This is a genomic window from Methylomonas lenta (assembly GCF_001644015.1).
Taxonomy (GTDB): Bacteria; Pseudomonadota; Gammaproteobacteria; order Methylococcales; family Methylomonadaceae; genus Methylomonas; species Methylomonas lenta.
In genome coordinates this window covers 1-47,202 of the sequence record NZ_LUUI01000163.1, presented here as the reverse complement: position 1 = coordinate 47,202, position 47,202 = coordinate 1, and the positions used below count along the sequence as shown (strand labels likewise).

General features: G+C 47.0%; 42 protein-coding genes and 3 tRNA genes. 30 read left to right on the top strand and 15 right to left on the bottom strand.

The window, feature by feature from the left end; genetic code table 11:
* Both A1359_RS23360 and A1359_RS20995 read right to left on the bottom strand, forming a co-directional pair.
* A partial coding sequence (locus tag A1359_RS23360) for a hypothetical protein (protein ID WP_232322430.1) occupies positions 1 to 241 on the bottom strand: 241 nt, incomplete at its 3' end.
* A complete protein-coding gene (locus tag A1359_RS20995; protein WP_198159424.1) occupies positions 195 to 860 on the bottom strand; it encodes a GGDEF domain-containing protein in 666 nt (221 codons plus the stop codon). The genes A1359_RS23360 and A1359_RS20995, both read right to left, overlap by 47 nt.
* Before the next feature lie 599 nt (positions 861 to 1,459).
* Between A1359_RS20995 and A1359_RS20990 the strand changes: the two genes are divergently transcribed.
* From A1359_RS20990 to A1359_RS20940, 11 genes are all read left to right on the top strand, one after another.
* Positions 1,460 to 2,464, top strand: a complete 1,005-nt coding sequence (locus A1359_RS20990) for an ABC transporter substrate-binding protein (protein WP_066988055.1) — start codon at positions 1,460 to 1,462, stop codon at positions 2,462 to 2,464.
* Between the two features lie 7 nt (positions 2,465 to 2,471).
* A complete protein-coding gene (locus A1359_RS20985; RefSeq protein WP_066988053.1) occupies positions 2,472 to 4,466 on the top strand; it encodes a HAMP domain-containing histidine kinase in 1,995 nt (664 codons plus the stop codon).
* Between the two features lie 27 nt (positions 4,467 to 4,493).
* Positions 4,494 to 4,949, top strand: coding sequence for a response regulator (locus A1359_RS20980; RefSeq protein WP_066988051.1), 456 nt, complete (start codon positions 4,494 to 4,496; stop codon positions 4,947 to 4,949).
* A 6-nt stretch (positions 4,950 to 4,955) separates the two neighbouring features.
* A complete protein-coding gene (locus tag A1359_RS20975; protein ID WP_066988048.1) occupies positions 4,956 to 8,141 on the top strand; it encodes a PAS domain S-box protein in 3,186 nt (1,061 codons plus the stop codon).
* A 130-nt stretch (positions 8,142 to 8,271) separates the two neighbouring features.
* Positions 8,272 to 8,418 (top strand): hypothetical protein, encoded by a 147-nt coding sequence (locus tag A1359_RS22600; protein WP_157200618.1) that lies wholly within the window; start codon positions 8,272 to 8,274, stop codon positions 8,416 to 8,418.
* Positions 8,419 to 8,641: 223 nt separating this feature from the next.
* On the top strand, positions 8,642 to 11,032 hold the full coding sequence (gene ppsA, locus A1359_RS20970) for a phosphoenolpyruvate synthase (protein WP_066988046.1): 2,391 nt from the start codon (positions 8,642 to 8,644) through the stop codon (positions 11,030 to 11,032).
* A 664-nt stretch (positions 11,033 to 11,696) separates the two neighbouring features.
* Complete coding sequence (locus A1359_RS23355; RefSeq protein ID WP_066988045.1) at positions 11,697 to 12,581, top strand: hypothetical protein; 885 nt, start codon at positions 11,697 to 11,699, stop codon at positions 12,579 to 12,581.
* 65 nt (positions 12,582 to 12,646) lie between these two features.
* On the top strand, positions 12,647 to 13,381 hold the full coding sequence (locus tag A1359_RS22935) for a VPLPA-CTERM sorting domain-containing protein (protein ID WP_198159423.1): 735 nt from the start codon (positions 12,647 to 12,649) through the stop codon (positions 13,379 to 13,381).
* Positions 13,382 to 13,792: 411 nt separating this feature from the next.
* The gene (gene waaA / locus A1359_RS20950) at positions 13,793 to 15,052 is read left to right on the top strand and encodes a lipid IV(A) 3-deoxy-D-manno-octulosonic acid transferase (RefSeq protein ID WP_066988041.1); all 1,260 of its coding nucleotides are present in this window, start codon (positions 13,793 to 13,795) and stop codon (positions 15,050 to 15,052) included.
* A gap of 84 nt (positions 15,053 to 15,136) precedes the next feature.
* Entirely contained in the window at positions 15,137 to 16,345 is a 1,209-nt protein-coding gene (locus A1359_RS20945; RefSeq protein ID WP_066988040.1) for an argininosuccinate synthase, read from the top strand.
* A 152-nt stretch (positions 16,346 to 16,497) separates the two neighbouring features.
* Complete coding sequence (locus A1359_RS20940; protein WP_066988038.1) at positions 16,498 to 17,121, top strand: hypothetical protein; 624 nt, start codon at positions 16,498 to 16,500, stop codon at positions 17,119 to 17,121.
* A 144-nt stretch (positions 17,122 to 17,265) separates the two neighbouring features.
* Here the strand turns inward: A1359_RS20940 and A1359_RS20935 are convergent, their stop codons facing one another.
* Both A1359_RS20935 and cysG read right to left on the bottom strand, forming a co-directional pair.
* On the bottom strand, positions 17,266 to 17,601 hold the full coding sequence (locus A1359_RS20935; RefSeq protein ID WP_066988036.1) for a c-type cytochrome: 336 nt from the start codon (positions 17,599 to 17,601) through the stop codon (positions 17,266 to 17,268).
* Between the two features lie 203 nt (positions 17,602 to 17,804).
* Complete coding sequence (gene cysG, locus A1359_RS20930; protein ID WP_066988035.1) at positions 17,805 to 19,199, bottom strand: siroheme synthase CysG; 1,395 nt, start codon at positions 19,197 to 19,199, stop codon at positions 17,805 to 17,807.
* Positions 19,200 to 19,266: 67 nt separating this feature from the next.
* Between cysG and A1359_RS20925 the strand changes: the two genes are divergently transcribed.
* Positions 19,267 to 19,497, top strand: coding sequence for a sulfurtransferase TusA family protein (locus A1359_RS20925; RefSeq protein ID WP_066988033.1), 231 nt, complete (start codon positions 19,267 to 19,269; stop codon positions 19,495 to 19,497).
* 4 nt (positions 19,498 to 19,501) lie between these two features.
* On the opposite strand, the gene A1359_RS20920 is transcribed toward A1359_RS20925, so the two are convergent.
* Complete coding sequence (locus tag A1359_RS20920; RefSeq protein ID WP_066988064.1) at positions 19,502 to 20,155, bottom strand: histidinol-phosphatase; 654 nt, start codon at positions 20,153 to 20,155, stop codon at positions 19,502 to 19,504.
* A 151-nt stretch (positions 20,156 to 20,306) separates the two neighbouring features.
* On the opposite strand from A1359_RS20920, the gene A1359_RS20915 reads away from it, so the two are divergent.
* Complete coding sequence (locus A1359_RS20915) at positions 20,307 to 20,822, top strand: RNA pyrophosphohydrolase (protein ID WP_066988062.1); 516 nt, start codon at positions 20,307 to 20,309, stop codon at positions 20,820 to 20,822.
* A gap of 3 nt (positions 20,823 to 20,825) precedes the next feature.
* Here A1359_RS20915 and cpdA read toward each other — a convergent pair whose 3' ends face one another.
* Positions 20,826 to 21,617, bottom strand: coding sequence for a 3',5'-cyclic-AMP phosphodiesterase (gene cpdA / locus A1359_RS20910; RefSeq protein ID WP_066988032.1), 792 nt, complete (start codon positions 21,615 to 21,617; stop codon positions 20,826 to 20,828).
* A gap of 7 nt (positions 21,618 to 21,624) precedes the next feature.
* Entirely contained in the window at positions 21,625 to 22,941 is a 1,317-nt protein-coding gene (gene argA, locus A1359_RS20905; RefSeq protein WP_066988030.1) for an amino-acid N-acetyltransferase, read from the bottom strand.
* 214 nt (positions 22,942 to 23,155) lie between these two features.
* Between argA and argH the strand changes: the two genes are divergently transcribed.
* Both argH and A1359_RS20895 read left to right on the top strand, forming a co-directional pair.
* Positions 23,156 to 24,547 carry an argininosuccinate lyase gene (gene argH / locus A1359_RS20900; RefSeq protein WP_066988029.1) on the top strand — a complete coding sequence of 464 codons (1,392 nt, stop codon included), beginning with the start codon at positions 23,156 to 23,158 and terminating at the stop codon, positions 24,545 to 24,547.
* A 95-nt stretch (positions 24,548 to 24,642) separates the two neighbouring features.
* Positions 24,643 to 25,008, top strand: a complete 366-nt coding sequence (locus A1359_RS20895; protein ID WP_066988027.1) for a hypothetical protein — start codon at positions 24,643 to 24,645, stop codon at positions 25,006 to 25,008.
* On the opposite strand, the gene A1359_RS20890 is transcribed toward A1359_RS20895, so the two are convergent.
* The 3 genes from A1359_RS20890 to pyrC form a co-directional block, all read right to left on the bottom strand.
* Complete coding sequence (locus tag A1359_RS20890) at positions 24,998 to 25,474, bottom strand: DUF4124 domain-containing protein (RefSeq protein ID WP_066988024.1); 477 nt, start codon at positions 25,472 to 25,474, stop codon at positions 24,998 to 25,000. The genes A1359_RS20895 and A1359_RS20890 overlap by 11 nt on opposite strands.
* 329 nt (positions 25,475 to 25,803) lie before the next feature.
* A complete protein-coding gene (locus A1359_RS20885; RefSeq protein ID WP_066988022.1) occupies positions 25,804 to 26,532 on the bottom strand; it encodes a glycosyltransferase family 2 protein in 729 nt (242 codons plus the stop codon).
* Positions 26,533 to 26,928: 396 nt separating this feature from the next.
* A complete protein-coding gene (gene pyrC, locus A1359_RS20880) occupies positions 26,929 to 27,978 on the bottom strand; it encodes a dihydroorotase (RefSeq protein WP_269747952.1) in 1,050 nt (349 codons plus the stop codon).
* A gap of 123 nt (positions 27,979 to 28,101) precedes the next feature.
* On the opposite strand from pyrC, the gene A1359_RS20875 reads away from it, so the two are divergent.
* From A1359_RS20875 to nadA, 4 genes are all read left to right on the top strand, one after another.
* Positions 28,102 to 28,374: an FmdB family zinc ribbon protein gene (locus A1359_RS20875; protein ID WP_066988020.1), complete on the top strand. Its 273-nt coding sequence runs from the start codon at positions 28,102 to 28,104 to the stop codon at positions 28,372 to 28,374.
* An 87-nt stretch (positions 28,375 to 28,461) separates the two neighbouring features.
* Positions 28,462 to 30,252 carry an aspartate--tRNA ligase gene (gene aspS, locus A1359_RS20870; protein WP_066988018.1) on the top strand — a complete coding sequence of 597 codons (1,791 nt, stop codon included), beginning with the start codon at positions 28,462 to 28,464 and terminating at the stop codon, positions 30,250 to 30,252.
* Positions 30,253 to 30,320: 68 nt separating this feature from the next.
* Positions 30,321 to 30,875 carry a DUF2780 domain-containing protein gene (locus tag A1359_RS22145; RefSeq protein ID WP_083960752.1) on the top strand — a complete coding sequence of 185 codons (555 nt, stop codon included), beginning with the start codon at positions 30,321 to 30,323 and terminating at the stop codon, positions 30,873 to 30,875.
* 58 nt (positions 30,876 to 30,933) lie between these two features.
* On the top strand, positions 30,934 to 32,031 hold the full coding sequence (nadA, locus tag A1359_RS20860) for a quinolinate synthase NadA (protein WP_066988014.1): 1,098 nt from the start codon (positions 30,934 to 30,936) through the stop codon (positions 32,029 to 32,031).
* Position 32,032: 1 nt separating this feature from the next.
* Here the strand turns inward: nadA and ylqF are convergent, their stop codons facing one another.
* A complete protein-coding gene (ylqF, locus tag A1359_RS20855; RefSeq protein WP_066988012.1) occupies positions 32,033 to 32,938 on the bottom strand; it encodes a ribosome biogenesis GTPase YlqF in 906 nt (301 codons plus the stop codon).
* 161 nt (positions 32,939 to 33,099) lie between these two features.
* On the opposite strand from ylqF, the gene csrA reads away from it, so the two are divergent.
* From csrA to A1359_RS20835, 4 genes are all read left to right on the top strand, one after another.
* Complete coding sequence (gene csrA / locus A1359_RS20850) at positions 33,100 to 33,291, top strand: carbon storage regulator CsrA (RefSeq protein ID WP_066988010.1); 192 nt, start codon at positions 33,100 to 33,102, stop codon at positions 33,289 to 33,291.
* An 8-nt stretch (positions 33,292 to 33,299) separates the two neighbouring features.
* Positions 33,300 to 33,390, top strand: a tRNA-Ser gene (locus A1359_RS20845).
* A 64-nt stretch (positions 33,391 to 33,454) separates the two neighbouring features.
* Positions 33,455 to 33,531, top strand: a tRNA-Arg gene (locus A1359_RS20840).
* A gap of 20 nt (positions 33,532 to 33,551) precedes the next feature.
* Positions 33,552 to 33,627 (top strand) — tRNA-Asn (locus A1359_RS20835).
* Between the two features lie 440 nt (positions 33,628 to 34,067).
* On the opposite strand, the gene A1359_RS23765 is transcribed toward A1359_RS20835, so the two are convergent.
* The gene (locus A1359_RS23765; RefSeq protein WP_083960751.1) at positions 34,068 to 34,247 is read right to left on the bottom strand and encodes a helix-turn-helix transcriptional regulator; all 180 of its coding nucleotides are present in this window, start codon (positions 34,245 to 34,247) and stop codon (positions 34,068 to 34,070) included.
* Between the two features lie 449 nt (positions 34,248 to 34,696).
* Between A1359_RS23765 and A1359_RS20830 the strand changes: the two genes are divergently transcribed.
* The 3 genes from A1359_RS20830 to A1359_RS20820 all read left to right on the top strand — a co-directional run bounded on the left by A1359_RS20830 (position 34,697) and on the right by A1359_RS20820 (position 39,249).
* Positions 34,697 to 36,751 carry a TonB-dependent receptor plug domain-containing protein gene (locus A1359_RS20830; protein ID WP_066988008.1) on the top strand — a complete coding sequence of 685 codons (2,055 nt, stop codon included), beginning with the start codon at positions 34,697 to 34,699 and terminating at the stop codon, positions 36,749 to 36,751.
* The gene (locus A1359_RS20825) at positions 36,739 to 38,091 is read left to right on the top strand and encodes a cytochrome P450 (RefSeq protein WP_066988004.1); all 1,353 of its coding nucleotides are present in this window, start codon (positions 36,739 to 36,741) and stop codon (positions 38,089 to 38,091) included. The genes A1359_RS20830 and A1359_RS20825 overlap by 13 nt, the downstream gene beginning before the upstream one ends.
* Before the next feature lie 213 nt (positions 38,092 to 38,304).
* On the top strand, positions 38,305 to 39,249 hold the full coding sequence (locus A1359_RS20820) for a response regulator (RefSeq protein WP_066988002.1): 945 nt from the start codon (positions 38,305 to 38,307) through the stop codon (positions 39,247 to 39,249).
* Here A1359_RS20820 and A1359_RS20815 read toward each other — a convergent pair.
* The 3 genes from A1359_RS20815 to A1359_RS20805 are packed head-to-tail and all read right to left on the bottom strand — an operon-like array spanning position 39,230 to position 42,487.
* Positions 39,230 to 40,693: a sensor histidine kinase gene (locus tag A1359_RS20815; RefSeq protein ID WP_066988000.1), complete on the bottom strand. Its 1,464-nt coding sequence runs from the start codon at positions 40,691 to 40,693 to the stop codon at positions 39,230 to 39,232. The two genes, A1359_RS20820 and A1359_RS20815, sit on opposite strands and share 20 nt — an antisense overlap.
* Positions 40,690 to 41,568, bottom strand: a complete 879-nt coding sequence (locus A1359_RS20810; protein WP_066987998.1) for a type 1 periplasmic-binding domain-containing protein — start codon at positions 41,566 to 41,568, stop codon at positions 40,690 to 40,692. The genes A1359_RS20815 and A1359_RS20810 overlap by 4 nt, the downstream gene beginning before the upstream one ends.
* Positions 41,549 to 42,487: a hypothetical protein gene (locus tag A1359_RS20805; RefSeq protein WP_066987996.1), complete on the bottom strand. Its 939-nt coding sequence runs from the start codon at positions 42,485 to 42,487 to the stop codon at positions 41,549 to 41,551. The genes A1359_RS20810 and A1359_RS20805 overlap by 20 nt, the downstream gene beginning before the upstream one ends.
* A gap of 226 nt (positions 42,488 to 42,713) precedes the next feature.
* On the opposite strand from A1359_RS20805, the gene A1359_RS20800 reads away from it, so the two are divergent.
* The 4 genes from A1359_RS20800 to A1359_RS20785 are packed head-to-tail and all read left to right on the top strand — an operon-like array spanning position 42,714 to position 47,033.
* The gene (locus A1359_RS20800; RefSeq protein WP_066987994.1) at positions 42,714 to 43,547 is read left to right on the top strand and encodes a ParA family protein; all 834 of its coding nucleotides are present in this window, start codon (positions 42,714 to 42,716) and stop codon (positions 43,545 to 43,547) included.
* Entirely contained in the window at positions 43,544 to 45,055 is a 1,512-nt protein-coding gene (locus A1359_RS20795; protein WP_066987992.1) for a ParB family protein, read from the top strand. The genes A1359_RS20800 and A1359_RS20795 overlap by 4 nt, the downstream gene beginning before the upstream one ends.
* Positions 45,056 to 45,068: 13 nt before the next feature.
* Positions 45,069 to 45,626, top strand: coding sequence for a DUF2857 domain-containing protein (locus A1359_RS20790; RefSeq protein ID WP_066987990.1), 558 nt, complete (start codon positions 45,069 to 45,071; stop codon positions 45,624 to 45,626).
* Between the two features lie 36 nt (positions 45,627 to 45,662).
* Positions 45,663 to 47,033, top strand: a complete 1,371-nt coding sequence (locus tag A1359_RS20785) for an STY4528 family pathogenicity island replication protein (RefSeq protein WP_066987988.1) — start codon at positions 45,663 to 45,665, stop codon at positions 47,031 to 47,033.
* Positions 47,034 to 47,202 lie beyond the last annotated feature (169 nt).

Below are 47,202 nucleotides of genomic sequence, written 5' to 3'. Positions count from 1 at the left end.
AACTTAATGGCAGTGACTCTGACCATGGATAGAAAAACAACCTAGAATCTAGCGGTCTATGTCTGTCTATGTTATTGCGCCTGGATTCGGTGCCATTAACGCGGTCTAAATCCGATGAGTCAAACGAGTGGTAAATATTAGAAATACGGACTTTTTGTATCCAGCCGATTAAGGCCGTATTTTGGCCGGTTCGCTCACTGACTTCGGCAAATCCTGTTGCGTCCGCTAGTTTTTGCCTCATAAAGTGCTTTGTCAGCCAGATCAAGTAATTCATCAATCGAATTCCCTGTGTGTCCAGTGCTCACCAAGCCAATCGACACAGTGACATGGAGCAGGTTATCGCCAACACATTCGAGTAGTGTTTCCTCAATGCCCGAGCGTAGGCGCTCGGCCACATCGTAGGCTCTGTCGTAACCTGATTCAGGAAGAAATACGGCAAACTCCTCACCGCCAAGCCGGCCAATAATATCGATGCTACGCACTGTCTTTTGGCAGTGGCGTGCCACTTTCTGCAGGACGATATCGCCAATGTGATGACCGTAAGTGTCATTCACCTTCTTGAAGAAATCGATATCTAGCATCATAAGCGAGAACGCGCTATCGTAGCGCACGGCCCGGATCAATTCCTGTTTGACTTTTTTCATGAAATATCGACGGTTATTCAAGCCAGTAAGGAAATCGGTATGCGCCAGTCTCTCCAATTCCACTTCATTCGCGTGCATGAGTTGAAACAACCGTTTCAGGCCTATTACACCGCACAGCATTAATAGCGAAACGGCCAAGCCGATGAATGTGTTGAGTGGATCTTCCTGCCTTCCGGCATAAATATGCCATATCGGGATCACCCTTCTTTCGAGCATGAGGAAAAGTGCAGCGGATATACAAATCCAAGAAAGCCGGAACGAGCCAGCAAGATGAAGCCCACGCAATGCAATGATAGCGGCTAGAGCTTGGGTAGTCGCCGATAGTATCAGCGTAATTAGGGTAAAGTGTGACATCTTTATACGTTAGAACAATTCAATCACCATAGAAACCTGATTATCCAGCACTTCATAGAGAAAAAGATATTGCCGTGGTGTCTGTTGTCAGTTTCCTATGCACGGCAGATTGGTGATCTAAACGCCGTCATATCGGATGGGGTTGTCATTAGGCAAAAACGGGTCGGAATTTGCCTGCTCACAAATGTAGCGGCCACAATTTGTGCAGCCGCTAATTTAAGAGATTTAAACTGGCTGATTTTTTCTAACCAAGCATAAATAATTTGTGTTAAATATAGGCTGACGTAGAGGCAAATACAGTAACGAAAACTCAGGCTAGAGGCCAATTGCATCATTATAATTTATTCGCGTGCCTCACTTTTTTGATTGCTTATAACGCCTGTGAACTTAGAGCCTTTTGTTTATTAGCACCCTATGTTGTGTAAGCAGTGCTGAACTTATGGCTTTAATCGGGAGCGGGAATGAAACGGCGGCAACTACTTAATGGGTTAGCAATCCTGATTTTGCTTGTAGGGATGAATGGATGTGACACGCAGCCACCCCAGCTGGAAAGCTTGGTGATTGCCGAAGCGCATCAAGCCGCCTTCGGCTTGATTTATATTGCCGAGCATGAGGGTTATTTTCGGGAAGCCGGTCTGGATGTGACATTGCAACAGCATAGCAGTGGTCGCGATGCCATCGCCGCTGTAGTGGCAGGTAATGCCGATGTAGGAACACCGTTTGAAACGCCTGTCATCATTAATATCCAGAATCAAGTACCCATTAGAGTATTGTCTTCGTTAGCACTCACCAAAGAATATACGCAAATTGTTGCGCGTAAAGACAGTGGTATTGAAAAGCCGGAAGACTTGAAAGGCAAGCGTATTGGTACATCATTAAATTCTTCCGCCGATTACCTGCTTGCCGTGGTACTTGCGAATGCCGGTATAGCGCCTAATCAAATAGAGCGTGTGATATTGTCGCCTAAGGAAGCCGTAGAGTCTGTCATCCAAGGTCGGGTGGATGCCATTGCCGCTTGGTCCCCGCATACGCAAAATGCAATTAGAATATTGGGAGCCGACGCAGCAACGGTGTTCACTAGTCCTGTTTATATGGAGTTTATAACCTTAAGCACGGTGGAGCAGGTGATAAACACACGTCCGGAGGCGTTAAAAAAATTATTGACTGCCTTGTTGCGCGCAGAGGCCTTTACGCAGAATCAGCCTGAACATGCTTTACAAATCATTATCGAAACCTTGTCCGATCAGCCAGCGGAAAGCGTAAAACAAGCCTGGGCTTTAATCCAGCCACGGGTGCGACTGGATAATTTGTTGTTTGCTACCCTGAGTGGCGAGTTAAAGTGGTATGCCGCAAACACAGGGCAACAGCAAAGTACGGTTGATTTGACATCCTATTTTGCAACTGATTTGCTTAGAAGCGTTAGGCCGACGGCAGTCACGCTCTCGCCAGAATACATAACCCATTAGGCTGAATATGCGTCTGAATGCAAAACTGCTAATTCCGTGGTTATTTTTCAGTATGTTGTTGTTTACGGGTTTTTTCTTGTTCAATCTACAGTTTGGTATATTGCAAACCGAGTTGAGTGAGCATATTTCGATCCATCAACGCAGCGTTAAAATGGCACGTGACTTGCGTTATTTATCGCAAGTACGCCTGACTACGGCGCTATCCCACCAGTCGCAAGATGCACGCAATGCTTTAGAGTCAATTGCAGAAAGTGAGCAGCAAAGCGAGCGGATAACTGAAGCGTTGCAGCAACTATTGCTTGATCAACATCATTTAACGAAAACTACGGGTTTAGATGAGGGGCGAAATATCCTGTCAGCCTATGTTTTAGCAAATGGTAGTTTAGCTTTCCTTTATAGGGAATGGTTCAAAGCCTATAACAACAATGATGCCTTGGAGCCTTTGAAGCGGCTGCAATTGCTCAATCAGTTCAGCATGGTAAAAGCGGTTCTGGATGATTTGAGCGTATTCAATGAGGTCGCCCAAAATCAGGTCGTTAGCCAAACTAATCTGCGCATTCAGCAGGCACAGTTGTATTTTTATATTTTCATGGCGATAGTCTTGCTTGCCGTCATAGGTTTTTCTGTTTATCAGGGTAGAAGTATTGTCTTGCCATTGCATAAGCTAAGTATCGCTGCACACGCGATCGCTCAAGGTAAGGGAGCGCATTTTGATGTGGCTGCCTCAGTCGATGAGATTGTCAGCCTCAATCAATCATTAAGCAGTATGTTGACGGCGTTGCAGGAAGCTCACACAGCATTGGCGCTGCAAAAAGAAAAATACCGTATCGTCTCCGATTATTCTGCAGATTGGGAGTATTGGTTAGGTGCAGATGGACGTTATATCTATGTTTCTCCCGCTTGTGAAAAAATTTCAGGCCTGTCTGCTCAGGCTTTCTATGAAAACCCAGATGTAATGGACACTTTAGTACATTCGGACGATAGAGCTGATTGGACGCAATGCCTGACTATTCAAGAGCAATCGACTGAGATTAAAGTAACCGTGTTTAGACTTATAAGAGCTGATGGCCGCCTGTTTTGGCTGGAAAATCAGCATAGTCCGGTATTTGACCTTCAAGGCGTTTATCTGGGCTTACGTGGCGTCAATCGGGATATCACCGAACGTAAACAATTGGAGCAGGATAGGGCGCGTTATCAACAGCAACTGGAGCAGGATGTGACTGCTCGCACTGAGGCACTGGTTCGGCAAGCGCATGCGCTGGAAATGTCCATCAAGGATCTGGAGAGTTTTAGTTACTCTGTTTCGCATGATCTGCGCGCCCCGCTGCGGGCTATCGATGGCTTTATCGATATGCTGGTAGAAGAACATGCCAGCCAGCTCGATGACGAAGGTAAACGCATGTTCAAAGTGGTGCAGGACAATGCTCGGAAAATGGGATGTTTGATCGATGACATCCTGGCGTTTTCCCGTGCGGGCCGCCTGGAAATTGATTGGCAGTGGGTCGATATGAATGCCTTGCTCAATGAGGTGTGGGTCGATTTAACCGCTAGCCGTAATGATGTGAATGTACAATTGCGTGCCAGTCCATTGCCCTTTGTCGAGTGCGATCCGCGTGCCATGCGACAAATTCTGACTAACTTGATAAGTAACGCCATAAAATTCAGTCGGCAGCGTCAGCCAGGCCTAGTCGACGTGAGCGCTAAAATCACAACCGATGCGGTCTGTTTTTCGGTACAGGATAACGGCGTCGGTTTTAACCCGGAGTATGTCGATAAATTGTTTGTGATGTTTCAGCGCTTACACGGTATGGACGAATTTGAAGGCACCGGCGTCGGGTTGGCGATTGTGAAACGCTTTGTGCAGAAACATGGCGGCACAGTTAATGCAACCGCGGTACCTGATGGCGGAGCTACTTTCAGTTTCTGCTTACCGAGCAGTCGACAGCAGCCATTGGTTTTAAATGTCGATGCCGATATGCTGGATGTGCCGCTGTATCACTAACCACAGCCTTGGTTGAAGGAGTAATTGATGATTTTTAAAGAATCCATTGTGCAGATATTGCTGGTTGAAGATAATCCAGACGATGCGGAACTGGCGTTGCATGCTTTACGCAAACATAATCTGGCTAATCAAATTGCATGGGTAAAAGACGGCGAAGAAGCGTTAGAATTCCTGTTTCATCGCGGGCAATATATTAATAATGAAGGATTGCCTAAAGTGGTAATGCTGGATTTACGCTTACCTAAACTGGATGGCATCGATGTGCTCAAAGCGCTCCGCGCCAATCCGGATACCCACGAGTTGCCGGTTGTGGTGTTGACGTCATCCAAGGAAGAGCGCGATGTGGTAGAAAGCTATAAACTGGGGGTTAACAGCTATGTGTCCAAGCCGGTGGTTTTCAAGGAATTTGCCGAAACCGTAGCAACGCTGGGCTTGTATTGGATATTAATAAATCGCGTGCCACCCGAAATTGCCGGAAAATAATAAAACATGACCGAACCGCTACGTTTGTTGTTGTTGGAAGATAGTGAGATCGATGCTCAACTGAATCAACACGCTCTCAAAAAAGCCCAAATCGAGTTCACGGCCAAACGGGTAGAAAGCCGAGAGGCATTCTTGCAAGCCTTAGACCAATTTCAGCCTGATCTGATTTTAGCCGACTACCATTTACCGCATTTTGATGGCATGGCGGCGCTGAAGCTGCTGCGCCAAACCAATCCAGACACACCGTTTATTTTCGTCTCCGGCGCCATGGGTGAAGATATGGCGGTCGACAGTCTGCATCAGGGCGCGGACGATTATCTTATTAAAGATAGGTTGCATCGCTTACCTAGCGCGGTTACTCGAGCCCTGACAGCGGCGGGTGACCGGCAGCGATTACGCCAGGCCGAACAAGCATTGCGCGCCAGCGAAGAGCAATTTCGTTCGTTGGTAGAAGCGTCCCTGGACTGGATTTGGGAGGTGGATACACAGTGGCGCTTTTTGTATAGCAGTCCTCGCAGCCTAAAGCTGCTGGGCTATGAGTCGGAAGATATACTAGGTCGCTCGCTATTGGATCTGCTCGATTCTCAGACTGTTGATTCGGTAAAGGGTATATTCGATGAGGCTTTGCTGCAGCAGCAAGCCTTTACCTTGTTACAGACTGTCAGCCTGAGCAAGGATGGGCAAACAGTTTATTTGGAATCCAACGGGGTGCCGGTATTCGGCGAGGATGATACCTTGTTAGGCTTTCGCGGCGTATCGCGCGATATCAGTCAACGCCTGGCGGATCACCTGGCCCTGAAGTATCAGGCCGATCGCGCTGCGGTTTTATTGCGTTTGCCGAGTATTGCAGAAATTGAAGACGAAAAAACCTTTATGCAACAAGCTCAGGAGTTGGTCGAGGATTTGACCGGTAGCCGGATCTCTTTTATTCATTTTGTTAATGCCGATGAAGAAAGTATTGAATTAGTTACCTGGTCGCGCCGCACCTTAAGTGAATATTGCCAGGCGGCTTATGATAAGCATTATCCAGTTAGTCAGGCGGGTATTTGGGCAGACGCTTTACGCCAGCGGCAAGCGGTGATGTTTAACGATTATGAAACTTATCCGCATAAACGGGGCTTGCCTGAAGGACACTCGGTGCTGAAACGATTGATTTCGGTGCCGGTGATTGAAAATGGCAAAGTAGTAATGATGACCGGTGTCGGGAATAAATCTGTAGATTACACCGCTCAAGATGTCGAAAGCGTGCAGTTAATATCCAATGATATCTGGCGGATAGTGCAACGCAGACGTACGCAACAATTAGCCGTTCGCTATAGTCAGGCTATCGAGCAGTCGAGCAATGAAATTTATATATTCGACGCTGATAATTTGCATTTTGTCGAGGCCAATCTCGGCGCCAGGACGAATTTAGGTTATTCAATGGAGGAATTGCGGCATATGACGCCACTGGATATTAAGCCGGAAATGTCAGTGGCTGGGTTTGAGGATTTGGTCGCGCCGCTACGCTCAGGTAAAGAAAAACGGGTGGTATTTAAAACCGAACATCGACGTAAGGATGGCTCACGTTATCCGGTGGAAGTATTTTTGGAGCTGACCGGCGATGATAAGCCGCTGTTTATTGCGGTGGTTCAGGATATTAGCGAGCGTCTACAGGCCGAAGCCAAAATACAGCGTCTGAATAAATTGTATGCCGCATTGAGTCAATGTAATGAAGCCATTGTGCGCGCGTCCAGTCAGCAAGCCTTATTCCAAGTTATCTGCGAAGTGGCAGTAAGAGATGGCGGCATGAAAATGGCATGGATTGGACTGTTGGATACGGCCAAACAGCGGGTTAAGGTTGCCGCAGTCTATGGAACGGGCATGGAATATCTGGATGGCATTGAAATGTCGACAGTTGATGATCATCCCTTTGGACTCTGGCCCACAGGGATAGCGATTCGAGAAAATCGCCCCTACTGGTGCCAGGATTATCAGCATGATGCCGCCACCGTAGACTTTCCTGAGCAGGCAAAGCAATTTAATTGGGGGGCTGCTGCGGCATTGCCTTTATTAAGAGCCGGTGTGCCGATTGGTAATCTGACCCTATTCACAGAAACCAGCCATGCTTTTGACGAAGAAGCCCGCAATTTATTGCTTGAAATGGCAACGGATATCAGCTTTGCGCTGGAAAACTTTGATCGCGAAGCCAAGCGTAAGCAGACGGTGTCTTCATTGGCCGAATCGGAGCAGCGTTTTCGTAGCCTGATCGAGCAATCTGTAGCTGGCGCCTATATCATTCAGGATGACAAATTTTCCTATGTCAATCCACGCTTTGCTGAAATTTTGGGCTATGCTGGAAACGTTGATTTACAGGGCATGAATCCACTGGATGTAGTCAGCTTAAAAGATAGGCAGGAGGTTGGGCGACAACTGGCAGAGATCATTACCGGCAAATCACACACGGCCAGTTATATCTTCACTGCGATACGTCAGGATGGCGTGGGGGTCGATGTCGGGATCAACTGTTCGCTTTCCACGTATCTTGGCCGGCCTGCCATCATCGGCTTGATGCAGGATATCACTGATAGAAAAGTCGCCCAATTGCAAATCAGTCGCTACGCCACCCAATTACAAATTGCTTTTATGCAAACCGTGGGTTTGGCCACCATGTTAAGCGAAATGCGCGACCCCTATACGGCGGGTCATGAGCGGCGCGTCGCCGAAATTGCCGTGGCCATAGGCCAGGAAATGGGGCTGGATACTAATAAACTGGAAGGCTTGCGGGTGGGCGGCTATCTGCATGATGTGGGTAAAACCGCCATTCCGCTGGAAATTCTAGTCAAGCCAGGCAAAATCAGCGCCATTGAGTATGAGTTGATCAAGTGTCATCCTCAGGCAGGTTATGATGTATTAAAAGATGTGGAGTTTCCCTGGGAAATTGCCAAAATTGCCTTACAGCATCACGAACGTATCGATGGCAGCGGTTATCCAAAAGGTTTAACGGGTAGTGAAATGCTGCTTGAAGCCAAGATTATTGCAGTGGCGGATGTGATAGAAGCCATGGCTTCGCATCGACCCTATCGTCCGGGCCTGGGGATAGGCGCGGCTTTAGAAGAGATCGAGCTGCATTGTGGTTTGCGATATGACCCTGAAGTGGTTGATGCTTGCCTCAGGGTTTTTCGTGAAAAGGGGTTTCAATTATCCGCATAGACTAGCTACGATACGAAAAAGAATAATAGCAAAACGCGATACTATGCAAATATGGAATATTGATTGGAATCAAGATATAAGGGATTGCCGGCATCCAGGTCACAGGGAGGTGTAAGGTCTTCAGTTATCCATGACTTCTGGGTTCCGGCAATCCCGGCATGACGATGTTTTGCATGCGGATTCCAATTCGGGACGTTATTCCAAACCAAATCCTAAGCTGGAAAGTGCGGTTAGGTTTCTTGGCATTCAGGTCGATGATGATGCGCTAGAACTCTAGGAACAGACCAAAGTTTAACCCAGCCTTTTTATTAATTTGAGCGATCACTTTCGGGAGGCTTTTGACGAAATAATTGCTGATAATTAGGAAGCTGCGGATCCTGCAATAAAATGGAATAGCGAGATTTTTCGGGAATATAGGTTGTTTCAAACGCGACGCTTGCAGTTATATGCTAACGGCGTAGACAATAGAAGACACATCAAACCGAGTCAAGGAGAGTCGCATGTCTTCATCCCACTATATCCGCTGGTTTAACGAACTCACCATCAACGATATCCCACTGGTCGGCGGTAAAAATGCCTCGTTGGGGGAAATGTACCGACAGCTGGCCGGGCAGGGCGTAATTGTGCCGAACGGGTTTGCGATTACCGCCGAGGCGTATCGTTACATGCTGGATCAGGCCGGGGCTTGGGATAAGCTGCATGAATTTCTGGATGTCGTCGATGATGCCGATGTCACTGATCTGGCTCGGCGTGCCCAACAAGCCCGCGATCTAGTGTATGCCGCGCCATTACCCGACGATTTGCAGCAGCAAATTCTGGCCGCCTTCGAGCAGTTACAACAGCAATACGGTGACGATCTGACCGTGGCAGTACGCAGTTCCGCTACCGCCGAAGATTTGCCGACCGCCAGCTTTGCCGGTCAGCAGGATACTTATCTGAATATTCATGGTGGCCACGCTTTGCTGGATGCCTGTAAGCGCTGCTTCGCCAGCTTGTTTACCGATAGGGCTATACATTACCGGTTGGATCAGGGCTTCGATCATTTCAAAATCGGTTTGTCGATCGGGGTGATGAAAATGGTGCGCTCGGATTTAGCGGCCAGCGGAGTGATGTTTTCGCTGGATACCGAGTCCGGCTTTAAAGATGCGGTATTCATCACCGGTGCATACGGCTTGGGCGAAAACGTGGTGCAGGGCGCGGTCGATCCGGATGAGTTTTATGTGCATAAACCCACGTTTGCCCAAGGCTATCGCAGCGTATTACGCCGCGTATTGGGGGCGAAAAAAATCAAGATGGTGTATAGCGACGGGCGTACCCGTGAGCCGATTCGCAATATTGCCACCTCTAATGAAGAGCGCAACCGGTTTTGTATCGAAGACGACGATGTGCTGACGCTGGCCGATTATGCCTTGAAAATCGAGCAGCACTACGGTCGGCCGATGGATATGGAATGGGCCAAGGACGGGCTGGACGGTAAGTTGTATATCGTCCAGGCGCGTCCGGAAACCGTGGCTTCGCAGCTTGTTGGCAATGTGTTGGAGCAATATCAGTTAAACCAGGCCGGCGAGGTGATCGTCAAGGGGCATGCCACCGGTAGCAAGATTGCCGCCGGCACTGCGCGGGTGATCGATAACGTGGCCAAGTTGTCGACTTTCAAGCCCGGCGAAGTACTGGTTGCGGATATGACTACCCCGGATTGGGAGCCGGTGATGAAAACCGCTGCCGCCATTGTCACCAATCGCGGCGGTCGTACCTGCCATGCGGCGATTATTGCCCGTGAGCTGGGGGTGCCGGCGGTGATAGGCTGCGACAATGCGACGGCTTTGCTCGAAACAGGTATGGAGGTGACAGTCTCCTGTGCCGAAGGCGATATGGGTAAGGTCTATCGTGGGCGCTTGGATTTTTCCGTGCAGCGCACCGATCTGGCACAGATGCAGCGGCCTAAAACCAAGATCATGCTGAATCTGGGGAATCCGGAGCTGGCTTTCAAGCACAGCTTTTTACCCAACGATGGTGTCGGTTTGGCAAGGATGGAATTTATCATTACTCAATACATCAAGGCGCATCCGATGGCGCTGATTCATCCGGAAAAAGTCACCGATGCCGAAGAGTTGCAGCAATTACAAAATTTGACCGAAGGTTATGCCAGGCCGGAAGATTTTTTTATTCAAAGACTGGCGGAAGGTGTTGCTACTATTGCTGCTGGGTTTTATCCCAAACCAGTGGTGGTGCGGATGTCTGATTTTAAAACCAACGAGTATGCCACTTTGCTAGGTGGACGTTGGTTTGAGCGCGACGAGGCTAACCCGATGATAGGTTTTCGTGGCGCTTCGCGTTATGTGCATCCGGCTTATGCCGAGGGCTTTGCTCTGGAATGTGCGGCGATGAAACGGGTGCGAGAGCAAATGGGGCTGACTAACGTGATTTTGATGATCCCGTTTTGTCGTCGTGTCGAAGAAGCTGTCAATGTTCTGGAATACATGGCGCAATGCGGTTTGAAGCGCGGAGATAATGGTCTGGAAATCTACGTGATGTGCGAGATTCCGAATAACGTTATCCAAATCGATGCCTTTGCCGAATTGTTCGATGGCTTTTCCATTGGCTCCAATGATTTAACCCAGTTAACACTGGGTGTGGATCGTGACTCGGAAATTGTCGCCAATGATTTTGATGAGCGCGATGCCGGCGTCAAAACCATGATTCGGATGGCAGTGGAAGGTGCCCGTCGTAACAACAGGCATTCCGGTTTATGCGGACAGGCCCCGTCGGATTATCCGGAAATGGCCGAGTATTTAGTGGAAATCGGTATCGATTCCATGAGTCTGAATCCCGATACGGTATTGCAAACTACACAACTGGTATTGGATCTGGAGCAGCGTCTGGGACGTTGAACGGAGAAAGCCTATTTCACCGCTGAGATCAGGATGCTTATAGATGGCAGTTGCTGTATTTGCTGCCTTTTTCCATAGCGGTGATTTCGCCTGATAGGAGGAAATGCCTGAGAGGGTAGCTTTTAGGATTTCCAGAAAATTGCGGCATATGCCCTAATAATTACTAGTTTTTGATGAGGAGCTAGGCTGAGGTCTGAAGGGGGGCATGTATAGGGCTCACTGCCATTAAGTTAAGGAAGAACAATCCCTTCTCCCTCCGGGAGAAGGTTAGGATGAGGGGATTAAATAAAGCTTTTTTGCCTTATTATAAATCTCCTCTCCCCAACCCTCTCCAGCAGGAGAGGGAGCTTTTTCTTAACTTAATGGCATTGATGTATAGGGCTAGGTAACAATTCAGCATGGTTGCGTTTGCAGGGTCATAAATTAGTGCAAATAAATTAAACTATGTCATTTAGCATATTGATGTGTGTTGTATGCCGCATTTATTAAAATAAAACCAAATACTTTTAGTCGGAAATGCTAGGAAAATATAGGTAGTGTTGGGTGGTATGTTTTTTGCTTAATTATAGTACAGCTGACAGGCAGGTCTTACAATGCTGATTTCCAGTCCAAGGTCTGGGGGGTTTGTAATTAAACTTAATAATTGAGTGAAAGAGGAAAAATTATGACGAAAACTAAATTAGCATTGGCAATTGCCGCTGCAGCACTTTCTGTAGGTGCTACAAGTGCCTCGGCTTCAACTACTATGTACAACACTTTTACTTCACAAGATAAAACAGCCACTGATGGCTGGACACGCATTGCAGATACCAATAGTGATGGATATGGTACTGGTCCTGAAAGCCAAGGCAATAAAGGCTTGATACTTCAGTGGGCTGGAACAGCGGATAAAAAATTGCCTTTTTCTTATGCTGGTTCTTCGCACTTGAACTGGGCGGTTCAGTTAACAGGAGAAGGTGATGTGGCTGAAATTTCCGGTGCCGACTCTATGGCGAAATACGGATTTGATGCCGAAATCGATACCGGAGGTGGTGCGTGGCGTGACAATAGTGCGTCTCCAACAGGCTGGAAGCACCAAACCGATATCGGTTTGATATCTTCTGATGTCACCCAAATGGTGCATTTGAATTTGACTGCACTGGGGCAGCAGCAGGCTAATACGTTTAGTACTTTCGGGATTACTGTTTTTGAAGGTATGGATACCAACACGGGTAATTACAGTCATCATGGTTCTTGGAATAACGCCACTAAACCTTATACAAATGACAATCCGTTCGGAACCACGGGTTTGATCAATATTGGTTATAGCGACAATGTAGATGCCGCAAACGATTTCGTATTTACAGCGGAAGCCGGAAAAATCTACTCTATCTATCTGGGTGGTGTTGATTTCTCTAGATGGAATACCGGTGTCGACAACTACAAGCTGACCGTGACGACTTCCGCTCAGACTGGGGTTGTCCCCGTCCCTGGCGCGGTATGGTTGTTCGGTAGTGCGGTTGCCGGCATGATAGGCTTCGGTCGTCGCAAATCTAGCATCGCAGCATAAAATCACTAAGGCGAAGCCCAGGCTTCGCCTTTTTTTGGTTCAAACTATTCAAAAGGGACATGGATATGAGTCAATTTATCAAAATTTTAACTGCTGCCGCTTTGATCAGTGGCAGCAGTTTGGCACCTGCACAAGCGGCGAATTCGCTGGAAATTAACGGTAGCCTTTTTCAGTTGGTTGATGGTACGACTTTCGATAGCTGGAAAATTGTCATGCCAACTGCCGGTAGCTTTAAAGTGAATGTGCTTGCTTATGAAAGTACGGATAACACGGTTGCAAATGCTCAGGATATAAATGGTGATGGTGAGTTTACCTATATTGATCCGGATACGCATTTTTGGCTGAATGACGGTAGTGCAAATCCATTGAGCAATGCAGCTAATCATTTAGCTCGTTGTGATGATATTGGCAACAATTGCCCGGCTGTTGATACGGCAAACTTCAAGCTCGACGATCTTGGTGCGGTCTTTGGGGCGAGTGATGGTTCAATTCATGCCCAGCGGGACCCTGCCTATGAGGTAACGCTTGCAGCAGGAAATTATCTATTTGTCATGGCTGATTATCGTTTAACGGAAGCAGAGGCTGCGGGCGGCATTAATACGGGCGACACCATTCGCAATACTGATGTTGGTGGTCATGGTGATTATAGGGTGACCTTTAGCTCAGATAATCTGCGCTTTAGTCTATCTGGCGACACTATTACCGTCTCTCAAGTTCCAGTCCCTGCAGCTGTCTGGTTGTTCGGTAGTGCGATCATCGGCATGATAGGCATTGGTCGACGCAAAGTGGTTGCTGCTTAAAACGTTTTAAAAAGTCGCTGAAAATCCTTAGAGTTTTTTAGCGCAAGGATAAAGTTAGGATACGTCAGGATGACTGCCAAGGATGGCTCACTTTCTTCATATAAAACCGCTTGAATTCTGTAGCGGGTCTTCTTCTGCTGGATCTGGATTATAAGGTGGCTACGGGTAATGTTGGCAGCAATGCTGTAACAATTGCCTAGTCTCATGCCAGGTTTTATGCCTCTCTCTGTTACAATTTCTACTGTTTAATTATTGTTATCTGCGGTTTTTTTTGAATATTTTAAGCTTGGGTTGTTGTGAGCTTAAAAATATCCAGGCAGTGACGCATTATATTGGGATGACTTTAAGTTGTTTATCAGGTGCTTATGTCGTCATATTTATTTATAGCTATTAGAGTTGATTACTGGGGCAATGCGGCAGCTGTATACCTTTATTTTTTATCTGGCCTTACCGTTGGTACTGTTGCGACTTTATTGGCGTGGCGCCAACGGGCGTGGTCATCGGTTGCGCTGGCGAGAACGGCTGGGTTTTTATGAATGTAAGCCGATGCAGGACGTGGTTTGGTTTCATTGTGTGTCGTTCGGAGAAGCGGAGGCCGCTTTTCCGCTGATACGTTTAATGCTGGCCGAACACCCGGATCAGCATTTTTTAGTAACCTCTATTACACCTACAGGTTCTGCGCGGATAAAGTCGGTGTTGGGCGATCAGGTTGAGCATGTGTATTTTCCTTACGATTTGCCAATCATACTCAAGCGGTTTTTTGCTCATTTTCAGCCTAAGCTATTGGTATCCATGGAAAAGGAAATCTGGCCAAATCTGTTTGCCAGTTGTGCCGAGCAAGCCATTCCATTGTTTGTCATCAATGCCCGTTTGTCGGCGCGTTCTGCGGTAGCTTATAAAAAAATCCCCGCACTGGTTAAGCCGGCTTTGCAATGCATTAGGTTAATAGCGACGCAAACCGAAGAAGACAGATTGAATTTTATTGATATTGGCGCTAAGGCGGAGCAGGTGGTTGTGCTTGGCAATACCAAGTTTGATATCACAATTGACGACAGCGTGATGACAGATGGCAACGCATTAAGGCGGCAATCATTTCCTGAGCGATTTGTCTGGGTCTTAGCCAGTACCCATCAAGGTGAAGAAGCGCAGCTTTTGCAAGTATTTGCCCGGTTAAAACAGCAGATTCCAAATCTTTTGTTGTTGATTGCGCCTCGGCATCCTGAGCGATTTTTCGTTGTAGAAAGGCTATGCCAGGAGCAAGGCTGCAAGGTTTTGATGCGCAGTGAGAATCAGTTTGTTAGCCCAGAGACGGATATTTACATTGCCGATAGTATGGGTGAATTGAAGTTGTTATTTGCCGCAGCGGACGTGGCTTTTGTCGGTGGCAGTCTGGTGCCGGTGGGAGGACACAATGTGCTGGAGCCTGCTTTGGTAGGTGTGCCAGTGTTATTTGGACCTGAGATGTTTAATTTCAAGGAAATCGCCGAGCGTATATTGGCGGAAGAGGCGGCTGTGCAATGTTTCAGTCTGGCAGATATTAGCAAGGCAGTGTTGCGTATTCATCAGGACGCCGTTTTTAGAAACAAGCTGGTTGCTAAAGCCAAAGCCTTTGTGTTGCGCAACCAGGGCGCTACCAGACGTATAGCCGATATGCTGGAAAAACAAATTTGAAGTATGGGTTGTTGCGGAAAGGAAGTTGTTTTCCGGTATAATCCGCTGGTTTTTTATTCTTAAATTTAGGGTGTGAATCGCATTATGTCCGAAGTCAAAAAAGTCGTATTGGCCTATTCAGGCGGTCTGGATACCTCGGTAATTCTTAAATGGTTGCAGGATGTCTATCAATGCGAGGTGGTGACATTTACAGCTGATGTCGGTCAGGGTGAAGAGTTAGAGCCTGCTCGCGCTAAAGCGACCGCAGCAGGCATCAAAGAAATTTATATCGATGATTTGCGGGAAGAATTTGCTCGCGACTTTATCTTTCCAATGTTTCGCGCCAATACCGTTTATGAGGGTGAGTATTTGTTGGGCACCTCGATTGCCCGGCCTCTGATCGCCAAACGGCTGATCGAAATTGCCAACGAAACGGGTGCGGATACGATTTCTCATGGCGCTACCGGCAAAGGAAATGATCAGGTGCGTTTTGAGTTGGGCGCTTATGCGCTACGTCCTGATATCAAGGTGATTGCACCTTGGCGCGAGTGGGATTTGGATTCGCGGCAAAAATTACTGGCTTATGCTGAAGAGCACGGCATTCCAGTCGAAATGAAAAAGGGCAAAACTTCGCCGTATTCTATGGATGCCAATTCGCTGCATATTTCCTACGAGGGTCGTGTACTGGAAGATCCTTGGGCAGAGCCGGAAGAAGATATGTGGCGCTGGACAGTGTCACCGGAAAATGCGCCAGATCAAGCGACTTATATTGAACTGAGCTATCAGTCTGGCGATATTATTGCCATTGATGGTGTACCGCATACGCCACACGAAGTGATGGCTAAATTGAATGCAGTTGCCGGCGCCAATGGCGTTGGTCGTCTGGATATCGTGGAGAATCGCTATGTAGGGATGAAATCCCGTGGTTGCTACGAAACGCCAGCCGGTACCGTGATGCTGAAAGCCCATAGGGCTATTGAGTCATTGACTCTGGATCGCGAAGTGGCGCATTTGAAGGATGAGCTGATGCCGCGTTATGCTTCGTTGATTTACAACGGCTATTGGTGGAGCCCGGAGCGGGAAATGTTGCAAACTATGATCAATGCTTCGCAAGTGAATGTAAACGGTAAAGTGCGGCTGAAACTGTATAAAGGTAATGTCATCGTGGTAGGGCGTGCTTCTGACAATAGTTTGTTTGATGAAAATATTGCCACATTCGAGGCAGATGGCGGTGCTTATAACCAAAAAGACGCAGAAGGCTTTATCAAGTTGAATGCTTTGAGAATGCGTATTGCCGCTAAAAAAGGTCGCTAAATTTTTTCTGCTAGCTTAAAGCAGGACATTTTTAGTGAAGCTTGTATAATGGATCATTATGCTTGAGTTCCGGTTTGTGCGAGGCAAGATAGTCTTGTTACAGTTGCTGGAATTGATTTGAAGCTTCCTGATTAGCCATATTAAAAACAATAATGAGCGATATGCCTGAGATTAATCTGGATGATGCCAACATTGAGTCACGCGCGCTAGCCATACTGCATGCTGTCCAAAAGCATCATGCTTTGGTAAAAGCTAACCGATTTTTGGCGATGCTGGTGTTTGTGTTGATGGCGGTGGTTTTTGTCATGGGTTTGATTTTAATGCCCGAACAAAACAGGTTGAACGACCTGAAAACCAATCAATCCACCGCAGCTGCTAATGCCTTGCAGAATCCGGTTATCTCGGCTGAAATCGATGCTTTGAAAGGGCAAATGTTTGGTTTGGTGAGTGGTTCTATTGAAAGTAAATTGCGTTCTCTCGAAGAAAACATCAAGCGTGGCAGCATGGCTGAATCCTTGAATACCATTCAGGATTTAAAAAGTGATGTAAAAGTGTTAAGCGCCTACAACACTGGGCCTCAGCTTAAATTGCAGGACGATGCGGCTAATCAACAATTAATTAAAGAGTTAACCGATTTAAAGGATCTGGTTTATCTGACTTTTATTTCTTGTGGATTGATGATTGCTGCTGTAGCTGGTATTTGGTTACGGCATCGTTATCGGTTGACGCATCAGAATAACAACACTATTTATCTTGGCCGTAGCCGGAATAATTAAGCTAAGTGCTGAAAGTTAATTGGTTGGATTGGAATCGCATCATGCTGTATGCGATAAAATTATCATTCCTATAGAATTTGTCGACATGCATAAAAAAGCCGCCTCACATTTGTGGGCGGCTTTTTTGTTTCTTAGGACTGTTTTTTATTTGCTCAGATAGGTATAAACAGCATCGATCGCTTGGTCTTCGGTCATGTTTGCTTTTTTCACAGGACCGACAGCCATGATAGCTTCAACCGCTTTAGGCATACCGTTTTTGCCTTCTTTCAGAACTTTAGAGAATTGATCTTTAGGCAGTTTGCCGGCTTTGATCAGTTCTTTCAATTGTGGGTTAGAAGCGATGTCGTGGCAAGCGCCGCATCCACGTCCGAAAGCGCGATCATAAATTTTTGCGCCAACTTCTTCTGCTTCGTTAGCTGCTACTTGACCGCTGATTGCAATCAGCGCCGCGCCTACTAATAAACCAAATGATTTTTTCATTATTGTATTCTCTCGTTGTGATTAAAAATAAGGACCATGAATAACCGAAGAAATCCATAGACCAAGGGGAAGTAACTCAGCAAAGGATAGGGAATTTTAGAGAAAATTCAATCAATTTTCAATAAAATAATAAGTCTTCACTGGCTTGCAGCTTCATTGTTTCGTTTTAAACTTAAAGTTTCCTGAATGCTCAGTATTTTAATTTAGGGTTCTTTTAGGGTTTTAAACCAATTCAGTTTTTCATGTAGTAACACGACTGTGCCGACTATGATTAAAGTCGGTGGCTTAATATCGGCGTGTTCTACCTGCTTGGGTAGGTCTGATAGTGTGCCGGTTAGTACACGTTGATCTGGGGTTGTGCCTTGTTGAATCAGGGCTATTGGATGATCTGTTGGGCAGCCGTGGTCTATTAAGGCCTGGCAGATGGTTTGTAATCCAACCAGCCCCATATAAATCACAATAGTTTGATTGGGTGCGGCGAGTTGTTTCCAATTTAAGTTGATAGTGCCGTCTTTTAAATGGCCTGTGACAAAAGTACAGGATTGTGAATGATCGCGGTGAGTTAATGGAATGCCTGCATAGCTGGCACAGCCTGCGGCTGCGGTAATACCAGGCACTACTTGGAATTCGATGCCTTGCTGCATCAAGGTTTCAATCTCTTCGCCGCCGCGACCAAAAATAAACGGGTCACCACCTTTTAAGCGGGCCACTCTTTTTCCCGATAAGGCCAGGTTTGCCAGCAATGAGTTGATCGATTCTTGTGGCAGGCTGTGATTGCTGCGCTGCTTGCCGACATAAATTTTTTCAGCATCACGACGTACCATTTCCATAACTCCGTCCGATACAAGCCTGTCATACACCACAACGTCGGCTTGCTGTAGCAGGCGTAAGGCGCGAAAGGTTAATAGGTCGGGATCGCCAGGACCGGCACCGATTAAATAGACTTCACCTTTTTTTTCGGACTTTTCAGCCTGTTGCAGCTGATTTTTGAATGCTGATTCGGCTTCTTGTATTCTGCCGCTAAAAACTAGTTCGGCAATATGTCCATTTAAAATCTGTTCCCAGAAAATTCGTCGCTGTGATGGTTGTTTGATATGTTGCTTAACTGTAAGCCTGAATTCCTCTGCAAATTGTGCCAAACGACCATAGGCGGCGGGAATCATGCTTTCAATTTTTGCACGTAGTATCCTGGCTAATACCGGTGATGCACCGCCGGATGAAATAGCGGCTATCAATGGTGAGCGATCGACTATAGCTGGAAAAATAAAGCTACATAGATCCGGGTTGTCGACCACATTGACTGGGATATGCTGTTTTTCAGCAGCGGCCGCGACTTGTTCGTTTGTGGCTCTGTGATTAGTTGCTGAAACCACCAGTCGCATGTTTAATACGTCATCATCGTTAAAACGCTTATTCAGGATGTTCAGATTTAGCAAGCCTTGCATGGCCAAAACCTTTTCGCTTATTTCTTCCGCGACCACGCTGATTTGAGCGCCAGTTCGGCCTAATAATTCAATTTTGCGAGCGGCTATCTCACCGGCACCTACCACCAGGCAGGGCTGGTTTTTGAGTTTGAGAAAGAGGGGAAAGTAATCCATGATTGTTTGATTTAAAGGGCTGAGGTTGGTGGTATGATAAAACTAATGTAATTTTGAGTGACTTAAAATGATCAATTTTGATTTTGAAGTGGATGCAACCGGCTTACAGTGTCCTTTGCCGCTTTTGCGACTGAAAAAAGCCATAATGGAAATAGACAGTGGCAATGTGGTTAAAGTCATTGCCACCGATCCTGCAGCTCATTTGGATTTTGGGGTTTATGTCGATCAGGCTGGTCATGCGCTATTACACAATCATAAAGAGCCTGAGCGACAAGTTTTTTATATCCGGAAAAAATAAACTTTCAGCGTAGGCTAATTATGGGCCAGTCAGATTTTTGCGCTGTCGCCCTTAACGTATCATCCGGATCAACGGCTATCGGGTTATCGACTAGCTTTAGCAGTGGTAAGTCATTGTGGGAGTCACTGTAAAAATAGCTGCCCGCCAAAGTATGCATTGAGTCTGCTAGCCAATCCTGCAGTTGTTTGACCTTGCCATCCTGGAAACACGGCGTGTCTATGAATTTGCCGGTGTATTGACCGTCTTTCAATTCCGGCGTGGTGGCCAGCAAGTGCTCGATACCATAGAGTTTTACGATAGGCTCGGTGACAAAACGGTTGGTGGCGGTAATCACCATTAAGGTGTCGCCAGCCGCGCGATGTTTTTCAACTAATTCATGCGCTGCGTTCAGTGTAATCGGCTTGATCATGGTTTCTACAAACTCTTCACGCCATTGATAGAGTTGGCTTGCATCGTGGGCCGCTAACGGGGCTAAAGAAAAATTCAAGAACTCGACAATATCCAGCTTGCCTTGTTTGTATTCCTCGTAAAATTTATTATTAGCCTGCTCGTAAAGGTCTTTTTCCACAATACCGCGGTCGACCAAAAACTGCCCCCATAAGAAATCGCTGTCGTCTGCTATCAGCGTATTATCCAGATCAAAAATTGCTAAACTCACGAAAAACCTATCTAAAGTAAATAAAACCAAGCGGCTTATGGCTTCCGCCGCTTATTTGTGGAACAATTGCGCCATTCATTTTAATGGTCCACCCGTGTACGATTTTAACATTCAGTCGATACTACTGGCGGCAAATATTACAGGTTTTCACATGATAGACTCGAAAGGATACCGACCCAATGTCGGCATTATCCTTTGCAATGACGAGGGTCGTGTGTTTTGGGCAAAGCGCAAGGGCGCTAATTCGTGGCAGTTTCCGCAAGGCGGCATTGATTGCAACGAAGATCCTGAAACCGCGATGTATCGGGAGTTGTGGGAAGAAACAGGTTTGCGTAACGAGCATGTGCAATTGCTTGGGCGAACCCGTTATTGGTTGCGCTATAAATTGCCTGAGCGTTACATTCGCAAAAATTCGCTGCCGTTATGCATAGGCCAAAAACAGATCTGGTTCATACTGCGATTGCTGAGCGATGAATCCGTAGTGCGATTCGATTGCGGCCAAAAACAGGAATTCGATAACTTCAGATGGGTAGAGTACTGGTATCCGTTGGAGGATGTGGTGTACTTCAAGCGGCGAGTTTACCGTAAGGCTATGGATGAGCTTGGCGCATTGCTGGTTGCAGATGATGTTGAAGTCGATGCAGCAAGTTATCTGGCGGGATTATAGTTCTCAATATTCTTGCGCATTTTGGTTTAAGTTGTCTAGTTTGATAGGCAAACGGTGGCATTGGGTTGTCAATCTGCCGTCATCAAACAAATTAAATAACCGATAACCGGGTGCAGCATTATCTATACTAAATTCTAATGAGTTAGGCTTAAATTGAAAGCAGCTGGCGGGTGTGGCAAACAGTGCTATGTGTTTGTGATATCGGGAAAACTCTTGATGCACATGGCCACAAGTGACTACTTTGACTTGTGGAAATGATTCAATTAGCGACAAAAACTCTGCGCTGTTTTCGATTTGCATGGTATCCAGCCATTTTGAACCCGTGGTCAGGCAATGATGATGTAGAGCAATTAAAGCCGGTAGATCAGGCTGGGAATTTAACGCTTGCTCTAAAAACAGTAATTCCGCTTGAGAAATTTCACCTCCCGGCTTGCCTGGTTTTTGGCTGTTGACTGTAATGATCTGCCAGTTGCCCAATAGTATCTGCTTGTCACAGCTTATTAGGCTTTTGTTCAGATATTGATTCATCAGATTAAAGTCGTCATGATTTCCCGGCAAGCACAGGCAGCGGGTGTCATAGCGAACTAAATACTGGTAAATTCGCTGATAACTGTCAGCGCAAGGGTCCTGAGCCAAATCACCTGTCAGTAAAATTAAATCAAAATGTCCGTGCTGATTGAAAGCATAATCAAGTGTCTGCTGAAAATAGACTTCGGTATCAATGCCCAGCATGGTTTCACCGTGATGAGGCTTTATGTGCAAGTCAGTGATTTGTAATATTTTTATGGTGGACATGATGGGCTTAATGGATGTCTTTGTAAAAAATCTTAGAATTACGTTGATAGTTATAAGCGCTTTGAATGGGCTCAGGTAAATCTTGTATTTCGCAAGCGTTAAAGCCTCGCTCGACAAACCAATGCATCGTTTGGGTGGAACGTACATACAAACGTTTAATCGCTTGATTTTGTGCGTTACTAGTTAAATATTCCAATAAGCGGTTACCACGGGCGCCATTTCGATAGTCAGGATGAACAGCCAGACAGGCGATTTCTGCGTATTGATAACCTTGCATAACATGAAATGCGGTGCAACCTATGATCAAACCATCGCGTTCGATGACAACATAATCGTTGATTTCCATTTCCAGTTTTTCTCGCGAACGTTTTACCAATATCCCTTGTTGCTCCAGCGGTTTGATCAATTCCATGATGCCGCCAATATCGTCCAATGTGGCGGTACGAATCGTTTCAAATTCGCTAGAACTGATTAGAGTGCCGATGCCGTCGCGGGTGAATAACTCAAGCAACAAGGCACCGTCCAAATGTCGATTGATTAAATGCGCCCGCCTAACCCCTTGTTGGCAGCTTTGTATGGCAGCGTATAAAGATCGGGCGACAGCATCCGGTAGCGCTGGCGAAGTCTGCAACAACGCAGCCGCCTGATCGGATGTGAGTTGTGGGATAGGGCTGTTATCAATAGGGGATGAGCAGGTTTGTTCGGTTAATAAAATCAGCTTTTCGGCTTGCAAAGCAATGGCCACCTCGGTCGCTACCTCCTCGGCTGATAAATTAAATATCTCGCCGCTGGGTGAATATCCGATCGGGGAAATTAAGACTACATTGTTTTGCTCTAATTGCCGATTAATCGCCTCGGTATCGATGCGGCGTACTTTACCGGTATGACAATAATCAATGCCATCCAGGACGCCAAGCGGTTTTGCGGTGACAAAATTGCCTGAGGCTACCCGGATTTTTGCCCCAGCCATGGGGGAACCGGATACGCCCATCGACAACAAAGCTTCAATTTCTACCCGTACTAAACCTGCAGCTTGTTTCACGTATTGTAGAGTAGCGGAATCCGTTATGCGCAAGTGATGATGAAATTTGGGGGTGTCGCCTTGTTGTAGCAATTGCTCATCAACCTGAGGCCTGATGCCGTGTACTAGCACTAATCGGACACCCAAGCTTTTAAGTAAGGCAAAATCATGGATTAGCTTATCGAATTCAGGTTCGGTAACGGCAACGCCGCTAAAAAAAATTACAAAGGTACGATTACGATGCGCATGTATGTAAGGCGAAGAATTTCTAAACCAATTCACAAAGGCTGAAGATTGCTGCATATCGGTTTTGGGTTAAGAGGTCTTGGGGTTATGAGAAATCATAGTTTTAGCATGTTAGTCAGCTGAGCCCTGAAAGTCCAGTTATTCACGGCATAATGCAATCACAGAGAAAGTCGCAGCATTTGCATGGCCGGGGATAATTATCCGGGAATAACGGCTGTATCATGCTTAAGCAAAGGTATAATTCAACTTTATTTTTATCTTTTGATTTGCCATGGCTACTATAAATACCGAAAAACTCTCCAGTGCCCGTTTTGCAGAAGCGACCAATGCTTTTGTAGAGGTCTTCACTGCATCAGTGAACTTTGACCAGCGGATGGCGCAACAAGATATTCAAGGTTCATTGGCACATGCAGCAATGCTGGGCAAAATCGGCATTTTGACTGAGCAGGAATTGACGGATATTCAGCATGGTTTGGCGCAGATTAGTGGCGAAATTGAGCGGGGCGAGTTCGTTTGGTCTGTCAAGCAGGAAGATGTACATATGAATATCGAGGCCCGCCTGACTGATTTAATCGGCATTGCCGGCAAAAAGCTACACACTGGTCGTTCGCGAAATGACCAGGTGGCGACTGATATTCGCTTATATTTGCGCAGTGAAATCGATGTCATTTTGGTGCAACTCAAACGTTTGCAAATCGCTTTGCTGGATGTGGCCGAACGTGAAGCCGATACCATTATGCCTGGCTTTACCCATTTGCAAGTAGCACAGCCAGTGACCTTTGGCCACCATTTAATGGCCTGGTTTGAAATGCTGTGTCGGGATCAGGAGCGGCTACAGGATTGTGTGAAACGGATTAACGTCATGCCATTGGGGGCAGCAGCACTAGCAGGCACCAGTTACCCGATTGATAGGCATATGACAGCTGAATTACTAGGCTTTTCGCGGCCATCCAATAATTCACTGGATTCGGTTAGTGATCGGGATTTTGCTATCGAATTTGCTGCCGTTGGCAGTTTGATCATGATGCATTTGTCACGCTTTTCTGAGGAGTTGGTGTTGTGGGCCAGTGCGCAGTTTGATTTTATCGATATTCCAGATGCTTTTTGCACTGGCTCATCGATTATGCCGCAGAAAAAAAACCCTGATGTACCTGAATTAGTGCGTGGCAAATCCGGTCGCGTTACAGGGCATTTGATGTCATTGTTGATGCTGATGAAAAGTCAGCCATTGGCCTACAACAAGGATAACCAGGAAGATAAGGAGCCTTTATTCGATACAGTTGATACCTTAATCAACTGCCTGCGTGCATTTGCAGACATGATGCCGCACATCAAAGCTAAGCACGAGAATATGTATGCTTCGGCCAAACGCGGTTTTGCGACGGCGACCGATTTGGCTGACTACCTAGTGCGTAAGGGTATGGCATTTCGAGACGCGCATGAAGTGGTTGGGCAAGCGGTACGGCTGGGTCTGAATAGCGGGCGTGATTTGTCGGAATTGACCCTGGAGGAAATGCAAGGCTTTTCGCTTAGCATTTCTGCTGATGTATTTGATGTTTTAAAGTTGGAAGGCTCAGTTGCGGCGCGCAATCATATTGGCGGCACTGCGCCGGAACAGGTCAGAAAAGCGATTGCAGTCGCCCGAGTGCTGGTCGGTAGTTGATAGTCGAATGCGTTTTTAGGGGCATTAAGTGGGCTTTAAGTTCTGACTCGCAAAATTCAGCTCAACAAATCGAATAAGCCCATAAGGAGGCTGTTATGTTGAGAAGAATAATTTTGATCCTGGCGGGTGTGATGTTTACTTCGTTGGCGACGGCAGGCGGGCACGGCCATAACGGACATCACCATGGTCATAGACATTATCATGGTCCTGTGGTCAGGCATTATGCGCCGGCTCCACGGGTTTATTATCGGGAGCCGGTTCGTTACTACGCGCCGCCCGTTGTGCGTTATGTTCCGGTTTACCAACCACCTGTTTATCAATATGACAGGCGATCCAATAGCGGGATGTTGGGTGGTGTAATGGGTAGTGCTATGGGTTATCAGTTTGGCGGGGGTGATCCGCTGGCTGCTGGCATGGGCGCTGCAGCCGGTGCTTGGGTGGGGAATGGAATTAATCGATAGCAGAGCGCGGACGACGAGGTTCTGGGAATGGGGTTGGGGGTTTAGATGCAGGCCAGGGAGGCCTAACTGATGGCACAATATAGAGTGGACGATTGTTGTAATTATTTTGCTGCTCTAAAGCTTCAGCCTGTCTTTTCTGGGCATCAGCCTGCTCTTGTTGGGCTATAGCGTTACGTCTGGCAATTTCCAGAGTCGCTGCTTCCATGCGTTGTTTTTCAAGTTCTTTGTTTCTTTCATCCTGAGCTACTTTACGCGATTCGTATTCGCTCTGAACGGCTTCCAAGTTGCTTTCGGCTGCTGCCTCTTTGGCGGGGTCAGCTTTAATATCGAGCTGTTGTTCTTTAGCGCCTGACTTGCAGGGGGTGGATTGGTAAACGGCCCTGCCAAATTTTTCGATGCATTTAAACACTTCTGCATTTGCAGTGGCTGATATCAACATTAAAGATAACAAACTTATTAGGCGCATTATGATGCTCCTCAGTTGGACGTGGTGCCGGTAAGTTTAGAAATGTCTGGCTGAAATCGCAACAACCCGCAGGATTTGATTGGCTGAAATGCACTTCAATCGACGATTTTGTTGCGTTAACGAAGTGTTGCTATCAGCTATCGAATGAGTTGTCTCGGCTGTTGATTTGCCTATAACCTGGGGTTTTCAGGTGGGCAACTTGAGCGTGCTGAAATACCAGAATTTCACTGGAATCATGTTGTTTTTGTCGCTAACTGGTCAGCCGTTGCACCAGAAAGCGGCCAGAAAACAAGGCATGCTCCAGAAAGCCCGCCATAAGCTAGGCTGTATTAGTGCCCCGAGTTAACCTCGCTGACTATGGCCAAGCTGTAACGTTTTTTAAGCCAAATCACCCCTAAGATATCAACAATGCCTGCCTGCAATCTGTCCAATGTGCCGTATTTAGATTGGCCATGACTTCTGGCACGGTGACTGACTTTAACTGAAATCACTTCGCCGCCAGCCATTTGTATCAATGCTGGGAGGAAGCGATGAATATGATCGAAATACGGTAAGGCCAAAAACTTGTCCCGGCGGAATAGCTTTAATCCGCAGCCGGTGTCGGGCGTGTTATCGTGCAAAATGGCTTGTCTGATGGAGTTGGCAAATTTTGAGGAAAATCGTCGCCAGCCGGTGTCATTTCGTTGGTGTCTAAATCCGGCCAGCATCCACAAATTCTCGGAATTTTGAGTGTTTAAAGCCGTCATCAGCTGTGGAATATCTGATGGATCGTTCTGGCCGTCGCCATCCAGCGTGGCGATCCAGTCAAATTTTGCTGCTATGACCCCGCTATGAATAGCTCGGCTTTGTCCGCAGCTTTTTAGGTGTTGCAGTACCCGTAAACCAGGATAGGTTTGCATGGCCTGTTTTAATTTAAGCAAGGTATCATCCGTGCTGCCATCATCGACAAAAATCATCTCGTAATCATCCTGCGCGTGAAGCGACTGATGAATTTCTGAGATAAGAGTTTCAACATTATCAGTTTCGTTATGAACCGGAACCACTACCGAAATTTTCATGAATCTATAAATTTTAAAGTTGTTAAGTTTTTCAAAAAAGAGGTTTTAACCCAAAATATAAGTTGTTTTTGCTGCTGACTATGAGTTTTGGGGTTGCAAGGCTTGTGTGGTTGTTTTAAGGCTAAGCCAAGATTCTCGATGAGGCTGAGCGAAATAGTTCATGGTTGACGTGGCGTATAAGTTTCATGGCGGTGTAGCTTTAGATTTATACGGCTATTTAAGTACAAAGCAAATTTTACGCCATAAGTTTGTCAATATGTTTGGTTTGCTGAAAATGAGGTTTAAATGTTGATTAACCTGGTTTTATCGATCTTGGTTTTGTTTAGCTTGGGGTGGAAGGCAAAGTTTGTTTCTGGTTGATATGCTCATGTCTTGGTTGTAATCCACCGGATAGGGTTAAGTGGCCAATACTTTCCAATGCAATTTTTCACCAGCTCTTAATGGGGTGATCAGGTTATCGTTATCACCGTAATCCATAGGTACAGTCCAGCTTTGTTTTTCCAGGCTGATGGTGCGGGTGTTTCTAGGTAATTGGTAAAAGTCCGCCCCATAAAAGCTAGCAAAACCTTCTAGCTTATCCAAGGCGTCGGCTTGTTCAAACGCTTCAGCATACAATTCAAGCGCAGCATGTGCGCTGTAGCAACCAGCGCAGCCGCAGGCATTTTCTTTTAATGATGTCAGGTGGGGCGCGCTATCGGTGCCAAGGAAAAACTTGGGGTTGCCGCTGGTGGCGGCGTTTAACAACGCTAGGCGATGATGTTCGCGTTTTAAAATCGGTAGGCAATAAAAATGTGGACGAATGCCACCTGCTAAAATCGCGTTACGGTTGTAGAGTAAATGTTGTGGGGTGATGGTGGCGCCGATATTTTCGCTGCTTGATTCGACAAATTGTACAGCTTCCTCAGTCGTCAAATGTTCTACAACAATGCGCAAAGCCGGGAATTGCTGGGTAATCTGGCTGAGCTGATTATCAATAAAGATTTTTTCGCGGTCGAAAATATCATATTCAGCATTCGTCGCTTCGCCGTGAATCAGCAAAGGTATGTTATGTTTTTCCATGGCGGCGAAAATAGGGTAGGCGGCTGCTATGTTGGCAACCCCGGCGTCTGAATTGGTGGTTGCGCCAGCGGGGTACAATTTAAATGCGTAAATATGCTCTGATTCTGCGGCTTTTTTAACCTCCTCAACACTGGTATTGCCGGTTAAATACAGTGTCATCAAGGGTTGGAATATTGATTCCTGTGGCAAAGCAGCAATGATTTCAGCACGGTACGCCATTGCATGTTCAACAGTTGTAACAGGCGGTTTAAGGTTGGGCATGATAATGGCGCGGCCGAATTGTCGTGCAGTATGCGCAAGCACGGTTTTGAGTATCGAGCCAGTGCGGACATGCAAATGCCAGTCGTCGGGTTGGGCAATTGTCAATCTGTCTGTCATTTTGTCCATTTTTGCGCCATCTTCATTCAACTTCGATTAAAATAGGCGCAATTCTAACATCAAGGGCCTTGAAAAATTCAAGCATCAGCCCTATTCACTACCTGTTTTAGATCTTTTATTTGGAGACGCTTTATGCCGATTTACGAATATCAATGCAATGCCTGCGGTCATCAGCATGAGGCTTTGCAAAAGCTGGGTGCCGAGCCGTTACTGGTTTGTCCTGCCTGTAATGAAGCCGAATTGAAAAAGAAAATTTCCGCAGCCGGTTTTCGTTTAAAGGGCGCTGGCTGGTATGAAACCGACTTTAAAAGCGGTAATAAAAAGAATGTCGCTGGCGAAAGCTCCAGTCCTAGTAGTAGCTCTGCTGGTGGTTGCAGCGGTAGCTGTACAAATCATAGTCACTAAGCACAATAGGCGAGAGGCTGAAACTGATAAACAGCAGCCTTTTGTCTGTCATCTCTATCCTTCCTTTTGATTAACCTGAGAACAACTATGCGTAGCCACAAGTGTGGAGAATTAAATACCCAACATCTTGGTCAAACCGTCGCTTTGTGCGGCTGGGTACACCGTCGCCGTGATCATGGTGGCGTTATCTTTATCGATTTGCGCGACCGTGCTGGTCTGGTGCAAGTGGTGTTTGACCCCGATTTGGCCGATAGCTTTGCGATAGCCGAAAGTGTGCGCAGTGAATATGTCTTGCGTATAGAAGGTGTAGTGCGCGATCGCCCGGAGGGTACGCATAATTCGAATATGTTTACGGGTGAAATCGAGGTGCTGGGCAAGCATATCGAAGTGCTGAACGAATCGGAAACCCCGCCGTTCCCGATTGAAAGTGATATTGAGGTCAACGAAGAAACCCGTCTGCGTTTCCGATATATCGACTTACGTCGCACAACCATGCAGCACAAAATGAAAGTGCGCCGCGACGTCACGCGTCACTTACGCCACTATTTGGATGAGCACGAATTCTTCGAAATCGAAACGCCCTATTTGACCAAGGCGACCCCGGAAGGTGCGCGCGATTACATCGTGCCTAGTCGCACCCATCCCAATTCGTTTTTTGCCTTACCGCAATCGCCGCAATTGTACAAACAGTTGCTGATGATCGCCGGTATGGAACGGTATTACCAAGTAGTGCGCTGTTTCCGCGATGAAGATTTACGTGCCGATAGACAGCCGGAATTTACTCAGTTGGATATCGAAACCTCGTTCATGAATGAGCAGCAAATTATGTCCATCATGGAGGAAATGATTCGTCGCCTGTTCAAGGACATTATCAATGTTGATCTGGGTGATCAATTTCCGGTGATGAGTTATGCCGAAGCGATGCGTCGTTATGGTTCTGATCGTCCTGATTTGCGGATTCCATTAGAACTGGTCGATATCGCCGAAGAAATGCGCGAAGTGGATTTTAAAGTGTTCTCAGGCCCGGCTAACGATCCGCATGGTCGCGTGGTAGCCATGCGAGTGCCTGAAGGTAGTGAGATGAGTCGTAGTGTTATTGACGAGCTGACCAAATTCGTCGCTATCTACGGTGCCAAAGGCTTGGCTTATATCAAGGTCAATGATTTGGCGGCTGGTGTAGAAGGCTTGCAATCACCCATTGTCAAATTTGCCCCTGATGAAGTCTGGGCCAAAGTGATGGCAAAAGTCGGTGCGCAAAACGGCGACCTGGTTTTCTTTGGTGCAGACAAGACCGATATCGTTAACGAAGCCATGGGTGCGTTGCGAGTTAAATTAGGCCTGGATCGCAACCTGCTGACAGCTGACTGGAAACCGGTGTGGGTAGTGGATTTTCCTATGTTTGCCTGGGATAACAAAGCTCAACGTTATAACGCGATTCATCATCCATTTACCGCGCCTAGCTGCTCGGTGGAAGAATTAAAAGCCAAGCCCGGCGAAGCATTGTCTCGTGCTTACGACTTGGTATTGAATGGTACCGAAGTTGGCGGTGGTTCCATCCGGATAAACCGTACCGAAATGCAACAAATCGTGTTTGCTATTTTAGGTATCGGCCACGAAGAAGCGCGGGAAAAATTCGGCTTCTTGCTGGATGCTCTGAAATATGGTGCTCCTCCGCATGGTGGTATTGCGTTTGGTTTGGATCGTTTAGTGATGTTAATGACCGGCGCTAGCTCGATTCGCGACGTGATTGCTTTCCCTAAAACCCAAACAGCGGCTTGTCCATTATTCAATGCGCCAGCTTTGGTTAGTGATGAGCAATTGAAAGAATTGGGTATCAGGCTGAGAAAACCGACTGAGAATGCTGAAAACAAAGCCTAAATCGTCGGCGTATAGCAAAAACTATGCGCCGATTAATATTTTGATTAATTTTCCCGGAGTTTGTGCTTATGCATAATTTTAAGTCGTTTGCTGTTTTCGGCACTGTGTTGTCGCTGACGGCTTGTGCGTCCACGCAACAATCTACCGGGCAGATTTTAGCTCAAGCAGTCACGCAAAATTCGGTTGCTCAATCAGCAGTTAATGCCGGTGCGGTAGCAAATGCCGGATCTGAGTCGGGTTTGGTGAATGTGCTGGTTGATCAGCTAGGGATCAATTCTCAGCAGGCGATGGGTGGGGCTGGCTCTATTTTTTCTCTGGCTCGGCAGCGCATGAGTCCAGCTGATTTTATGCAGCTTAGCGGCAGTGTGCCTGATATGGATCAATATCTGTCTGCGGTGCCGCAGTCGTCTGGCTCGTCATCAAGCTCTTGGTTGGGCAACGCTGCTGACTTAATGGGGGATCAAGCCAATGGCCTGGGTAGTTTGGCTACTTTGGCAGGGTCATTTAAGACCTTGGGTATGGATACGAATATGATTAGCCAATTTGTACCGGTAGTTTTGGAATATGTGCAAGGACAAGGCGGTCCTGGTGTCATGAGTCTGTTGCAAAGTGCCTTGTATTAGGTTTTCTGCCGGCCGGTATGATTTTAAAGAAAAGCTTCATTTGTTTTAGGTTTGAATAATGACTTCCACTCCCTTACCCATCCATGACTATGCCTTGCTAGACGATGCCGAATGCGATGCGCGTATAAGCGCAGCAAAAGCTAAGCTAGGCAAGCGTTGCATCATCTTAGGTCATCATTACCAGCGCGATGAAGTTTTCAAACATGCGGATATATTTGGGGACTCGTTAAAGTTGTCCCGCGAAGCGTCGCAGTCTGAAGCTGAGTTCATTGTATTTTGCGGTGTCCACTTTATGGCGGAAGTGGCAGATATTTTGTCTCGCCCCGAACAAATGGCGATTTTACCGGATATGGCGGCAGGCTGTTCTATGGCGGACATGGCAAATACCGTCAAAGTACAACAGTGTTGGGATGAGCTGGCCAGGATTATTGATGTGGAAAATACGGTAACACCCGTGACCTATATCAATTCCGCTGCCGATTTAAAAGCTTTTTGCGGAGAGCATGAGGGCATAGTCTGTACCTCGTCCAACGCCGAAAAAATCTTGAACTGGAGTTTTGCCAAGCGCGAAAAAGTCTTGTTTTTCCCCGATCAACATTTAGGTCGCAATACCGGCTATCGAATGGGTATCCCATTGGAGCAAATGGTGGTTTGGGATTTTAATAAGCCGCAAGGTGGCTTGACGGAGCAACAAATTCGCGATGCCAAGATTATTTTGTGGAAAGGCTATTGCTCCGTGCATCAGGCCTTTCAGCCCGAACAAATTGATGCGTTCAAGGAAAAATATCCGGAAACTATTGTTATTTCCCATCCGGAAGCCTGTTTTGAAGTGTGTCAGAAATCTGACCACATCGGTTCTACCGAGATGATTTTAAAAATTGTCCGAGAAGCCGAAGCTAATACGCGATGGTTGGTCGCCACCGAGCTAAATTTGGTTAACCGGCTCAATCAGGAATGCAAGGCTCAGGGTAAAAGCGTGCACTTTATGTCGCCGACCCTCAGTATGTGTTCGACGATGTTCCGTACCGATCCGCAGCATCTGGCTTGGGTGTTAGAAAACTTAGCGGCAGGGCATGTGGTTAATCAGATTTCGGTGCCTGCTGAGCAAGCTGCAATGGCGAAAAAGTCGCTGGACAATATGTTATTAGCGTCTTAAGTTATCTTCTGCGTCGGTTGGCTCTTTTGGCAGCCTTTTCTTCTCTGATTGCAGCCAGTTCTAACATCTCGGTTGCAATCATATTAGGTGTTTCCAGGCTGATGGGGCCAATGGTGCCTGCTCTAAGCTCTGTTACAAACTGTTTCGCTGCCTTATCCAGGTCGACTTGCTTGCCTGCGCGAAGGCAGCCGCGTTTTTTACCAATGGCTTCTAACAAGTTCAGTGCTTCAGTTGGCAAAATGTCCAATTGATAGCGATTTTTTAATAGCTCAGGGTAGGTTTTAGACAAATATTCCAGGGCAAATAAAGCGATGTCGTCATGTTGAAAGGCTGTGTCTTTGATGGCGCCTGTTACCGCTAAGCGGTAGCCACTGTTACGGTTTTCCACATTTGGCCACAGTACGCCAGGTGTATCGGATAACACGATATTATTTTGCAAATTGATTCGTTGTTGATGTTTGGTGACTGCGGGTTCGTTGCCGGTTTTGGCGATGGTGCGGCCAGCCAGAATATTGATAATAGTCGATTTACCTACGTTGGGTATGCCCATAATCATTGTGCGAATGACTTTATTGCTAGCGTTTTTTTCCGGCAGCATTTTGCCGCATAAGTCTATAATTTGTTTGATCTTATCGGGTTGTTGTGTGGTAACGGCGAGTGACTTAACAGCCAGCTCCTGTTCTAAATGAATTTGCCATTGCCGAGTAACTTCCGGATCGGAAAGATCCGTTTTGCTTAATACGCGTATCGTGGGTTTGTCGCCGCGAAGCTCCGCCAGCATTGGATTTTGGCTGCTATAGGGAATGCGCGCGTCGAGAATTTCTATAAGTAAGTCAATGTTAGGCAGGGCTTGTTTGATTTCTTTGCTAGCCTTGTGCATATGGCCTGGGTACCACTGAATCAGCATAATATTTCTCAGTTTTAAATAATTAATCTGTATATTACAGGATGATAGCTTTTAGTCTGCTAAAGAACGATAAATTAACTTTCTTTTTTTTAAAAAGATAATATAATTGTCAGCTCAGTTTGTTTTAGAAACAAAGTGTTTTGGACATGAAGGGAGATGTTATGCTTATCTTGACTCGTAGAGTGGGGGAAACCTTAATGATTGGTGACGAAGTCACAGTCACCGTACTCGGCGTAAAAGGAAATCAAGTTCGGATAGGCGTAAATGCTCCGAAGGATGTTTCTGTTCATAGGGAAGAAATCTACGAGAGGATTAAAAAGGAGCAATCTGAATCCAAATCTTCCGAGGTTTAAAAAGTTTAGGAGAGATGGCCGAGAGGCCGAAGGCGCTCCCCTGCTAAGGGAGTATGTGCCAAAAGCGCATCGAGGGTTCGAATCCCTCTCTCTCCGCCATAAAAAATGCTTAAAAGTTGTTGACACAAGATTAAATAAAAACGATAATAAGCGGCTCAAACAGGCGCCCGTAGCTCAGCTGGATAGAGTACTCGGCTACGAACCGAGCGGTCGGGAGTTCGAATCTCTCCGGGCGCGCCATATTGAGAAATAAATATTATTCCCCTGTAGCTCAGTCGGTAGAGCGGGTGACTGTTAATCACTAGGTCGGCGGTTCGAGCCCGTCCGGGGGAGCCAAATATATCAAGGGCTTACAGCAATGTAGGCCCTTTTTTTTGGCTGTTGTATTTGTTAATGTCGCGTTCAATGTCGCTTTGAGCAATAACTTTAAATTTAGTAGGCAAGCGCGGTTTTTAAGTGCTTCTTGTTTCCAGTATTGGGAATAAAATTCAAAGCCATCTTAGCCAAAATTCATTTATCGCTTTTTATCCGCCCTTATCAGGTCGCAATTCTTTGCGATCGTTTTCCGCAAGCTAGAAAAATTTGTCAGAAACATGCTTAGGGGTTTCGATCTATATCGGTGTGGTTGGTTTTGCTTCAGGGCAGAATTCTTAAAGATAAAACTTCGGCGTCATCGTTTGGCTTTGTTTAGTAAAGCGCTATTTGGGGCGATATGTCTCTAAAGCCTATTTACCGGAGGCTTGAAGATTGTTGTTTAAGAAAATGATGGCTGTATCTTATAGTGCAGAGTCAATTAGGTCGTCAAGATCTTCTCTTTTACAAACGGTTGTGCGTGAGCTTATTTTGGCGGTAGGTATTTTACCTTTAGCGACTAGGCGCCAGAATGTTGCGATACTAATGCCTAAATATTCAGCGGCAGATTTGGGTCGAAGATATACTAAAGCTGGCTTATTCATAAAATCCTCTTTCCAGAATGTGTAAGCATTACGGGCAGTTTTATTGAATCAAATATCGTCATAAGGTCTTTAGATCTATAATTTATGAATTGATCAAGAAAAACCATTGAAAACCCTAAATTGTTTTGCGAAGAGTTTTTAATGCAGTCTTCTATTCAGTATTTCAGTAGATGCTTCCTTGATTCAATGATGTTGTTGATTGTCTGGCTATCAAGATTTCATGAGGGTGTTGCTGTATCTGATTTGAGCTACTTGTTGCCAGGGCGGGGGTGTGGCAATTGATAGGTGGTTCAGTGTATTGCCGAAAGCAAAAAATGCTTGCGAGGAGTAAATTAGTTATATAGACTTTATCGCAAGTAGATGCAATGAACAGCATATACAATTATTTATGTTTTCAACTGGTTAAAAGATTCTTAAGAAAAAGTAAATAATCGCTAAGAGGGTGCGGCATGAAAATGACAAAGCCACTACTGATTTTCGTCATTTTATTACCTGAAACCATCCGAGCTATGGACGACTTGGAGTTGGTGTACGGTAGTGACAAAATGATATCCATAGCCTCGGGTCATCCCGTACCGAAAAATCTTACGCCTAGTGTAACCTCGGTCATCACCCGAGAAGACATTGAAGCTATTGGCGCACGGCGTTTAGAGGATGTGTTGGAATACCTGCCTGGCATCCATGTGAGCACCGCCCGGGCCGGCAATAAAGTGGTTGGGTTTCGAGGTATCTATTCCGAAGCCAATACCCAGGTTCTACTGTTAGTCAATGGTATTCCCCTCAGAAATACTGCAATTGGCGGCAAGCCGCTGGCCTGGACCATGCCGGTCAAGAATATATCGCATATTGAAATTATCCGAGGTCCGGGGTCTATGCTTTATGGTGGTGATGCCACGACAGGGGTCATCAATATCATTACTAAAACCGGTGGTGAAATCAACGGCGGCTATGTCGGTGGCTTCTTGGGGAGTCAAGATACCTACGAGGGATGGGCGCAATATGGCCAAAAAGAAACAGAGTGGGAATATGCCGTCTCTTTACAAGGCGGAACAACCGGCGGTGACCAGGGGCTGATAGCGCGAGATACCCAAACCGTGTTGGATGGGTTGTTTGGTACAGCGGTCTCCTATGCGCCTGGACCCACAAACTTTGGCCGTGATGATATCGATGCGCGAATAGATGTGGCTTACCAGGATTGGCTCAGGCTTAGAATGGGCTATCAACGATTCAATAATGTCCAGACGGGGGAAGGTGCAGCGCTCGCGTTAGACCCGAAAGGCGCAGCTAATGAAGATATATATAATCTTGATCTTACAATGCAGCATCAGCTATCGGATGCATTGGGCCTGGATACAACAGTCTATTTTATCGGGCAAAACACGCAATGGCATTATAATCTGTTACCCGCAGGCACCTTCGGAGGTCTGCTGCCTCAGGGTGCGGAAAGCCAAGCGACTAATTTTCAGGGTACGACCGGGCTAACCAATCAATTAAATTATGCCGGAATTCAGCGGCATAAAGTGATAGTGGGCACGGGTATCATCTATACGTGGGTGAGTGACGTCAGTAATAAAATCAACTACCTGATTACGCCCAACTTTGTCGCGCAAGTCCCTTTAACGGACGTGTCGGCATTTGGCGCAGACCCGATTTTAAGCTCAAAAAATCGCACGAATTTTTATGCCTTATTCCAGGATGAATGGAACTTCGCCAATGATTTTTATCTGACCAGCGGCTTGCGTTACGATTATTATTCCGATGTCTTGGATGGCATCAGCCCACGCGTTTCGTTGGTTTGGAATGTGAACAACAACCTCACTGCCAAACTGCTTTACAGTCGCTCATTTCGACCACCGTCCTTTCTTGAAAAAAACCTGCCCTTAACGCCCGACACCCATATCAAGTCAGAATCGGTAAATACGTTAGAGTTTCAGATTGAAAATAAATGGTCGCCCGGTCTTACGACTTCCGCTAATGTGTACTGGTTTGAATTCGATAATTTAATTACCTCTGTCAGCGATTCAAGCTTAACCTCAATGAACGCTGTTTCACCTAACCCCGTGGCTTTCACCAACGCCCCAAAAATCAATGGCATAGGCTTGGAAACCGAAATGCGTTATGCCTTGACTGATAACTTTAATTTTACAGTTAATTACAGCTATCACGGCGTGAGTGAGAGTAATCAAACCGGTCTATTGCCAAAGCATATGGTCAAATCACTCATCAACTGGGAATTTGTCAAAGACTGGCGAATCGGGACGCAACTTGATTGGATCGGTGAGCGCAATCGTCCTGAAAATGATCCGCGCCCCCCGTTAGTCGGTTATTTTACCGCAGGGCTCACCCTGTCGACGCAGGTCGCAAAGCCATTAGCGTTCGTGGTGAGAGCCAATAATATCTTCGGCAGTCCTGCCAAGGAGCCGAGTTTAAATCCAACGTTATTGCCGGGCGATGTGCCCGTTTTCGAGCGTTCTATCATAGGGCAGATTAAATGGACGTTTTAAGCACGCCGTTACCGCTGATCAAGGAACCTTCTCTCATGCTTCCTCTGCTGAGATCTTTAAGTCGGCCCGTAAAAACACTAACGTCTCTACATCAGCGACACGGTGATCTGGTACTAGGTCGTTTTTTCAATAAGAAACTCCTGTTTGTCTGCCATCCTGAGCTGATTGAGGCTGTTTATGCACAAGAAGCCAGGGGCTTGTTAAGTCGAGATTTTCTGTATGAGGCTAAAAAATCGTTGTTTGGTGATGGCCTCATCAACAGCAAAAGTGATACTTGGACCCAGCAACGACGTTTAATGCAGCCGATTTTTACCAAGGAGGCAATTGCTGCATGGGAGAAGGTCTTTATCGATGAAGCGGTGAACGCAAATACCAAATTGCTTTCGGTAGCCCCGGGGACGATCAATCTTTCCAAGTCGCTGAAACGCCTGATTCAAAGAATTTTTATTCAGGTCTTAACCGGCCGCTCTGTCGACACGCTACCCAATAGTCAGGCATTAATTCAGGCTATTGAAATCATCAGCACAGGGTTATTGCCGCATTTAGTGGCTGAAATGATTAGTAATGGCAAATTGATGAAGTTGATGCCATCCAAAAGTCGCGCTTACCAGGCTGCAGTAAATTATCTATCGGATTTTGTCAGCCAGGAAATTATCCAGAAGCAGACTGGATTGGAGCCGAGTCTGATTTCGGCCATGCAACAGGCTGTCGATATCAAGACCGGTTATCGCATGACCGCGGCGCTGTTGACGGATGAATCGATTAACTTATTTTTTGCCGGACAAGACACCACTTTGAATACGCTGGCCTGGTTTTTTTATTTGCTGGGCAGGCACGAAAACGTACACGCCCACGTCAGCGAAGAGATCCAAAAATATCAAGACGACCCCTTGAATGCCGCGAGTTTGGAGAAATTGACCTATACCCGTGCCGTGCTCTATGAAACCCTACGTCTGTATCCGCCGGCCGCAGCGCTTTCAACCCAGGCGATTGCTAAGGTTGAGATAGGAGGGCAGCGCATTGATAAAGATACCATCATTATTCTGAGCATGTATGCCACGCATCGCCATCCCAGGCTTTGGGAAAAACCCAACGACTTTTATCCTGAACATTTTTTAATGCCTCGGTTGGGTGCCAAACGGCATAAATACGCCTATTACCCATTTGGCGGGGGCTTACATAACTGTATTGGTCGTCACTTTGCAGAACTTGAAATGATGGTCATTATCGTGACCCTGTTAAGAACGTTTACGTTTAAAACGTCGGGTGAGATCCGGGAAGCCGCCAGCATTACCTTAAAGCCGGCTCAAGATATTATCGCTACAGTTCATCCTTGTTAGGGTAATGAATAATTTAGGGCCCGTTATGAAATAACTTGTTCAATTAAGTCTTTTCTATCCTCGTCGTGTGGTCATTTTGACAGGTAGAAGTGTACAAGTTATTTATCGATGAGCCCTTAGGGTGCTGAAAAATTTGGGTTAGAAGGTTTTGTGGGCTTTGTCAATTGCGGCAATCTTTGGGTATCTTCTTCTGGTAACCTTGGAGTCATCGTCATGAACGTATTGATAGTAACCGATCCATTCAGTAATGCAGCGGCTATAGAAGCACATCTGGTTGCGGCCGGTATCAAGGCCGATTCAGTGGCTCACGTTGCATCGGCCCGAGCACTGATGGATGCATTACTCACCCAGCGTTGTGACCTTATCGTGGCCGAATACTCCGTCGCGGGCATGGATATCTGGCGGCTATCGACACTGATTAATGCGATGCGTTTTAGCGCCTACGCGCGACCTATTTTTTTGATTAAAGAAACCTGTGAGATCGATATTCCGGAATTATTGGCCAAGGAATATGGTTTTACTGTGGTGCCATTAGAGGCGTTGGCCAGTGTGCTCGCAGCGGTCAATGATCCCGAAAATGTGCAGCTTGGCGGATGCCTTAATCCTGCCAGACATTCGGTGCTGATCATCGAAGATGATAAAGACGCCTCTATAACGGCATACCATGCCCTGAAAGACCTCTACGAGGTCGATACCGCCTACGACGGTTTATCTGGCTATGCGCTTTGGGAAACAAAGCACCACGATTTGGTGTTGTTGGACTTGATGTTGCCTAAACTGTCGGGTGAAGACATTCTCAATAAAATGATGGCGCGCAATAAGAATCAGTCGGTGATCATCGTCACGGCCTTAGATAAGCCCAGGCTGCAAAACAAGTTGTTATTGAACGGTGCCAGTGAATATCTGTGTAAGCCATTTTCATTGGAGGCATTAAAAACCCTTTGCCAAAAATTATTGAATAAATCCAAGCTGCTGCATCAGGCGCATTATGCAGAGGCGAAACTCAATGCCTTAAGAGATCTGGTTTGGTTATTGGATTATGCGCTGAGTCATAACGATGGAGGTAAGGTGAAAGAAATCATGGCTGCACTGAAAAGTTTGCTGCCTAATAACCTCACCGAAGATGAAAAAATAAGCCTCATTGCCAGGGAATTTTAACGGTAAACAGTGCACCTCTACCCTTCTCAGAAAATACACTGATCGTACCGCCTAGCAATTCAATAAAACGCTTGCTGATGGAAAGCCCTAAGCCATGGCCGCCATGTTCGCGGGTTAAACTCATATCCGCTTGCCAGAAAGGTTCAAATATTAAATGGTGGTATTCGGTAGGAATGCCGCAGCCACTGTCACGGACCTGAATGATGGCTGATTCATCGTCGTGCCGCCAACTTAACTGGATGTCGCCATCAGCGGTAAACTTACAGGCATTGCTCAATAAATTATCAACGATATGCCGTAACACCTCGGCGTCTATAATGATCACTCCCGGATCGCCCATTAGTGACAATCGGTTGCGGTTGCCGGTCAGGGCGGGTTCAAGCTTTGCAGCGCAGTGTTCCATCAACACTTTGATGTCGATAGGTTCCTGAGTCAATTCCACTTTGTTGGCTTCCAGTTTGCCGTGTATCAGTACCTTATTGATTAACTCGTTCAAATCCTGGGTGCGTCCCAATGCGCCGGCATGAAACGAACGGCATACATCAAATTCCGCTGTTGTTGGCAAGGCCGCCTGTATCAATTCCAGATAGGCGCCAATGCTGTGCAACGGGGTTTTCATTTCATGGGACACCAGCGTCATGATCTGGTTTTTATAGTGGTTGGCGGCGCGACTGCTATCCAGGGCTATCTTCAATTCACTGGTACGATCCGCCACACATTGCTCAAGAATCTGTTCGTTACGTTCGATTTTGCTCAGCATGTCATTAAAATCGGCACTCATCCGCTGAATATCAGGCGCGCCCTGAAAATTGACCCGATGTCCGCGAAGTCCGCGACTCATATTTTGTAAGACGGTGACTATTTCAAACAGGGGTGCGGTGAAAATGCCAGCAAAACGTCGCACCAGCAAAAATAAGACCACCAGCACGACCAAGACGATCAGGCCTGAAACGTACAAAATCTGTCGCATAAATGCATCCAGATCCTGCTTGGATACCACCAGTTCGACGTAACCTAAATAATCATCATTTTGATAGAGTGGGGCATAAAAGCACCACAAGTCGTCAGCATCACGAACATGCGTTTGTATGATGGCTGTCTCAATGGGATGGCAGGCAAAGGTTTGTTGATTGGAAGCCACGATTAACCTTTGTGGGCTTTCAAACACGGACGCTTTCATTACATTTCTATCGCTGGCATAGGTCTGGACAACGGCCTCTGAAACCGAAGTGGCGTGCAGGATGACGCCGTATTTAACCGAGTGCGCAAAGGTGAGGGTATAGGCTTTCCAGTATTGGCGGGTGTAGTCGCTGGTATATTGATAGGCCGCGAAATATAACGAAGCGACAATCAGCATGCCGGCCATGGCAACCGAAGCCAGCACGACCAAGTCATAACGTTGCCGAAAGTCAAAGCGGTTTAGGGTTTCGAATAAGCGTTTCATTCGAGTACCAGCGAAAATGCGCTCAGTACAGACGGATCGAACTGGATATTCAGATGCTGTGCAACGCGTTTATTCAAAGCGATGTCGACCGTTTTAACCGGCTCATACGTCACTGTCTGCCGATTCACCATGTCGCCCAATTGCGCTCCCAGGGCGGGCAGGTTGGGGTTAAAGGTCATCAGCACCCCGTATTCCAAATGCGATAAATTGGTGGAGAGCAGCATGATATTTTTATGCCAGGCCATTTTAGAAACTTCGTAAAGGATGTCTTTAGGGATGTCAGCCGGAATTAGGATGGCGTCATCGGGTTTGGCCTCCTGTTCCAGTAATTGTCCGAGAATGCGTAGGGTGGCCATAAGATTATTCCCTGTCCGGATTTCCAGTAAAGGTTTCGAAACGGTTGCGGAGGGGTTTTGCTGCAGGATAGGGTGCGTGCTATTTTCGACGATCAAGACGCGTTTGATGCCGGGTGTCAGGCGCTGCAGGTGTGATGCCAGCACTTGGCTGTCTAGCCTCAGGCTTACACCAGGGTAGTCGGCCGCGCTAAAATAGACCAAGCCGATGAGGGCTTGGCTTCGATAAGGACTTTGATGGATGAATTCGGCCGCTTGATTGCCCAGGGCAATGATGTTATCGGGGCGCTGCTGATCCAGGCTGGCTTGCACGTCAGCAAAGCTAGCATTCTCAGGAATTTCTATCAGGCTGAGTGGGTTTACTTTGGTTTTAATGCCTTTAATCGTGGCGGCGTAAATCGAATCAAGTGGTGGGATGGCGGCCGGATAGAGCACTAAAACATGCCGCTCTTGGGCAGGCACCGTACAGTAGGTCAGTAGCAGCCACAGGCACAGCAGTGCTTTAGAGATCCTTCTGCTCATTGATTTGTTTTAGACTCTTAAGCTCCCGGATAAAAGGCCTTGGTTCTACGCCGGAGAGTATTTTTTTGCGCCAATATTTGGCTGAGTCAGGGCCGTCTTGCCATAATAGGATGGCCTGAATGGTTTTTCTGCAGAGTTCAGCCGCCATGCGAGCGGGTATTGCCGGATCACTGATTCTATGCACCTCAATGGCTCGCAACAGCCCGCTGATGGGGTCTTCAAGGCCGTCTCGGGTTTCGCCCTGGCCATCATTCAGACGGCATAAAAAATTCTTAACATCTTTGTTAATGCCTAACATCAATAGGGCGCCGCCTAGCACCCCTGACACAAAGATTTCAGGTTTGGGTTTTAAGTTATCAATCAAGCGTAATTCTTCGCTGAATACTTGGATGGCTTTTTGGGCGTTGATTTCTTCTTTTTCCCAAATAAAGCGTTTGTCCTGCATTGAGCGGGGTCTGCCGCGGAGTGCGATATTCAAAGCTTCTAGAATAAAGCCTTCCTTTAAGCGATCAGATGACAATGTCAGGCCTAATTCGTCATAAATAAGCTTTACGGCTTCGTTGGACGGTGGGCTTTCTATGCTCCGATTTTGCGCTTCGGTATTCAGCGCTAAAAAATCATGCGTGGACAAATCGATGACCTGGGCGATCAGGTATTCGGGGGGTGGTGTCTTGCCGGACAGCCAGTCTTTCTTGCGCTGTTTGCCGGTCAATTTGTAGAGGGTGTCGTCCACTTTGACGACTGCGACCAGCAATGAATAGGCAGACAAACTGTCAGCGTGTTTAAGTGATAGCAGAGTATTTTCTGCCTGATCATCGGCCAAAGAAAACAAGCTGGGCTCCTTGATGGTTAACCATTCCAGGAAGGACAGCCGCATCAAAGCATAACCAGCATCGGCATCGGCGTGTAATAGATTCATTAAATGTATGTTGTTATATTAAAGTACGTTAACAAGTCAATGATAAACAAATAAAAAAACATTAACGATTATTTGTGAAAATAATTATTATAAGTCTATACTTTTTAATTAGTGAAAGTGATGGTATTTTAGCGTTAAGTGGTGAGTGACAGCAATGGTGTGTATCAGGCACATGAAAGGCCTGTGCGCATCTCTAAAAGCCTGTCTAGGCTGAGATGGTCGATTCATGATTAAAATAACGATTGTCAGTACCAAAGGGGGCGTTGGAAAAACAACGCTGACGGCTAATATCGGCGGCATTCTGGCTGATTTTGGCTATCGTGTGCTGTTGATCGATGCCGATCCTCAGCCCACGTTGTCCAGCTACTACCCACTCAACTATCGTGCGGAACAGGGCTTAAAGCATTTTCTGATTAACAGCGCGGTTGATACCGTCATCAGCCACACCCGGATTGATAACCTCGACATTATTCTCTCCGATGATCCGCAAGGTAAATTGCGCGACTGGATCCGCGATACGGTCGACGGCCGCGTCAGGCTCAAATACAGTTTGATGCCATTGGAAGCGCATTATGATTTTGTGCTGATTGATACCCAGGGCGCGGTAGGGCCCTTACAAGATGCGGCGGTGGCAGCCGCCGATTTTATGCTGTCGCCAATTCCGCCGGAAATCTTATCGGCCCGAGAATTTGTACGCGGCACCGTTGCAATGATTCAACGCCTGGAGCCGATGGCCCGGCTGGGCGCACCGATCGGACCGTTACGCGGTGTCATTTACCGGCAAGATCGAACCATCGATGCGCGCAATATTGCCGATGAATTACGTAAAGCCGCCTTTCTGCCCAGCAAAGGCGCGATTACGATTTTGCATACCGTGATTCCCAACGCGGTTGCTTATCGGGAGGCGGCCACGCATAAAATGCCGGTGCATCGTTTTGAGCGCAGCCGCAAAGGCAAAGCCATGAGCGCATTAGAGACCATGCAAGCCCTGGCTCAGGAACTCATCCCCAACTTACCTGATTTGGATGTGGCGGGGCTTGAGCAAGAGGCCAGACCATGACGACCCGGATCAAGCGGCCGAATCAGGATCAGCTCAAAGATTTACTGTTGGAAGGGCATTTTACATCGGATACTGACGATGACGGTATCGCTGCTGCCGATACGCTCACGCCCGTTCAGCTGATATTAACACTGGCACATATCAAACCCTACGATCACAACCCCAGACGGGTAAGAAACCCACTCTATGAGGACATCAAAGCCTCGATCCGCGAGCAGCGCGGCTTGAACAACCCTTTCACGGTGACGCAGCGGCCGGGTGAAGAGCGCTATATAATTCAGGCCGGCGGTAATACCCGGTTGGCCATCCTAAATGAACTCTATGCCGAGACCGGCGATGACGCGTTCAATACGGTGCATTGCTTATACGTGCCCTGGCAATCGGAAGCCGCCATCCTCTCCGCGCATCTGATTGAAAATGAATTACGCGGCGAGATGACCCTGATTGATAAAGCTTACGCGATCAGGGAATTACGCCGCCAGCTGGAAACTGAGTGCCAGCAATCCTTTTCCCGCACTGAATTGTGTAAACGGATTAAAGCCTTGGGCTATAGCCTATCCAGGCGGCATTTAATTCGGTTTGAATATGCCCTGGAATTGGATCAGTTGATTCCAAACACGTTGCGTAACGGCCTGGGTGCCAATCGGATCGATAGCATCAAAAACACCGAAAAAGCCTACCAGCGGCTCTGTCAGGACAAACCTCAGCAATTTGCCGCATTATTTGCGCATACCTTGTCGAGCTTTGATGATGAACAGTGGAATTTTGACGCAGTACGTCGAGAGCTGGATAAACAACTGGCGCCGATGCTCAATATCAGCGTTAATCGGCTGCGTTTGGAGATTGATGCCTTACTATTCAATCAGCCAGCCACCGAGGATGACGGGCCGGATGATCCGGGGCAAGTTCCTGCTGAGGCTAATGCCAACGCAGTCACACAAAGTCAAAACCCAGCGGATTTTGCGCATGACACCCCAACAACTGACGATAAACAGCCACAGAATCCCGGCAAACCCCAACCAGATGCTCTCAATTCAATCGGCGCCAAACCACTAAATCGGCCCGCCACTATCCAGGCACTGTATGACCGAACCTATGGGTTAGCCCAACGTATCGCTAAATCGATACAGCTCGAAGCGAGTGTGTTACCGATCCGCCAAGGCTTGGGCTTTATTATCGAAAAACCGCCGTCGGCCTTCACCGCACATGATACCTGGGGCGTGTGGTGGCTATTGCTGGGGATTTCTGAACAAAGCGTCAGTCCAGAACGTATGCCACTGTGGCAACAGACCGCCTTGTATCAGCTCTATCAAGCTGAGGATGCGGCCGAACTGCAACAGTTAGTGGGACCGGCACCCAGTCTGTCTCACTACCCGCACGAAGTATTACAGAATTCCGCCCTCATCAAGGATCCGGTGTTTGCTGATATCTGCCAGCTGATCGAAACCTGTCGTCTGATTCGCCAACAATTTTCCAATTCACAGCTTTGGCCCTCAGGGCCTTCCTAGCATGGAGGTCACCATGAACTACCAAGCCGAATTTGCCTTGCATACCTTGATGTTTGTGTCGCGTATGGCGGCGGAAGGCGACTTTGAAACGCCTCATCAACTGGGGCTACGCAATGACCAAATTGAAAAAATCCTAGCGCTGAGTACTCAGGAAATCCATGAAATGGCAATGACCACCAAGGCCCGTTATATGCGCATCCTGTTTGACGCCGATGCCCTGGATACCGCCATGCTGGTCTGTGGCCAGCGTATTCGGCAGCGGGAATTGATCCTGCAACTGTTGACGGCAGGTGCCTCATTACCCGTCATGCGCACGCTGTTTGGCTTAACCAGTGCCGATACTGCCAATTATCGAAAATACTTAAATCTACCCAAAGCCGATGGCAGACCGTTTATTCCGACGGAAGCTGAACAAGTCAAAATATGGGAACTCTGGAAAGCCACCGAACAGGAACCGCTGGGTATAGCCGAACGTTTGCTTTATGTGCATCAACAAACGCAGATCAAAATCAGCGCCATCTGGCCCTTGATTCAGAACTGGTTTGCCAGTGACCTTGACGGTCGTTGTTAACGGATACCGGTCAGACTAAATGCTGGATTTTCAACCATGACGGTCCCTGCCACACATTCGATCTCTGCCGCGATCCAGCAACTGGCCCGGCAGATTTCCCAAGAACTGGCGCACTTAACGCCTGAGACCTCAGCCCACGGTGCAAAGCACGACTCACTGCTTTATATCGGCCAATGGCAAGATGCGATTCCACGCGCCATCTGGTGCGACCCTGATTTAGAGGCGATCGATGTGCGTTGTTGGGGGCTGATTCGAACCCAGGCCATGACCGGCTCTGCGGTAATCCTGTCATTGCACCGGTTATTACAACGTCAATTAGGCGTCTCCAAACCAACCGTCTCAAAAGTGTTGTACGTGCTGCGTTTAACCCGCTGGATGTCATTGTGCTCAGAACTGCGCAATGAGGCAGGCCAATTCAAAGGCCATATTTATGCAATCCATGACAGTCCTCTGGCCTTAGCTGATGCCATCTATCTGGATCCGAATTACCTCACCTTCATCAAGCAACAACGCCAACACCAGCATCCGCAAATCAGACACCTCTCGCAAAATCTCTGGCAATCGATCAATAACACAATAACCAGCCAACCTGGGTTTTTGGATGAGCAAGGGGGCAGAGGAATCATGAATGATTTCTTTCAGCAGGTGAACGGTCAAAACCGGATGCATACGTTTAACCCTCAGCACCGGGTTAATTTAGTTAACCTGGCTCAAAACCAGGATAAAAAACTTAACCTGGCGCAAAAAACCCAGGTTAAAAAAATGAACTTGGCTAAAAACGACCGGGTTAAGTTTTTTAACCCGGGTTTGGATCAAGCCGAAAGCAATAAAAAACAAGAGCTTAGCGGTGCGGTTAAATTTTTTAACCGAAGGCCCTATATAACTACTACAAGTAGTAGTTGTAGTAGTAGTTGTAGTAGTTATTTAAATAAAACAACAACTACCACAACTGATTCAGTGCTTCAGACAAAAAAATTAACCGATGAGGTGTGCGACCCGCTGACGCATCCCCCGGACTTCAATGCCAGCGAGCGCGAGCTTGCCGAATTGTACCTGAAACAAGTCGCCTCCGAATTACGCCAGGCGATCCTGGATGAAACTGCGGCACAAATGCAAGCCAAACGCACCAGCAGCAAGCCGATTCGAAACCCGGTGGCCTTTCTTGGCTGGTTATGCCACGAACAAGCCAAAGGCAATCCGGTATTGACGAGTTTGAATATTCGCTATCGGGACAATCGCGAACGTAAGCAGCGCACGGATCAGCAGGTTAGACAGAAACAGCAAGAATTGGCTGCGATGAGTGAGTTGAAAAAGGGCTCAGTGAACCCATCTGCCGACAAAGCATGCCAAACAAAACCTACCCAACAACTCAGAGAGGCGCTCAACAAAACGCGTAAACACAAGTAATGCCCCTGTGCGGGGCGCACACCCCTGGGTCTGTGCATGTCGCACACCCTGGCACGAAATCGACAGGATGGAATGATGAAAACTTACGAGCACTTAGTCCAGGCAGCACGCCAGATGACTGTTGTCAGATTTTCAAACGGTGAAAACCGGTGTGATTACCCCCTGTGCG

Coding starts and splice junctions, on each gene's coding strand:
- A1359_RS22935 (WP_198159423.1), top strand. CDS start 12,647: ATGAGTCAATTTATCAAAATTTTAACTGCTGCCGCTTTGATCAGTGGC.
- A1359_RS20985 (WP_066988053.1), top strand. CDS start 2,472: ATGCGTCTGAATGCAAAACTGCTAATTCCGTGGTTATTTTTCAGTATG.
- A1359_RS20810 (WP_066987998.1), bottom strand. CDS start 41,568: ATGAGCAGAAGGATCTCTAAAGCACTGCTGTGCCTGTGGCTGCTACTG.
- argA (WP_066988030.1), bottom strand. CDS start 22,941: ATGCAGCAATCTTCAGCCTTTGTGAATTGGTTTAGAAATTCTTCGCCT.
- A1359_RS20940 (WP_066988038.1), top strand. CDS start 16,498: ATGAGCGATATGCCTGAGATTAATCTGGATGATGCCAACATTGAGTCA.
- csrA (WP_066988010.1), top strand. CDS start 33,100: ATGCTTATCTTGACTCGTAGAGTGGGGGAAACCTTAATGATTGGTGAC.
- A1359_RS20820 (WP_066988002.1), top strand. CDS start 38,305: ATGAACGTATTGATAGTAACCGATCCATTCAGTAATGCAGCGGCTATA.
- A1359_RS20825 (WP_066988004.1), top strand. CDS start 36,739: ATGGACGTTTTAAGCACGCCGTTACCGCTGATCAAGGAACCTTCTCTC.
- A1359_RS20805 (WP_066987996.1), bottom strand. CDS start 42,487: ATGAATCTATTACACGCCGATGCCGATGCTGGTTATGCTTTGATGCGG.
- A1359_RS20815 (WP_066988000.1), bottom strand. CDS start 40,693: ATGAAACGCTTATTCGAAACCCTAAACCGCTTTGACTTTCGGCAACGT.
- cysG (WP_066988035.1), bottom strand. CDS start 19,199: ATGGATTACTTTCCCCTCTTTCTCAAACTCAAAAACCAGCCCTGCCTG.
- aspS (WP_066988018.1), top strand. CDS start 28,462: ATGCGTAGCCACAAGTGTGGAGAATTAAATACCCAACATCTTGGTCAA.
- argH (WP_066988029.1), top strand. CDS start 23,156: ATGGCTACTATAAATACCGAAAAACTCTCCAGTGCCCGTTTTGCAGAA.
- A1359_RS22600 (WP_157200618.1), top strand. CDS start 8,272: ATGACTTCTGGGTTCCGGCAATCCCGGCATGACGATGTTTTGCATGCG.
- waaA (WP_066988041.1), top strand. CDS start 13,793: ATGCGGCAGCTGTATACCTTTATTTTTTATCTGGCCTTACCGTTGGTA.
- A1359_RS20785 (WP_066987988.1), top strand. CDS start 45,663: ATGACGGTCCCTGCCACACATTCGATCTCTGCCGCGATCCAGCAACTG.
- A1359_RS20830 (WP_066988008.1), top strand. CDS start 34,697: ATGAAAATGACAAAGCCACTACTGATTTTCGTCATTTTATTACCTGAA.
- A1359_RS20875 (WP_066988020.1), top strand. CDS start 28,102: ATGCCGATTTACGAATATCAATGCAATGCCTGCGGTCATCAGCATGAG.
- A1359_RS20800 (WP_066987994.1), top strand. CDS start 42,714: ATGATTAAAATAACGATTGTCAGTACCAAAGGGGGCGTTGGAAAAACA.
- A1359_RS23765 (WP_083960751.1), bottom strand. CDS start 34,247: ATGAATAAGCCAGCTTTAGTATATCTTCGACCCAAATCTGCCGCTGAA.
- ppsA (WP_066988046.1), top strand. CDS start 8,642: ATGTCTTCATCCCACTATATCCGCTGGTTTAACGAACTCACCATCAAC.
- A1359_RS20990 (WP_066988055.1), top strand. CDS start 1,460: ATGAAACGGCGGCAACTACTTAATGGGTTAGCAATCCTGATTTTGCTT.
- A1359_RS20925 (WP_066988033.1), top strand. CDS start 19,267: ATGATCAATTTTGATTTTGAAGTGGATGCAACCGGCTTACAGTGTCCT.
- A1359_RS20935 (WP_066988036.1), bottom strand. CDS start 17,601: ATGAAAAAATCATTTGGTTTATTAGTAGGCGCGGCGCTGATTGCAATC.
- A1359_RS20945 (WP_066988040.1), top strand. CDS start 15,137: ATGTCCGAAGTCAAAAAAGTCGTATTGGCCTATTCAGGCGGTCTGGAT.
- A1359_RS20790 (WP_066987990.1), top strand. CDS start 45,069: ATGAACTACCAAGCCGAATTTGCCTTGCATACCTTGATGTTTGTGTCG.
- nadA (WP_066988014.1), top strand. CDS start 30,934: ATGACTTCCACTCCCTTACCCATCCATGACTATGCCTTGCTAGACGAT.
- A1359_RS20885 (WP_066988022.1), bottom strand. CDS start 26,532: ATGAAAATTTCGGTAGTGGTTCCGGTTCATAACGAAACTGATAATGTT.
- A1359_RS20995 (WP_198159424.1), bottom strand. CDS start 860: ATGCTCGAAAGAAGGGTGATCCCGATATGGCATATTTATGCCGGAAGG.
- A1359_RS20795 (WP_066987992.1), top strand. CDS start 43,544: ATGACGACCCGGATCAAGCGGCCGAATCAGGATCAGCTCAAAGATTTA.
- pyrC (WP_269747952.1), bottom strand. CDS start 27,978: ATGGACAAAATGACAGACAGATTGACAATTGCCCAACCCGACGACTGG.
- A1359_RS20975 (WP_066988048.1), top strand. CDS start 4,956: ATGACCGAACCGCTACGTTTGTTGTTGTTGGAAGATAGTGAGATCGAT.
- A1359_RS20895 (WP_066988027.1), top strand. CDS start 24,643: ATGTTGAGAAGAATAATTTTGATCCTGGCGGGTGTGATGTTTACTTCG.
- cpdA (WP_066988032.1), bottom strand. CDS start 21,617: ATGTCCACCATAAAAATATTACAAATCACTGACTTGCACATAAAGCCT.
- A1359_RS20890 (WP_066988024.1), bottom strand. CDS start 25,474: ATGCGCCTAATAAGTTTGTTATCTTTAATGTTGATATCAGCCACTGCA.
- A1359_RS20980 (WP_066988051.1), top strand. CDS start 4,494: ATGATTTTTAAAGAATCCATTGTGCAGATATTGCTGGTTGAAGATAAT.
- ylqF (WP_066988012.1), bottom strand. CDS start 32,938: ATGCTGATTCAGTGGTACCCAGGCCATATGCACAAGGCTAGCAAAGAA.
- A1359_RS20915 (WP_066988062.1), top strand. CDS start 20,307: ATGATAGACTCGAAAGGATACCGACCCAATGTCGGCATTATCCTTTGC.
- A1359_RS22145 (WP_083960752.1), top strand. CDS start 30,321: ATGCATAATTTTAAGTCGTTTGCTGTTTTCGGCACTGTGTTGTCGCTG.
- A1359_RS23355 (WP_066988045.1), top strand. CDS start 11,697: ATGACGAAAACTAAATTAGCATTGGCAATTGCCGCTGCAGCACTTTCT.